Here is a 57,671-nt window from a genome sequence, read left to right on the forward strand (position 1 = left end):
TTGGCGCCGTTTGCTGGTGCTTTCGGGGCAGATTTACTCGCCGCGGGCATTGGTGTGCTTACAGTGGCGGTAACTTTGGGTGTTGTTTTGGCCTTGGCCGCCGGCTTGCTTGGCGTGGCTTTCGGCGCTGGCTTTGCTTGCGCGGGTGCCTTGGGCTTGGTTTTTGGCGCTGCGACCGGTTTGTCTTGGCTCGGTTTACTCACTTTACCCAAGGTTTTGTCGGTGTCGAGCATCGCTTTTAAAACCGCTTTTTCTTTGCGGATGACTAAACGCTGCTCAATGATGTTGCCGCGCAGTTGCGCTAATGCCGCTTGATCATTGTCGAAATTGCGCTGAGCGCTGGCTAAGCTGGTCTTGATCCGGCCCTGCGCGCTGGGTTTGGCGTTCTTGGGGTCTTTGAGGCGCTCTTGGTACTGTTTGAGTTGTTCACGGGTCTTGTCGAGCTGAACTTTTTGCTTTTCGCCCTCTTTTTCAAGTGCGGCGAGTGCGATTTCAAGGGCGTGAATGTGCTTCTCTCTGAGCGCGTATAGCTCAGATTGGAGTTGGTGCAATGTTGCTATCGGGTTGTTGGTCACACCCTTGTTATTATTACTGCTGGTCATGAGTTTAACCCTGTAAGTGGTTAAAATAACATCAATCTTCATTATACAAACTTGTCGCAGAGAATCTATCTCTGTAACACTCCGGCCCACTAAGTATTTCTTGCGCTAGCCTCTGTGTCTGTTGGAACGCTTGTGGCAGACTATGGTCTGATACTCCATGTCGAATCCACGACGTTTCTTTTATCCATAAAATTAAGGTAGTTACATGAATAAGACACTGGTATGTGCGGTGGTAATGAGTGGTCTGCTAACAGCTTGCGGTGGTGATAAGTCGTCAAAAGCTGATTTAGGCACCGAAATTGGCAAAGTAAGCTACGGAATTGGGGTGAATATCGGCACACGCTTTGGTGACGACCTGCCTTTGGATGTCGATGCTTTTAGCGCTGGTGTGCGCGACGCGCTTGCCGGTGGCGAGATGCAGATGACCGAAGAAGAAATTGTCAGCACTCTGCAGGCTTACCAGCAGAAGCAAATGGCGTCACGTCAGCAAGAAGCTGAAGCCGCTGGTGGCAAAAATAAAGAAGAAGCTGAGGCCTTTTTGGCCAAAAATGGCAGTGTTGAGGGTGTTGTGACGACCGAAAGCGGCTTGCAGTATCAAGTACTTACCGAAGGCACCGGCACTAAGCCAACAGCCGACGACACAGTAGAAGTGCACTATCACGGTACATTGCTTGACGGTACGGTGTTTGATAGCTCTTACCAGCGCGGCGAAACCGTGAGCTTCCCTGTTGGCGGCGTTATCCCCGGCTGGACCGAAGCCCTGCAGCTGATGCCTGTTGGTTCTAAGTGGAAGCTGTTTATTCCACCAGCACTTGCCTATGGTGCCGGCGGCGCGGGTCAAATGATTGGACCGAATGCTGCTCTGGTATTTGATGTTGAGCTGATTAGTATTGCTGGCGCTGAATAAGCGACCGGAGATAAAGAAAAAGCCCCGCTAGTCGGGGCTTTTTTTCGTCTTGCATAGCGTGATACAACAGCGCTCACCATGCGGGAAAAAATGCCAGCCCACGGAGCTGAGCTGGCGAGTGGCGCTGAACGTCCCTGTGCGCACCGAAGTCATCCTAGACGAAATTAGTTTACGCGCTTGGCCGCACGAAAATATCGGCAATTTCCGCTGCAGTGTGTAGGAAATTGTCCATAGGTCACGGCTACAGGTACTTGGCCAAGGTGTCGTCGCACCATTGGCAAAGCGCTTCAGCATCTTTTTCAGAGCTGGCGGTGCCCGGCAGCACAGTGTCGGTATGGATACGGCGATCAAACCATAAGTGGGTGTCCTTATAGTCCTCAAGTTCTGTCGCTGACGCCAGCCAGATCATGGTGTCGGCCCCCATTCGGCTGTCGCGAAGGTGCTTGGCAAGGGATTGATTAAACGACGGAAGCGATTTTGCCAGACCGGGGGTTGCTGCCCAGCCGGGGTGCATATTGTGAACCATGATGCCATTTGCTGAATGCTGACTGGCGGTGAGAAGTGCACGCTTGGCGCGGGCATAGGCTTTGCTGCCATTAAACGGCGCTTGCCTATACTGCATGTCGTCGAGTTTGATGCCTTGGGTATAGAGCCCGCCCGAAACCACGTTAACCACACGACCATTGGCATTTAAATTGGGCCGGAGCGCTTTTGTTAGGAGCATCGGTGAGAGAAAATTCACGGCGAGGCTGAATTCAAAACCTTCTTTTGTTTCTTCTCTCTCATTAAACAGTGCGCCGGCATTGTTAATTAGCACATCGATACTTGGGTAGGCTCCCCGGATCTCACGGGCGACCTTCGCGGTATTTTCGAGGAGGGCAAGATCGGCTTCATAGCAATCGAGCTTGTCTTCAGCGCAGCCGCTGAAATCCATAATTTGCATTCTGGCTTGGCGCAAACGCTCGTGATCGCGGCCGATTAAGATGAGCGTCGCGCCGAGGCGGGCCAGTTCGCACGCGGCGCTGAGACCCAAGCCCGCGGTGGGTCCGGTGATCGCGATGACTTTGCCGTCCATTCGGTTGGAGTGAGATTTGCGCGCCTGCTGCGCATAACCTCGGCGCCCAAAATTGATGACGGCGGGTATTAGTAATCGGTCACTAATGGTGTCTTTCAGCAAGCGTTCGGGGGTGGCGGGAATTTCTAGTGCACGTTTTAAACCACGCGCAGCCTGATCGCCAATACGATTAAACGCGGGTTTTAGTAGCCCAAAAAGCGGTGACACCAAACCCGTGAACGCCAATTCAGCGCGGTAGTGAATTTCCGTGGTATCAGCGTCCAACGCCCTAAAACTAATGGTGTCTAAAGCTGAGAAATTATCGCCATAGCCTTGTAATACAAGTGATTTTTGCTCATCAATTGCGATTTGGGTGTAGTGCATAGCAAGGTGTTGAGACGCAATGAGCTTTAGCTCGAGCTGATATTCGCTGCCGGGTCGCACGGGGCCGGGAGTCAGCTTTCGGGCGCTGAGTACGCTGGGGTCCCATTGCTCGATGGTTGAAAAATCACGCAGATAAGCGAAACAATCGGCAATCGGCCGTTTAACGGTAATATATTCTTCCAAAAGATGGTTCATGGTGAGCAGCCCGGCTGGCGTCACTGTTGTTGCGGACGCGGTATTCATTGAGTGTGGGTCTTGTACGCGGAATTGCAAAATGCCGATCAAACTGAGTTCGGCGAAGCGTAGGGCTGTAGCTCGCTCGCAGTAGAAAGGGTATGCATAAACGACGAGTGGCGTGCAGCACCAGTACGGGTTTTAAGGGAAATGCAGCCGCGCTAGGCACGCGGCCATTAAGAATTAGCGAATCTCGGGGACAAAGAGCATTAATACTGCGATTGCGCCTAGTAGTAGGCTGAGATTGAAGTTGAATAGATCTTTATTGCTGCTGTTCGTAGACATAGCCTCATCCTTGCTATTAATCATCGCCTTCTCTCCTGTTGAAGTGCTGTAATTTTATTATCGGAAAGCCAATGGCCTATCGCCATATATCATCTTGGTACTAATTCTCTGTTACGCAAGTATTTTGACGCGTGTCGTAGGTGATCGGTATAAGGACAAACCGTAGCTTGTGGTTTTGGAATATTGAGGACGACATTCCGTCGATCGAGCAATGCATTCTTCTAGGGCGCCAGCAGTGTTCGGTGAACACATTTAGGTCGATATGCGCTAACGGTGCACTTTAGTGGTGCGATGTGCTCGTTTTGTGGCCAGCTGTTTTGTCTATTTCATCACGTTTAGCCGTGACTTAGTCTCGAATACATAGAGCTGGCACTGTTTCTGCAAACGCTATGTCTGAATTCTTTGTAAATCGCTGATACCAATGGTGTTGGCGATAAATTCCTTTTAAGTAGTAGGGAACATTCATGACAAACAAACGCTCAAGTAGCAGATCGATAAGCGCTAGCAAAATAGTGCTGGCGACGCTCTTTTTTGGATTACTCAGCGCCTGTGGTGGCGCGAGCTCGACGTCGACGGTTGCAGCACAAGACGATAGTACAATCAATGACGACACAGGTGGAGACACAGGTGGAGACACAGGTGGTGATACCGGCGGAGACACAGGCGGCGATACAGGTGGTGATACCGGCGGAGACACAGGTGGTGATACCGGCGGAGACACAGGTGGTGATACCGGCGGAGACACAGGTGGTGATACCGGTGGAGACACAGGCGGTGATACAGGCGGTGATACCGGTGGAGGCACAGGCGGTGATACCGGTGGAGACACAGGCGGTGATACCGGTGGAGACACAGGCGGTGATACCGGTGGAGACACAGGCGGTGATACCGGTGGAGACACAGGCGGTGATACCGGTGGAGACACAGGCGGCGATACCGGTGGAGACACGGGCGAAGAACCAAAAGGTGCGCCAGAGCGATTTGATGCAACCGCAGCCGACGCTGATACCGAAGGTCCTTACACCGTTTCAGGTCCAATCGATTTTAAATACACCCCGGTTGCGGCAACACAAAACATCAATGACGCAACGGGTGAAACAACATCACTGTTTACTGACGACATCGATGTGCTTGGCGTAATCCACTACCCACTTGTTACTGTCGATATGCCAGCACCTGTCGCTGGATTTCCTATTGTTCTATTTCAACACGGTCGGCATTCTACTTGCTCGACCACCGGTGACGCCGACGGCAGTGAAAGTTCAGGTACCGATTGCGAAGCAGATGGTTTAGTGCCGATTCGTTCCGATAAGGGTTACGATTATATTGCTGACACCATGGCGTCAAATGGCTATGTTGTTATTTCAATTGATGTGAATGACATCAATGCCCAGGATTCTGGTTCTAACGATCAAGGTATAACGGCGCGTGCAGAATTGATTTTGCACCACTTGGATATTCTCAGAGACATTAATGACAACGCCGCTTCGGTGTATGCGACCGATAGTAGCGGGACTGATCTGAGCGCGCTTCATGGTAATTTGGATCTGTCTAAAATTGGTCTTATGGGGCATTCACGCGGCGGCAACGGCGTGGCGAAAGCCATTACCTATAACCAGGATCCGCAGTTCCGCAGTACGACTGATTTTGATCTTCCCCATGAAATTAAAGCGGTGTTTTCTTTGGCGCCAACGGATTTTGACTCGGAGTTGCCGCTAAATACTGCCTGGGTAACCTTGTCACCCTATTGCGACGGCGATGTCTCTACCCTGCACGGGGTGTATATGTACGATAATGTTCGCTACAACGAAAATGACATGTCGCAGCCGCAATTTATGGTGACCTCTATGGGCGCTAACCACAATTACTACAATGATTTTTGGTTTAGCGACGACGCTACTTTAAATGGCTTTGATCCCTACTGTACTGAAGCGTCTCCGGTAAGTGGTCGTTACTCGCGCGCAGATCAAAAGCGACATGGTGAATTTCTTATAGCCAGTTTCTTGCGATTGTTTGTGGGCGGCGAAAGCCAGTTTGCTGGCTACTGGGGTGGCGTGGAGCGGGCGCCAACAAGCGCGTGTCCAGAAGGCTTGGATACTTGTGATGAGCGACTACACATGTCGTTTCACCAGTCAAAAGAAAACCTGATTGTGGTGGATACGACGCTCACCGACGAATCACTCACTACTAATGAATTCGGCTTAGCTAATTCATTAGATGGTTTTGCATTTACCGGTTGGTGTGAACCAAATGGTGGCAGTTTAGAAGATATTCTGGGGCTGAACGAAGACCTTTGTCCTTCGCCAGCAACCATATCTAAGGCGCCACAAATCTACGGGATATATCTCGGTCAAGGCGTGGCAAGTATCGATTACGCGCTGCCCGCTGAAGGGCTAGATGCGACTGGTGCAGACTTTTTAACGCTGCGGATGGGCGTGAGTGTAACCCCGGAAAATGCACTGGGTCAGGACTTTACCTTGACCTTAACCGATATTAACGACGTGTCAGTGAGCTTGCTTGCCAGTGACTTTACCGACGCGCTGTATTTTCCGCCAGGCCTTACCGTCGCGGCTCGGGATACCGGTGCCAAAACAGTGATTAACATGGTGCCCTTTCGCTTAGACGCACTCGCCCTGTTTGAGTCGGACTTGGATATGACCAAGTTGACCAATATCAATGTTTCTTTTGATCAACGTCCGGCTGGAACGGTTCAAATTACAGACGTACTTTTCCAGAAAGTACCCTATTAATTTGAGAGACGAAAATTAAGCTAGAAAGTCGGTAAAACTAAAACGGGTCAATGCGAAAGCACTGGCCCGTTTTTTTGAGGTTTTAAAAACTAAAGCGCACATCCATCTGATAGGTGGTCTGATCTGGTAGCGGCGCCTTGGTATAGTTACCGGGGATCAAGGGCTGGTCAAGAATCAAAACAGAATCCTGTTCTTCGCTCAAATTTCGCGCCTGAAAATTCACTGACCATTGATCACGTTCTGAACGTAAACCCAAACCTGCGTCGATGCGGGTAATTTCGTCTTGTAATGTATTGGGGTCGATGTCTGAGTCTTGGTAGCGTTCGCCGGTGTAAGAGATATTCATACGAATACTGGCAAGCAGATGGTCGCTGCCAAACAGCGGCACTTCCCAGCGTGGTGACAAAGAACCCGACCAGCGCGGCGCATAAGGTAATGGCTTGCCGCTCAGATCTTGGGTTTGGTCTTGCTCGGGGGTGAACAGCGGCGGCCCTTCGGGGAAGTACACGTAGTTTGCGTCTAAATAAGCAAGGCTGCCGGCTAGGCTCAAACCGTCGATGGGCGGCAACCAGAAAAAGTCCATTTCAGCGCCGCGACTGGCCGATTCAGGGGCATTAAAGGTGGTGAGCGTAACGCCGGAAAATGTGCGAATTTGCAGGTTTTTAACGTCGCTATCAAACACGGCCATATTTAAAGTGAGAGAGCCACCGAGTAAGCGCGATTTTATCCCCGCTTCGTAGGTTAGGGTTTCTTCGCCCTCGTACTGCAGGTGATCGTCGTTGAGTGGCGCAGGATCAAAGCCGCCGGCTTTAAAGCCCTTGGCGGCGTTCATATAAATATTCACGTCCGGTAAAAGCGCATAGTTAAGGGCAAACTTAGGTGAAACATTGGTTTCTTTTCGTTTGAGGTTTGGTGCATCAAAATCACGCTGATTCAATGAACCGCCGGAAATACTGTTACCGTCTGCAACCTGCGAAAACGACGCACCGCTGGATTCATCGGCACCGTAACGCATACCAAAGGTCGCGGTTAAACGTTCAGTAAACGCCCAATTAAATTGCGAAAAAAGCGCAAAGGAGTCGGTCTCGGCGTCGGTTCCAGAGATATACCGCTCGCGCTCAAGGCCGCCAATAATTAAGCCACTGGTATCAACAGGTAAGCCGATAAGTATCGGGTCAAAAGGGAACTGAATGTTTTGAACAATCGCACCTGCACGGCCGAAAGCAATTAAGCCATTTAGGTCGACATCAATTTCTTGAAAAACATTATTTGTAGAGTGCTGAGCGAATACTCCCACGACCATATCCAAGCTTTCGCCCCAGTCAAAGGGTGGTGTTAATTCACCCGCGAGTCGAACTTCCAACGAGCTGGATGAATAGGGGTTGCCATCCGGTGGCTCATTAAATGCTACTAGGTTGACCGGCGAATAATCGACATCGAGTGAATAGGGGATAATCACTTCAGACCACGCTGCGATTGTGGTGAACTCAGGTGCTTGAATACCAAGTAGACTGTCTGGCCGCCAAGTAAGGCTGAGCGACAGGGCCTGCACTTCGCGGTCAGATCGGGTCGGCGAATCAGTGGAGGTATTTTGGTCGAAGGCGTCGTCTTCGACTCGTGGGTCGTATTCTCTAAACACCCGCAAGCTGCGTTCGCTCGCCTTGGTGAGCGATTGGGTGTAACCCTTGGTGAGCGACTCAGCATAAAGGCCAGTAAAATCCGCCGACAATGTATCGCTAATCAACCAGGCTAATTTCAGTCGCAGGGCTTTGTCTTCTTGTGTCTGTTGTTCGTTGCGGGTGCTGTTAAATTCTAAGGTATCGGCATCCGTAAGGCGCATCGCAATTCGCGCTAGGAATTTGTCACCGATTAAGGGGCCAGATAGCGCGCCCTCCACACTTGTGCTCTCAATATTTTCGCCGCGGCCGATTTTGATAAACCCTTCAGGCTCGGCAGTGGGGTCCATCGTATGGAAGTTTAATACTCCTCCTAGGGTGTTTTTACCGAACAGCGTGCCTTGGGGGCCGCGTAGCACTTCTAGGCGATCGATATCAAAGACCGCATCTTGCGCAAAGGTGGAGCGCCCGTAGGGCACATCGTCTATTACCAGTCCAATCGACGGTTCAAACCCCACGCCCAGCGGCGGTGTGCCAAAGCCACGTATGGTAATCGTGGTGTATAAGGCCAGAGAGGCATCAAAGGTGACGTTAGGGATGTAGCGGGTGATTTCGCTGACATCTGCGATCCCTGATTCTTGAATGAAGTCAGCGCTGATAACCGATATTGACAAGGGCACATCTTGCGCACTTTCGGCCTTTTTGTTGGCGGTTACAATGACTTCTTCGATGATCCTAGGGCTTGCCGCTAGGCTTGCTGTACTTATTCCCGAGATGAGCAAACACAATAATGTGCTCGAGGTTTTCTTTAGGCGCAGTAATCCCGGTTGTTTGATCATAGATTCCTCGTTTTTATTATTTTTTATATCGCTACTCAATATAGCATGTCGAAAAGTGAGGATTATTAGCTTATTAGGCCAATATCGCCTACAGGCGAAAATTTGCATTCACTGCTGAATAGCTTAGCTTGTTTTTACGAAAAGCGAGGTGATGATTAGGGTATTATCTTCACTGTCATTTCGGTCGCGTTGCAACTGAACCGAAATGACGGCGTATTAGAGATGTTATGGGGCGGCGGGATAAAACACGCTGTCGCCGCTCCAGATAGCGGGTGGTAGGCAGCTTGGCAGTGGCTCAGCACCGGGGATAATCCATATTGGCGCGGTAAATGCGATGGGCCGATTCTGCGCAGAGGTATCTAAGACACGTAAAAATAAGTAGGTTTTGGTATCACCAACGGTAAGCTCTGTTTGTAAAACACCGCCACTGGCTTCGGCAATGACTGCATTACCCGGCCCCACAAGTTGGAGCAGGGTGTTTGGCATTGTTTGACCTTGGCGTAAAACTTCAGCATAAATGGCCTGTTTACTCGCTAACGGGCGACGCAAACGCGAGCCCATCGGATTGCTGTCGATGCTAAAGCGTGTGCGCACGTCGTTGTAATTTTGGGCGACAGCGTAGGTGCGCCTGGCCAGCATGGCTTCACGTAAATCGTCTAGGCCACGGGAGCGCGCGATCATTACGGTCTTGGGTAGATCTCCGTCACCCCATGCCAATCCATGGTGATCTTCTGAGCTGACCGGCGCAAGATGCCAGCCCTTATCCAGCGCATAGGAAAACCAACTGCCATTGGGACCGTCGCTGTCGTATTCACTGCCTTTGCCAAAAACTTCAATACCAATGGTGCGATAGTCGGCAGCGGGTACGTAACGAAAGTCGTTAAACGTGTAGGCAGGATCACCGCCTAAAAATTCCAAAGCAGCTTCTAATGCATCTTCGCGACCGGGATGATTAAAACTCAACAAACCATCACTACCGCCACCAAAGGCAGCGGGGTAGGTAAACCACTGCCAGAAGTTAAGCATACTAACGGCATAGCCTGGGCCAGTTTTCGCATTGATAAAATTCTGAGAAAAATACACATTGGCGTGGCCGAAACGATCTGATGTCCACTCAAAGCCTCTGATGGCGGTAAAGTCAGCTGTGGTCGCGGCGTTTGCCTGAGTTAATGTTGCCGCCCACTTTGCAAGTGCGTCTTGGGGGCGTGCGTCATCGACCAGAAACACACAGTAAAGAAATTTTTCGGGTGGGCATTCCGCCCGATCTAAACCAACGGACAGCGGTATATGTAAAGTGTCGGAATGGTCTGAACTGCCGGCAAAATCATAGCCCTTATCGCTCACCTCACGATATACGTCGGCGGGGCGGGTCAATGGCACACCGTCAGAGTAGCCTGTGTGCTCGTGTAAGCTGCCAATGTAGTGTTCAAAACTTTGTTCGTCGTAAGCGGGTGTGCAGTTATCAGCAGCTTCCTCGGCACCGAGTTGTTCCAATACATAGCTGGGGTCATACAGTTGCTGAAGATATTCACTGCACAATTCAAATTCGCGTTCTTGGAGGCATTGCCGCAGGGCTGGCCCCATTATATCGCCGAGAATGCAGCTCTCATCCAAGGGGTTGTCGCAGTTAGAAAATTGGCTCGGATCTAGCAAGTCGGCAAGCGGATAGAGCGGACAGTCTTTCTGCAAGGGCGAGCTTATGCAGGACAGCATATCCGGTGCGGCTTGCTGGCGCGAGACGAGTTGCACACTGTAGCGTTGGCTGCTGGCAGCGCGGCCGTCACTGACGGTAAGCACGACATCAACACTGTATGGCTCTGTTACGTCAGGTACAACAAAGCTGGCTTCAGCCAAGTTACTGTTGCTGACCGCCATGTTTGTCACTTGGTCATTGCGTTTTATTTCCCACAAAAAGCTAAGCGAATCCCCGTCGGTATCAATGGCTTCGCTATACAGTTTTACGGTTTCGCCACTATAGGCAACACCGGGGTCTACCGAAAAGCCGGTAATCGATGGCATAGCATTATTACCCGGTGAAACCGTAACTGCTGTATCACCTTCACTGTAGCCACCTTGGTTGTCGGTCGCACGTAAGCGTAGGGTCACATTACTGGTATTGGCGACATTTGGTGCAATAAAACTTGCTTGCAGATTATTAGCGTTTTCAATTGCTAAAGACTCAAAGGGGGCAAGTGCCCGCCACTGCAAGGCGACGATTTCACCGTCGGGGTCATTTGCCTGTGCGCTAAGTTTGACCGACTCTCTTCCAAGGGCTTGTTGCGCTGGGCCGGCATCTACTACGGGGAGTTGATTGGGCAGACTATTCAGTAGCGAAACGACAACACTATTTTCTGCAGTAAAGCCGCCGCTGTCAGTTGCACTTAGGGTAAATTGCACAACTTCTGGCGAGGAAATTTGGGGTAGCTTAACCACCAATTGATCTTGATCAGTCGCGCCAATGATTTGCGCCTGGGGCCCGGCAAGCTGTTGCCACTGAAGGTGTCGAATGCTTCTGCCGCCCTTAGCTTGGGTTTGAGCCTGGAGCGTAATCTCGCTGCCTTCGTCAGCCGTAAAATCGTCACCTGCTGACACCATCGGCGCCATTGTCGGGTCATTGCCTGGGTGTAATAGCAGTGATTTTTTTGCATTAAACTGCGCGGTATCCTCACGATATATCACTGAGAATGTAAGCGTGTGCACACTTTCAACTTGGCGTGGTGTGAAGCTAATAACATCGCCAGTAGCCTGCCAATTGAGTAGTAAATTTTCACCCTCATCAATCGACCACGTCCACGTACCGGGATGTGGTGCAGCAAGATCTGAACTGGCGTAAAGGCGGTGTTCAAATGCCGGGGCAATATGGCCTTCGCCAGTAATGCTGATCACCCGACTAATCGGGGCGGGTTGTTCGGGTGAACTGTTGTCATTACCGCTGGTGGTTTGACTTGACGAGCCACCGCATGCGTAGAGCAGGCATAGACAGGGCAGTAGCGTAGTGAATGATTTTACCCTAAACATGGCAGACCTCGACGAAAACTCGGACGCCAGAGTTTACGCAGACAACATGACGGTTCTATGACGTGTTGAGGGGGCTAGGCTTGGGTGTTTGTAAAAATAAACTGTGTAAGTGATTTTAGCGAAGTGCAGGTCGAGGAAATGACGACCGCTTGTTGAGCGGCCGTAGCTTAGGACTTATCCTTGTTTCTTAATGAGCAGAGTCCGCTGTTGCCTTGTGCTTTGAATCGCTTTCATCAAGCTCAAAGGCAAGGAGCACATTGCCCGGCATATGTTGATTGAACATATAGCCGGAATTAACAAATAGCATTCCCCGGTCTAACAAGGCGGCTGAGCCGCCTTCAAGGGCACCACCTTTACCCGGAATGCCAGAAACGGTATTGGGGTAGTCGCGAGCCGTATTGTATTGCCACAGTATTTCACCGCTTTTTGCCGAGTGGATTCGTATATGCCCGTCCAAGCTGCCAGCGATAACGAGCTCCGGCGTGGCCGTGGGAACTGCGCTGTTGCCGGGCATACAATACTGGCGTCCATTGCAGGTGTTAGGGGCGTCCCAGCGCCACTGATAGTGGCCAGTGTCAACGTCGAGCGCAAAGAGGCCTGGCTTGGCGGCACCGCTGTAGTGAGCTTTAAATTCTTTGTTTGCAACGGCGTCAGCAATGGGGACCATTAGCGTGTTGCCAGACACCGCCATACCAAAATGAATGCCGCCAATAATACCGCCACGGCCAACTTTTTGTTTCCATACCAGCTTTCCATTATCTGGATTCAGCGCCCAAACCATGCCTGACTTTTGGCCGGCCAATACCAGGTTTTTACCATTGCTGCCGGTGGTGTAAATTGTTGCGCCGCCAAAATCAAAGTCGGGTCCGTTTTCTTTGGGACAGTTAGTCGGGTTTGCCAAGACGCAAGATGCATTCCATGCATCGCCTTTGGTGGCTTGGAATACCCACTGAACGGCGCCGTTATCTAGATTCATTGCGATTATCGAATCGCTAGTATTTCCCGCCGGCGAGGAATAATTTTCGCCAGTACCAACATAGAGTTGGCGGCGTTTTGCATCGATTGAGGGAGTATTCCAGATCGGGGCGCCGGAGGGCCCACGCTGCACAACACCTTTAGCGTTGGCTTGTTGCGGAGCGGCCGGGTTGGTAATGGTATAGGTTTTCCATAATTGCTTACCGCTCTCCGCATTGTACGCAACTACTGAGCCCCGAAATGTACAGCAGGCGTAATCTGGGTTTGCTGCAGACGTTACTTCTAGAGACGATACGGATACATAAAGGCGCCCTTGAAATAGGCTTGGTGCGGCGGTAATTGTGGCATTTTGGTGGTTGTCGGGCCTCGTTGTCCACGCTAGCTCGCCGCTACGGGCATGTAGCGCGTAGACATTGCCGAGGAAGTCGCCGAAGTAAAGCAGCGGGGCCGCATTCTTATCGTTCTTATCCCACGGCGCTACCACAATAGCGGTGCGGACTTCTGCGCGAGCTTGGAAGGTCCAGCGCACGCAGCCGGTTTCTCTGTCGAGGGAATACACGATACCATTTTGACTACCGACAAAAATCGCGCCTGCAGCTGCCGCAGGATGAGAGCGCGCGCGAACCGCGTCGGGGAAGGCAAAAGTCCACTTTAAGCGCAGCTTGCTGGCATTATTGCTGTTGATACCTGCGGTGGCATTGGGAATCTCGCGTCGGTTGTCTGGGGTGAAGCCCCAGCCTAACAGTGCCGGCGGCTCGCTAGTGTCGAACAATGCCTCGGCGTTATCGCAGCGCAAGGCGCTGGGATCGAAAGGCGTGGCATCGGGTGCCTTACCCGTTAAATATTCAACTACTGCGATTCTTTCTGCATCGTTCAGTGCGGCGGCTTGATTTTGCATAATGCCGTTTGTTACCGCGCGGTGAATAGCGCCGGGCGACATGAACCTGAGCATCTGTTTGCTGGGCGCTTTCGGAACCCCAGCTTCGTGGCAATTGGCGCAAATAGTGGTGTAGACCGCTTCGCCGCTTAAAGTGTCGCGTGGCTGCTCGACGGCAAAGGCGCTAAGGCTAATAAACAGAAGTGTTGCAATGAATGAGCGTGAAATGTGAGGGTTATGCATGTTTATAGTCCAATGCAATCGAGCTAGAAAAGCTCGCTGTGGTAGAAGCATTAAGCGAAAATTATCGGCGACTTTGCGTGTAAGCACGTCGCCGTGAAATGATTGTATTTACTGCAAAATAGTGCCGATAGATGTTCAGGCGCTATCGGCATAGATAGCGCCTGGTGCAAGCAATGTAGCGAGAATATTATTCCGCGTTCATGTAGTCGTTCAGTACTTCATGGAAATGTTGAACGCGGCGTTCCTGATGGGGAAGATAGAATCCTTGGAAGCCTGAGGAGTTCAAGCCTTCTTGCTGCATTTTAGCAATACTCAAATCTTCATCTGCAGTTGTTCCCAGTGATTTTTCACCATACATTACGTGTTCGTATTCACAGTCCTGCACGGGGAGGTCTGGACCGCCGGCCGGCGAAGGCGTGGTTTTTACGCCTTTTACAGGATGCACCATCCACCAGTGATCAAAGAGACAGCGTTGCGGGTCTCCCGAGGGGTGTGGTCGAGGGCGTAGTAATTGAACGCCGTCTGGGCCAATTGACATTACGGTGTTGGGGAAAATATTGTAAATCACGTAGTCAGTAAATTGATAACTGGCGTAATTTTTATAGTGCTTGTAGCCCTTCTCTTCACCGAGCTCACGTTTAGATTGTTGAAGTGCGTGGCGTATTTTGCTGTGATTTTCCTTACCATGAAATGCGTCTGGATCTAAACTCCATTGGCGCATGATTTCAGCAAGATGCTCGGCGACTTCTTCGCCCTCTTGTAAAATAGAAGGGTTGTGCGAAGGGAACCAGCCGCGGTTGTGACCCTCTGGTAATGTGTCGAACTGACAGGCTTTGTAATTTGCTTCAATATACGGGATCAGCCCCGGGTGCAGAACTTGTACGTGGTATGCTTCGTTGAAATTATCAGTGATAATTTTCCAATTACAGGGACTGTCAGCGGTCATATTAAGAACGCGGATAGTGTCCGGAATATTATAGGATGCCAAATCAGTGGTAATTACATTCCCTAAAAAGTCTTCTAGTGAGTTGGTATCTGGATCCATGTTTATCCAGATAAATCCGAATAAGTCTCGGCATTGAATTTCCTTTAAACGCGCTTTCCCACATGGGCTGCCTTGCGGAAAGTCTTCGTCGTTAGGGGCTAAAATGTTTACGCCCTTAAGGTCAAACTGCCAGCCGTGATAAGGGCAGGAAAATTGATTAACAAAGGACTCGCCCTCTTCTGTAATTCGCGTGCCGCGATGGGGGCAGGAATTGTAAAAGGCGCGAATAACATTGTCGTCACCGCGAACACAGATAATAGACTCTTTGCCTAGGTTCATGGTGATAGTTTCACCGGGTTCGGCAACATGGTAAGACATGCCCGCAACGTTCCAGGTCTTCATCCATACTTTTCGCCATTCTTTTTGTGCATAAGCTTCGCTGGTGTAGCGCTCGGCACAGGTATCGTTATTACGCAAAGCGACTTCGCTAATCTTTAATGGTTTGTCGAGTTCTGGCGTTAGTTTGTATGAACTTGATGGTATCTCGGTCATGAGTGATAACCTCTATTTAGATTACGAACTTATTATTTGCCTGCCGGCGTTATCATTGTGCCAGTGTAGGTGAATGCTTTTTAATAAACAATAATGATTGTTTTTTGTGGTAAGGATAATGTCACTACACTACGGAGTGACCATTGATGTGTCGTTGGTCACCCTCGCGTGGGACTTGCAGATTCAGCGAGCGCTAATTGCTCGATGTTTGTTATTCGCCGTGTAGTGACATAAATTTACGGCGCTTGAAGAACCATTGGCCATCAATTTTAACTAGCTCATCGTCATATTGGCCTCGTGGACGGAGATCGGTACCGTCTTCCATTACAGCTACTTCAGCGGTATAGCTGCGGGCTGTTGCCGTGTTGCCGTCTACGCGGATAAAACCGGGTGTAATAGCCATAAACACAAAAGGAAACAGCGTCATACTTTGCTCCCAGCCGGCAACAATATTCTGCTTGCCTTTTAGTGCTTCCATGCCGGGTACAACGGTTAGATTCCATTCAGATTCATCGGCCCAGGTAGATGCCCATATTTCCGTGCTGCGCTGGTTTACGCCGTCAGCATAAGTCTCCATCAGCTCGCGAATCATTAGACGATCTTCAAAATTTCCAGTAAATGACATGATACTAATCCTTATTTTCGTCGTGGTTGTAATCTACAGTCGCCGTGGGCGGTGACTTATTTAGCTGGCATATCAGCTCAATGAACTTTCAAGATTCACTAATTACTCAATTCTCTTATCAGTTGGCTTAGGGTTTCTTTGGCATCGCCAAACAGCATGCGCGTGTTGTCTTTAAAGAACAAAGGATTGTCTATACCCGCAAAGCCAGATGCCATTGAGCGTTTCATAACAAAAACAGTACGCGCTTTGTCGACATTAATAACCGGCATACCGTAGATTGGACTTCCTTCCATATCTCGCGCTGCAGGGTTAACTACGTCGTTAGCACCGATGACAATGGCAACGTCAACGTTTTCCATGCGCGGGTTAATGTGATCCATTTCAAGTAATAGATCATAAGACACATCGGCTTCGGCAAGTAGTACGTTCATGTGGCCGGGCATACGCCCGGCGACAGGATGGATGCCGTAAATGACTTCCGCGTCGTTTTTCTCTAGCAATTCTTGTAACTCTTTAACCGCGTGTTGGGCTTGTGCAACCGCCATACCATAGCCGGGAATGATTGCCACCGTACTCGCAGCTTCCAAAACGTAATAGGCGTCTTGTGCGCTAATGGCCTTTACTTCACCTTCAATCGTCAGTGTGCTGTTTTTGACGGCACTGAACCCAGAAAGCAGCACATTACTTAAAGAGCGATTCATTGCCTTGCACATGATTTGCGTCAAGATAATTCCCGAGGCGCCGACCAGCGAGCCCGCGACGATCAATAGGTTATTGCTGATAGCAAAACCAGCAGCACAGGCTGCGAGTCCGGAATAGCTATTAAGGAGGGAAATAACTACTGGCATGTCGGCGCCGCCAATAGGAATCACCGCGAGTACACCGAAGGCAAGTGCTAGGGCAATAACAATGTATAAATACGTGGTGTTTTCCGGTGATGCAGAAAACACAAAGCAACTGACCAGCATCATTATAATGGTTAGCGAGTTAACGATTGCCTGACCCTTGAACATAATGGGGCGACCAGCAATCCTTTCACTGAGTTTTCCCCAGGCGATAAGGCTACCGGTAAAGGTCACGCCGCCAATCAATATCGACAAGAAAATTGTAAAACCAATGAAGGCGTTAATACCAATCTCGATTGCAGCGACACCGACTAACAGGCTAGCTAAACCGCCAAGGCCATTGAATAGTGCCACCATTTCTGGCATTGCTGTCATGGCAACACGACGAGCGATAATAAGGCCGATTACTGAGCCGGCAGCCATGTTAATCGCAATATAGCGGTAGTCGATAATATGCTGATCAAGCAAGGTTGCGAGAACCGCGATGAGCATGGCCGCAGCGGAAAGAATATTGCCTTTTCGTGCTGTCGCCGCAGACCCTAGTAGTTTTAAACCGGCAATAAATAGGCCGGCGCTAATAACATAGCTAATGCCAATAATTAGGGTGGTATTCATTTCTTGGTCTCTTCTTTCTTCTTAAACATGGCGAGCATACGGTCAGTTACAGCGTAACCGCCAATGACATTGATTGTTGCTAGTAGAACGGCAGCGCTGCCAATCATCGTTCGTAATTCCGGTGATGAAGTGCGTCCTGCAATGATCAATGCACCTAGTAAAGTAATACCTGAAATTGCATTGGATGCTGACATAAGCGGGGTGTGCAGAGTGGCGGGTACTTTGTTAATTAGTTCAAAGCCGAGGTATACCGACAGCAATAGAATAAATGCCAAAAATACATAAATTTCCATGTCAGTCCTCCAGACCGTAGTGTTTGCGTATCGTCGCGTTGACAATGTTCGATTCATGGGTAATAAGACAGCCAAGGAGATCGTTGTCGAAATCCAAGTACATTTCTTTGCGTTCCTTATTCCAGAATTCATCGATAAGATTAAAGACGTTCGCGGAGTACATTTGGCTTGCATCGCGGGGTACTTCGTTGGCCCAGTTTCCCGTGCCGATAATGGTCACACCATTGTCGGTTACAATATTTTGTCCCGCGACGGAGCCTTCGACATTACCGCCGCTCTCAGCCGCCATATCGACAATAACGCTGCCCGGCTGCATCGCGGCGACGGCGTCGGCGCTGACAATGATCGGAGGCTTGCGGCCAAAAAGCTGAGCGGTAGTGATTACCACGTTTGATTCCGCTATTTCGGCTTTCTGACCGTCTTTCTGCAATTGCATTTGCTCCGGACTGAGCTGAACGGCGTATCCATCATTTGTTTGTCCTGTCTCGCCTAGATCAATTTTTAGGAACTTTGCGCCAAGGGAGCGAACCTGTTCCGCGACCACGGTGCGGGTGTCAAAGGCCGTAACTTTGGCGCCAAGACGTTTTGCCGTTGCGATAGCCTGCAGCCCCGCGACACCGGCGCCGATGATAAACACTCGCGCGGGCTTTAGGGTGCCGGCGGGAGTCATCATCATAGGTAAAATTCGGTCGAGCTTGTCCATGGCCTTAGAAACCATGACATAGCCGGCAAGATTTGCCTGTGAACTGAGTGCATCCATTTTTTGTGAGCGGGTCGTTCTGGGCACCATCTCCATAGAAATGGCGCTGATATTGCGATCCTGCATTACTTGAATAAGATCTTTCTCATTAAACGGGTCGAGCCAACTGATTGAAATTGCGCCCTCCTTATAAGTGTTGATGTCCTCAGAACTCGGTTTGTGAATACGAACTATGATGTCGGCATTGCCAAGTAGTTGCTCACGATTGGGGACAATAGTGGCTCCGGCGTTGCTATAGTCAATGTCGCGAAAGCCCGCGCCCAGACCCGCGCCAGACTCTACAGCGACTTGGGCGCCAAGGTGGCACAGTTTTTTAATTGAATCAGGAATCAGCGCCACGCGGCGCTCACTCGGAGCAACCTCTTTGGCTACGGCAATCAGCATGTATAGTCTCCAGCAAAAAACGCATGCAGTGTTTTTTGTTTTAGTCACTGCGCTCAACGATGAACTATACACAAACCTTTAAATAAAACAATCATGTTTGTATTTTTAATGAAATGAAGATAGAATTTGCCTTCACTTGTCGTTGCCATTGTTGTTGATATAAGACGCTTTGCAATAAGCCTATTTCGTCCGGCGGTGGTGATTTTTTAGTTCAAGCTGAATACCATCAATACGATAAAAACATACCGAGAATAAGTGGTGATATTTGATGATGTACAAAAATAAGCAGTTCTATCTGTGCGAGCGTCCAGAAGGCGTTGTGAGCAGTAAAGCAGTACCACAGCGCGAGCACATTATAGAGGCAATACAAGACGGCGAGCTGATAATTGAAAATCAGTACATCTCAATTGATCCTGCGATTAGAGGTTGGATGCGGGATGAGCCGAGCTACATGCCACCTATTGAACTGGGAAGTGTGATTCGAAGCTCTACGGTGGGTAAGGTGGTTGCGAGCTGTCATCCTGACTACCAAGTTGGTGATCGGGTATATGGTCTCAGTGGCTGGGAAACCTATAGTGTTTCCAACGGTTTTTTTCTAAACAAAATACCCGACGATAGCCCTTACCCAGAAAATTATTATCTAAGTATTATGGGCGCTGTTGGTTTAACCGCGTACTTCGCAATAACCGACCGATCTGGTTTAAAGTCGGGCGAAACCCTGTTAATGAGCGCCGCCGCTGGTGCCGTCGGCTCAATTGGCGGCCAAATAGCCAAGCAAATGGGCTGCAGAGTTGTCGGTATTGCGGGCAGCGATGAAAAATGTGGGTGGCTTAAAACAATCGGCTTTGACGACACAATCAACTACAAAACCACTGAGGACATGACTGCGGCGATTGCTAGGGCTTGTCCTGAAGGGGTCGATGTTTATTTTGATAATGTCGGCGGCGAAATTCTTGACGCGGCATTGCTGAATCTTAATTCTCATGCGCGCGTATTGTTTTGCGGCTCTATTGCCTCCTATAACGCGACCGAGCCAGTACCGGGTCCCTACAACTGGTGGCAGATACTGGCACGCAGTGCAGAAGTGCGGGGATTCTTGATCAGCGATTATTTGGCACAATTTCCCGAGGCGGCACTGACTATCGGTCAGTGGTTGGATGAAGGGAAATTGGAGTTTAGGGAAGAGATTGTTGACGGTTTTGATAATTGTTTGTCGGCGTTTAATCGCTTATTTGACGGCAGTAACAACGGCAAGATGTTGGTTAAGGTTTGATCGGGTTCTCGTCATGCTTTTGGCGCTGTTCGCAGCGCCTTTTTTATTTCTACACTTCTACTTGAATAATTCCAGTCTCAGATACTTTTATCGGATACGTAGCTAAGGGAATATTCGTCATCTGGCCCATGGGCTTACCTGTTTCCAAATTAAATCGCACGCCATGTAATGGGCATGAAATAAAGCAGTTCCTTATTCTTCCGCCTTCGAGTTCCGCGCGTTGATGTGTACATAAATTGTCGATGGCGTAAAAGTCGCCGCCAGAGTTGCAAATCAGAATATTCTTGCCGTTTATACTAATTGCTTTGTTGCTATTGTTTTCTAATTCGCTTGCCGCGAAGGTGTTATGGTAGCTAGTCATAATAATCACATTCTTGTTTATAAGGAAAATTAGTCTTTAAAGATACCTTGTAAGCTTAACGTTTATGTCGCTTAGATGCTTGCAAAAAAGGCCGGAGCGGAGACCGGCCAAGCATGGGGTTATGCGTTGAGGTATTTGTCGATAGTTTGATGAAGATGGCGAATACGGCTTTCCTGGTAAGACGCTAAACTTACCCGGCCTTTCTTTGATGCCATCATGCCTTTTTGTACCGCGGGCATATTGCCGTCGTCTTGATCGAATACCGGACCGAGGGCGCCAAGCTCTTCGGCTACGGTAAATGACTGATCCGGTGCCAATTTATTCACTGAGACCGACGGTGGTTTCTCGGTGCCCTTGGGGTAGCGGAGCAGAATCATGACGTCAAAGAGACAGCTGTCGTGATTGTCACCATTTGGAATAAATCGGTAAACAATATTGCCGTGATAACCAATCCAAACTTGGAAATTAGGGAAAGCGCTATATAAAATTGCATCTTCTAATTCCGCCATGGTTGCGTCAGACAAATCTTCGCCAGAGGCTTCTTCATAGAGTTTTCGGTTTGTTTCGGCCACATATTTTCTAGCCGTTACGCCATCTGGTAATAACTGTCCTTCCGATGAACTCAATGCCATGCGTCCAGAAAGCTCGAGAATATCGCGCATGACGTCTTCCTCTGAAACACCGCTAAGGTGCGGGCTTGGGGTGCCCATCGGCGTCACTGAGCGACTTATGTTCTCGCCAAAGGTGTCGTACTGGGAATTGGCATCACCGGTAAAGGTTAGAATCTCTCGATGTGTCGCCACGGTATGGAATGACTCCATAAAGGCTTCTGTGCCAACCTTCCAGTTGCACTGTATTTCACGCTGCACGTGCACAGCCTTGTAATAGTCATGCAGCGGGAAGCGGCTGAAGTGATCCGGCATTGGCGCTAGGTATTCTTCGAGTGAAATTGCATTTTCATCGAAGTTGATGAAAACAAAGCCGCCCCAGGTGTCTACCTTTACTTGCGGGAGCTTCATGTCTTTGTCGTCAAAGTGTTTAAAATCCCACTGGCAGGGTATGCCCTGAAATTCGCCGTCTAGGCTCCAGGTGGCGCCGTGGAAAGGGCATTTAAACTCTTTTACGTGACCGTCTTCATCACGCAGTATCCGGCCGCGATGCAGGCAGGAATTAATAAATCCTTTTATCGTGTTTTCGCTGGTGCGGGTAACAATCACAGACTGGTTGACGACTTCGTAAACGTGGTGATCACCGACTTCTGGAATATCGTCAGCTCGGCAGGCCATTTGCCAAACTTTGGGCCACAGTTTTTCGGCTTCTTTGTCGTGAAACTCCCTTGCTATCCAGCGCGCCATATCAATATCTTCGTCGCCCATGTATTCGCAGGTGTTTTCACGCAAATAGGCCGGTACGTCGACTTCCTCAAAATCCAGTAGATCTTGAAAGGAAGTGCCTTCACAGCGAACAGTACCGCCTTGTTGTTTTGGATTACTTGTCATAGGTTTTAGCTCCTAATTTTTATAATGCCTGCACTTATCGTGTAAGAATATTGACGCCGCTAATACCTGGCGCGCCGTAAACGTGGGTGTAGCCAACCTTAGGTGAACCGGGTACTTGCCTAGCGCCACCGTCGCCGCGCAGTTGTACGCAAATCTCATGTACTTGGCGCAGCCCAGACGCACCTACGGGCTCGCCATTGGCTAGGCAGCCGCCGTCGGTATTCACTGGCATCGCACCATTGATCATGGTTGCGCCGTCGCGTAATAATCTTTCTTGTTCACCGTGCTCGCAGAAACCATTTTCGGCCATGTGAATTATTTCGGTGCCGCTGTCAGTGTCTTGCAATTGCATAACATCGACATCCTTGGGGCCGAGGCCTGCTAGCTCAAAGGCGGCTTTTGATGCGGTGACTGTGGGTGCGTCTGCAAGTGTCATTGCCTGCGAAGGGCTGAATACCTCAAAGCTACCGTAGTGACGGGTGCGTACTGCGGCGGCTTTTAAGTAAATGGGCTTTTTGGTGTAGCGTTCTGCGATATTGGCGTTACATAAGATCAGCGCTGCGCCACCTTCGGCGGGGCTGCAGAACATATATTTGCGCAGTGGATCACTGACCATCATTGAGTTGGCTATTTGCTCGCCGCTCAAGGCGTCGCGGCGCCATGCTGTTGGCGTTAGTGCGCCATTGTGAAATGCCTTTTCAGATACACGAACCAATGAATCGTTAGAGATGCCGTGGTCATGCATATAGCGTTGAATTTTCATGGCAAAGAACTGCGTAGTTAGCATCATGCCAGCTTCGCCGTACCAATCATCGAGTCCCCAGTCGCTGGGTTGGGGGTTGAATGCGCCGCGGGCGTGTTTGTCGAAACCGACCACTACGCCAAGATCGTATTCGCCAGATTTGATTGCGGTATAGGCAGCGTGCAATGAACTGCCACCAGTGGCGCAGCCATTCCAGATGTTGGTGAACTGCAATCCAGTGAGGCCAAGTTCGTTAACGAGGGCGTCGGCATTGCCGCCGTCTTGGCTGCCGCCGTAGGCGAATTGCATATCCTTCCAATTAAGCCCCGCATCCGCCAGTGCAGTGCGAATTGCGCTGGCGCCTTGCTGCTGGCCGGTCAAGCTTGGTGAGCGGCCAAAGGGATGTAGACCTATTCCTATAATGGCGACGTCCATCTGTTTACTCCTCGGCGGCTTTAAAGCTGAACATCATGATTTGCTGTCCGCTGTCATTGGTTCGAAAGGCTTGGATGTCAAGGTCTAGAAGCATGCCTATATGGGGCGTTTGACCTTCATTCAATTGCAATCTACTTTCAACTCTGACGCCGCCGGGCATTTCGACATAGCCGACGCCATAGGGCTTGAAAGTTTCAGGCGTTTCGTCGCTTAGGTACGGTGATTTGGGCATAAAGCTTTGAATTGTCCATGTCCATAGCGTGCCGCGGCTCCCCAGTGTGATGATTTCAGTGTCGCGCTGGCCACATGCACGGCAATCGTCTTGAGCAGGAAATGCCGCTTCGCTGCAGTGTTTGCAGCGGCTGCCGAGTAATTCTGGTTTGTCGGCCGGCCAAGTGAATAGGCCTTCTTTAATTGCGAGCTGTTGTGTCATGGCTACTCTCACTGATGAATGGCAATGCCCAGTGAGTCGAGCACGGATTCATGCATGGACTCGGACAGCGTAGGATGAGCAAAAATGCTATTTGCCAGTTCGTGGTCAGTGGCTTCGAGCTGTTGTGCAATGCAGAAGCCCTGAATTTGTTCGGTCACCTCTGCGCCAATCATATGAGCGCCGAGCAATTCACCGGTCTCACTATCAAAAATGGTTTTGACAAAGCCAACACTTTCGTCAATTGCCAGAGCCTTACCGTTAGCATTTAAGTTAAAACGGCCAATGCGCACTTTGTGGCCCGCTGACTTTGCTTTCTCTTCGCTTAGGCCAACGCTTGCGGTTTGTGGGCGGCAGTAAGTGCAGCCCGGTACACGATCTTTACGGAGCGGCTTCACGCCGGCGACGCCGGCAATTTTTTCTACGCAAATTACCGCTTCGTGGCTGGCCTTGTGGGCAAGCCAGGGCGGGCCGGCAACATCGCCAATGGCGTATAGACCGACGATATTCGTTTTGCTAAATGCATCAGTTTTTATAAACCCGCGGTCGGTATCAGCCTTGACGTCTTCTAAGCCAAGCGCTTGAATATTACCGCTAATGCCCACGGCAAGAATGACCCGGTCGACAGTGATTTGTGTGCGGCCGTTAGCCGTTAAAAGTTCTGCGGTAACAGTGTCGGCGTGGCGCTCAATTGCTTCTACTGTGGTCGATGTATGAATGTTAATGCCGCGCTCAGTAAAACTTTTTGCTAGCTGCGTGGACACATCGCTATCTTCCATCGGTACTATTTTGCTTGCAGCTTCCACTAGGGTGACGTGACTGCCGAGATCGTTATAGAGACTGGCAAACTCGACGCCAATCGCACCGGCGCCGATAACCAGTAAACGTTCGGGCAGCGCTGTTGGTGTCATTGCCTCGCGGGCGCCCCACACAAGCTTGCCGTCTACGTGAATATTGGCGAGGTCGCGCGCATGGGCACCGGTTGCCAAAATAATATGGTCGGCGCGATACTGCTGATCGCCGTCATCGCTGCTTACACGTAAAGTAAATGGCGCGATAATTTTGGCGTGACCACGAATAACGGTTACGGCATTTTTATTCATCAGGTAATCGATACCCTGGCTTAACCGCTTGGCCGTGCTGCGGCTGTGACCAACGAGTTTGGCGAGGTCTAAGCTTGGCGCTTCTAGCGCGAAGCCAAACTGTGCCGCATGCTTTAGTGTGTGGGCAATATCTGCGCCGCGCAGTAGTGCCTTAGTGGGAATACAGCCCCAGTTAAGGCAGACCCCGCCGAGCTCCGCCTTCTCAATTAAGGCGGTTTTAAAGCCGAGTTGGGCTGCACGTATTGCGGCCACGTAGCCACCGGGACCGCCGCCAACAACGATGAGATCGAAATCGCTCATGATGCTCTCCTTTTAACCCAGCATCGTTGCTGGTTGCTCAAGGAAGCCTTTTAGGCACTGCATAAACTCGGCCGCGAGGGCGCCGTCGATAACGCGATGATCGCTGGCTAGGGAGAGTGACATTAGTGTTGCGATACCGAGTTCCCCGTTGCGTACAATAGGGCGTTGTTCACCCGCGCCCACTGCTAGAATTGCCGCCTGCGGCGGGTTGATAATGGCGTCAAAGCTCTTGATGCCGTACATGCCTAGATTGGAAACACAGAATGTTCCGCCTTGAAATTCGCTGGACGAGAGCCGGCCGAGTTTGGCGCGGGTCGCAAGGTCGCGTACCTCATTGGATATTGACAACAAGCCTTTGGATTCTGCCGCGCGTACGATCGGGGTTATCAATCCCTCGTCAATGGCGACCGCTACCGAAATGTCAGCGTGAGCAAATTGATGAATCGTGTCGCCGGTAAATTGAATATTCATTGCAGGGATTTTAGTCAGGGCGCAGGCACAAGCCTTGACGATAAAGTCGTTTACCGAAACTTTAGCTTGTGTATTGGCGGCATTGATTTGCGCGCGACTTGCAAGTAATTCATCAATACACACATCGACGTTAACTCTAAAGTGGGGGGCGGTTTGCTTAGACTCTTGAAGCCGCTTGGCAATAACTTTGCGCATACCTGACATTGGAACGTCGGTATATTCAGGTGTGTCGTCGGCGGCTTGCACGGCCGGTGCCGGCGCGCTACGCCGCGCTGCGATGGCTTCAACATCCGCTTTACACACCCGACCGCGGTCGCCACTGGCGCGGCAGTCGAGTAAGTTGATCTCAAGGCTGGCGGCCAGTCGACGTGCAACGGAGGTTGCCTTAACATCGCTGTCATCCCGGTCAATGCGGCTGGCGTCGAAGGTGGCTGGCTGTACCGCTAATTGACCACCGGCGGCGAGTATTGCGGCTTCAACATCGGTCTTGTTGACCCGGTTATGGCTTCCCGTCGGCGTAATATTGTTTAGGTTTATTTTATACTGGCTGGCAATTCGTCTCGCGATCACCGTGGCGGCGACGTCGCTGTCGTCAGCGCCTTCAGCAAGCCCGCCCAGAGACACTGCTGGTGATTCTGGCTTCTCGAACACGGCGGCGACATCGGCTAGCGGCTCATCCTGTACAACGGCCGCGTCAATTTGCGGCGCTGCTCCCGAGTGGCTTTGAATAAAGGCGTTGACCTCATCTTCACTCACGTCAGCGGGGGCGATGATCCCCAAGAGCTGCCCAACATTATAGGTTTCTCCGGGGCTCGCTATTATTGCCCTTAAAATACCGGTACTCGCGGCAGTAATCGTGTTGATGATTTTACTGGTTTCAATATCAACGAGTTCGGCTTCTTCAGTGACCTCATCGCCAACGGCGAAATACCAATTACTGACAATACCTTCTGACATTTCCATGCCCCATTTGGGCATGGTAACGGCTGTAATGACTGACATGATTAGGCTCCCAAGACGTCTTTGACGGCGCGAATAATGCGCTCAACACTCGGTACATAGGCATCTTCCAGCACCGGTGAAAATGGCACAGGGGTGTGTGGGGCGGTAACTTTACGGATAGGGGCGCGCAGGCTAGAGAATCCCTTTTCGGCCACAATACTAGAAATATCAGCGGCCAGGCTGCAGCGCTCGTTGGCTTCGTCAACAATGACTAAGCGGCCGGTTACGGCGACACTTTCCAGGATGGACTCTTCGTCGAGTGGCGACACCGTGCGCGGGTCAATGACGTCACAGCTAATACCTTCTTTGGCAAGTTCGTCCGCAGCCTGAATGGCGCGGGTTACCATATTAGAGATGGCGACAATGGTGACATCGGTTCCTTCACGGGGGAATGCCGCTTCACCAAAGGGAATGGCGTACGCTTCGTCGGGCACCTCACAGGCAAGGTCGTACATAATCTTGTGTTCTAAAAACAGTACAGGGTCATCATCGCGGATAGCCTGAATTAACAGGCCTTTGGCGTCGTAGGCGTTGCTGGGCATAACCACCTTCAAGCCAGGGATATGTGTTACTACCGGGTGTAGCATACTTGAGTGCTGGGCACCCGCTCGCCAACCTGCACCGACGGTGCCGCGAATGACCATCGGTGTGCGTGATTTACCACCAAACATATAGCGAAATTTTGCCGCCTGGTTAAAAATTTGGTCAAAACATACGCCAATAAAATCAAAGAACATCAGTTCCGCGACAGGCCGCAGACCATTATTGGCGGCACCTGCCGCGGCCCCTATAATTGCGGATTCACTAATAGGGGTATCGATTACCCGCTCCCGCCCAAACTCTGGCATCAGGCCTTTAGTGACACCGAAAACACCACCATAGGCGTCGTCCTGGCCTTCGCAGCCGGCACCGCCAGAGACTTCTTCGCCGAGAATAATAACGCGTGGATCGCGGCGCATTTCCTGACGTAGGGCATCATTGATTGCTTCGCGATAGGTCTTGATCGAGCTTGGGCCTTTTATCTTATTAGTCATGCTTAATTCCTAATTGAAAATCTTAGTAAGAGCAGTAAACGTCAGCCATGAGATCAGTCTCGGGGTCTGGGTTGGGCGCCGCGAGACCTTCTTTTACTGCGGTTTCAATCAGCGCAATAACTTCAACATCGATTGCGTCCATTTCTTCAGCTGTTAGCCAGCCTTCTTTCAGTACGCGGTCACGGAAGATTTTTATGCAGTCACGATTTTTCTTGGCGAGCTTAATTTCGTCTTTACCACGATACAGCTGCGGGTCTCCGATGAAGTGGCCGTCAAAGCGCACGGTTTCGGCTTCAATCGCATACGGGCCGTCGCCATTACGGGCGTGGGCAATAGCGCGTTGGCAGACCTCGTAGGTCGCAAAGAAATCAGTGCCGTCTACGAATTCTGATGGCATTCCAAATGCGCGGTTTCGGTCGGCTAAACTGTCGCAGCCAAGCGCGTAATTAGCGCCAGTACCTTCGCCGTAGCCATTGTTTTCAAACATAAAAATATGGGGGAGTTTCAGGACAACGGCGAAGTTCAGTGATTCTAAAACAGTGCCCTGATTGGCACTGCCATCGCCGCCGAATGACATGGCGATATCTTTGGTGCCCAAGGTTTTGGATGCCAGTGCAGCGCCATTGCAGAGGGGTTGGCCGCCGCCAACTATTGCGTTGGCGCCAATCATGCCCTTGTCAAAATCGGCGATGTGCATGGAGCCGCCTTTGCCTTTACATAGGCCTGTTGATTTGCCCATGATCTCTTTCATCATGCCAATTACGTCGCAGCCCTTGGCGATCGAGTGACCGTGACCGCGGTGGGTGCTGCCGATAATGTCGGTGTCGCTTAAGCTGATACAGGACGCGACCGCTACCGACTCTTGACCGTTAGAGGCGTGAACAAAGCCAGGTACGTTTCCGGCCTCGAACTCTTTGATGCAGCGTTCTTCAAAAATTCTGATGGTTTTCATCGTGCGATAAGCACGCAATAAAAATGCGGAATCATATGGCATAAAGCTGCCCCTTATTACTGGTTATTTATAGGCTGAATGAAGCTTACACCAAATATTAAAAAAAACAAGCAAGTTTGTTTGGTCGGTTGATTTGTCGTAGTATGTATACAAACACGTGTCGGTTATTGTAAATTGGCACGGTAATTACGGTCTTATACGGCTTTGTGTAAGCAGTGAAAGGAATACAATAATGGCAAAAACGTCATCCAAGGAGGCCGCTGTAAAAGCGCCGAAGAAAGAAGCGGGCTGGCAGGCGGAAAAAAGCGCAATGACGCGCACAGCAATTTTAGATGCAGCGATGACCTGCTTTATAGAAATTGGTTATGCGAATACGACTACGGCGCTTATCGCTAATCGGGCTGGCGTCTCTAGGGGGGCGATGATGCATCACTTCCCCTCGAGAATGTCGGTAATGAAAGCGGTTATCGCTTACCTCCATGAAATGCGCCTTAGGGAGTATATGGAGTTAATGGCAGATATCGATACGCCGGACGCGCAGTTGACTAACAAAGACATTCGTAACTCGGTTGAGATGGCGTGGAATTATGTCAATATGCCATCGTTTATTGCCTACCAGGAGTTGCTCGGTGCATCGCGAACCGATCCGGAATTAAAGGCGGTAATGGACCCGGTCGAGAAGGATTTTGAAAAGCAGTTTTTGCAAATGGCGAAATCTGTTTTTCCGCATTGGCAAAAGCTACCTGCATTAGAGCCTGCACACGACCTAGTGCAATTTCTTATGAAGGGCATGGCCATGAGTCAGATGTCTACACGCCGAAATGCAAGGGTTAAAAAAGTTATTGATTATCTTGCGCTGATTCTTATGGAAATTTACGATGAGTCTATTGAGTCTAAACTCGCAGAAGACTCGGCGAAATAACCTAAGTTGCAGAATAAAAAAATGGCCGCTTTAGCGGCCATTTTTTTATTCTCAATCGGTATTGGTTCTGTATGCGCCTAGCGTAAGCCAACATCACCTTGACTGAAAATTGTTCGTAATTGCCGTTTGCTAATACGCCAGCCCGAATCTGTGAGTATAACCTCGTCGAGGTACTCCCCCCATATTGTAAGCAATTGACCTTCGTGGTCGCCTTTACCAACATGAATGGCCTGTAGGTAACAGCTGGCGGTAGCGGTATCGCCATTTAGCTTTATGCGGATGTTACTTAGCATATGTTGGGTCTCAGCGCACTGTTCCAATACGCCAGTGACTAGACCTTTTACGGCGTCGCAACCGTGGCAGTCGCCGATGCCTAGGTACTCAACATGGGTGTCGGGAGTAAATATATTGTCGAGTAAATCATAATCCTTTCTGTCTAAGGCGATAGCGTATTCTAAAATAAGGTCTTCGATTTCACGTAACATTAGCAGCTTATTCACGTCGGTCATTAGCATGTCCTTTACTGTTATTAATAATAAATCCCCAGCCATGTTAGTGTTTTAGCTAGGGATGGTAATTGGATAAAATTACTGGGCAACTAGGCAGCCATCCACCACGAGTTCGGTGCCAGAGACATAGCTGGACTCGTCCGAAGCTAGAAAAAGAACACAGCTTGCCACTTCTTCAGGCGTGCCCATTCGCGACATTGGTAATGAATCAACGAGAATATCGAAGTGCTCGGGGTTGTCGCGTTTTGCATCTTCTTGGATATTGGTCATTATCATACCGGGGTGTACCGAGTTGCAGCGAATATTGTGGCGTGCGTTTTCGAGGGCAACGGTTTTGCTTAATATTCGAACACCCGCTTTACTTACGCCGTAGGCGCCGGTTCTTGGCATACCAACTAAGCCGGCTACCGACGACATATTCACAATAGAGCCACCACCTGTTTTGCGCATAGCTTTAATTGCCTCTCTGCAGCCAATGAAAACGCTGCTCATATTGATGTCCATTTGGCGATTGTACTCGTCCATGGTCATTTCATCGATGTTCCGGAGAATAGCAATACCAGCGTTGTTTACTAAAATATCGAGCTGGCCATACTTAGACTCCACTGTTGCAATTGTATCGATCCAGCCTTGCTCGGATGTCACATTTTGACTTAAGGCGATGGCGTCGGCACCTAAAGCCTTAACGTCGGCCAGGGTCGTTTCTAAGCCTTTAGCGTCAATGTCGGTGATAACGAGCTTCGCGCCTTCTTTTGCAAAGGCGAGTGCGATAGAGCGACCTAGGCCAGGATTAGATGCTGCGCCGGTGATCAAGGCGACTTTATTGTGTAAGCGAGCCATGTGTATTCCTTGTTAAATTTATAGGTTGGTTTCGATCGTGCTTATCGAGGTCGAAGCGTAAGCGTCCCAGAAATATCAACTCGATTTATTCGCATAATCGTGTATTCTTAATTAAAAACAAGTTTGACTGTTTTATATTGGGCCAAAAAGATTGCATTGGCAACTCTCTGGCGGTGATATTTCTCAGCGTAGCTTCAAGTTCTTTTCTATCTACTATAAAAACGAGGCGTATTGTGGAAAAAAATCAGAAAGTAGTCCTGTCTAGCCGTCCGGAAGGTGAACTAAAAGCCGTTAATTTTCAATTACTTGACTGTGATATTCCATCTTTGAGCGATGGTCAGTTTCTCATTAAAAATCACTATTTGTCGCTCGATGCCGGTTTTCGGCAGTGGATGAACGAGGGCGCCTCAGACAACTATCTTGCGGCAATGCCGCTCAATGAAGCCGTGCAAAGTATTGTGCTTGGCGAGGTCGTTGAATCTCGGCATGCCGATTATGCCGTTGGCGCATTTGTGGTTGGCCGAACCGCATGGGAGCGCTATAGCGTCGCCGATGGCAGTGATTTAATGACGTGCATTGAGCTGGGGAGTGGCGTGAGTGCGGAACACCATCTAAGTGTCCTAGGTCCGTCAGGTATGACCGCTTACTTTGGTCTCACCGATATTGGTAGAGCAAAACGCGGTGATACGGTGCTGGTTAGCGCTGCGGCTGGGGGTGTTGGTAGCTTAGTAGGTCAAATGGCAAAAATACTAGGGTGCCGGACGATAGGCATTAGCAGTTCAGGCGAAAAATGTCAGTGGCTTAAGAGCGAGCTACGTTATGACGATGTTATTAATTACAAATCTGAACCCGGTCTAGCGCAAAGCATTCAGGAGCTAGCGCCTAACGGCGTTGATGTCTACTTCGATAATGTTGGTGGCGAAATGTTAGACACTGTGCTGCCGCATTTGGCACTGAAAGCGCGCGTTATATTGTGCGGTGCTATTTCACAATATGACGCTTCCGGTAAGCATGCGGGGGTTCATAATTTGTGGGAGCTAATTACCAAGCGTGCTCGGGCTGAGGGCTTTATGTTTTCTGATTACGTCGATGATTACGAAGAAGCTAGTGCAGTAATCGGCCAATGGATTGCAGAGGGAAAATTAAACGCCCCGGTGAGTATCACCGACGGTATAGCGACCACGGCCGCAGCATTTTGCGACATGTTGGCAGGGAAAAACTTGGGCAAGAGCATAGTAAGGCTCTTTTGAGCTTTTGCAGGTGACTTTATTGACTTTGAAATTATAAAAACAATTTTGTTGGTTTTTTTTATGATGGGTGATAGTTTATGGATTCTCACGAGATGGCTAATGCCATAGCTGCACGCTGAATGATGGCGGCAGTGGTGAAAACTAATATTAATAATTACTACACCATCAGAGGACTATTTATGTATAAGCGATTTCTGTTGACGCCAATTGCTATGGCTATTGGAAGTACTTTGCTTCTCCCTGGACTAGCGTATGCCCAGGAAAATGCGGCTCGCGGTGGTCTTGAAGAGGTGCTTGTTACTGCACGTAAGCGGGAAGAGACACTGCAAGACGCTCCTGTTGCGGTGAGTGCAATCTCTCAAGAGAGAATAGAAAAATTTGATGTAACAAGTCTTGAACGTATTGCCGCCCTGTCACCCCAGTTTTTTGTTGGTCGCTCATCAAATGGGTCTGGTGCGCAAATGACGTTGCGGGGCATCGGCTCGAGCTCTACTAGTATTGGTATTGAGCAATCGGTCGCTGTTGTTCTCGATGGTGTTTACTACGGTCAAGGTCGGGTCCTTAATGAAGGTATGTTTGACTTAGCGCAAATTGAATTGCTGAAGGGCCCGCAGGCACTGTTTTTTGGCAAAAACGCGACGGCCGGCGTAGTCTCTATTACATCGGCGAAACCAACAGATGAATTTGAAGCTATCGTACGCGGCGGTTATGAAATTGAAGCAGAGCAATATCGCCTAGAGGGGATTGTTTCGGGCCCATTGAGCGAGACCGTAAACGCGCGCTTATCTGTTCGTCATAGTGAAATGAATGGTGGCTATTTCGAGAACAAATCGACAGATCAGCTTTATACTGTTACTGATGTTGCGACAGGTGACGCTACGACCTACACGGCGCCGGCGGATAATCGCGATGCCCCCGGTGAAGTCGAGACACTGGCGCGATTGATGGTGTCGGTAGATCCGAGTGACGAACTTTCCATGCTGTTTACCGCGTCGACAACAAAATCCGAGGTGGACAATTCATCATGGAATTACACTGCATTTGATTGCCCAGGTGGTGTGGGTGGTGTTAACCCTGATTTAAACTGCGGTGATAATTTTGTTATTACGCAAAACCGTATGCCGTCTATTATTGCGAGTAGCCTCCCATATGCGCGTAGCAATGGCGACCTTTTCAATGAGTATGAGTCTTACTCATTAACCGCAAATATAGAGTATAGCTTTGAGCGTTTTACCCTAACGTCGTTAACGAATTTTCAGGACAATCAAAATACCTTTGGCTTGTCTGGCGATTTTCAATCGTTTCCAACGCCAACTTTTGCCACTGAAAGAAATACCTGGGAGGCATTCTCTGAAGAGCTTCGTCTAACATCAGAATTTGATGGTGCACTTAATTTTATGCTGGGTATTTTGTATCAGACTACAGAGCGTAAATTCGATCAATACGTGACTGCCGGCGGATTAATGGACAGTCGCGTACAAGATCCACAGCTTGTTCATGTTGGTAGTCAGAAAAAGAGCTTTACAGATGGCGAGACCATCTCACCCTTCTTTCAAGTTAACTATGAGTTTAGCGACCGCGTTGAGCTAAGCCTGGGTGCGCGGTACAGTGACGAGACCAAAGATTCGGAATTTGTTCACCCCTATGTAAACGAAGGTTTGGGCGGAATCTGGCGTGTGAATGAGGTTGCTCGTGGCAACCAAAGCTTTGAAGAATGGTCTCCAGAGGCCACACTGAGCTGGCGAGTATTAGATGATACGCTGGCGTATTTTTCGTATAAAACAGCTTACAAATCCGGTGGTTTTTCTAATAGCGGCATTTACTCTGCAGACTTTATGGGTGGGTCGGAATCCGATTTCTTGTTTGAGCCGGAAACGGCTGCTGGTTTTGAGATCGGTCTTAAGTCAACGCTTCTCGACAATCAGTTGCGATTGAACGTTGCGGTATATGATTTTGAGTATGATGATCTGCAAGTCGATTTCTTTAATTCACCGACATTCGCATTTATCACGCTGAACGCCGGTACGGCGAAAACACAAGGGCTGGAGCTAGACGCTGAGTTTGCGCCACGCGCTGCACCGGGTTTGTCAATTCGCGGTTCGCTGGCATTCAACAATGCGGAGTACGATAATTTTGTTGCGCCGTGTTGGGCGGGACAAACTACTGCGCAGGGTTGTAATACAACTGTACCCGGCACAAATGGTACACCCGGCCAGGATATTAGCGGCGAATCAACTGCAATGGCGCCAGAGGTGTCTGCGTCTTTTGGCGTTGGCTACAACAAGTATCTGCAGAATGGTTGGGAGTATGGTCTTGCGGTAGACGGTATTTACTCAGATGAGTACAACGCCTCTGGTTTTGCAAATCCGCATGCGATGCGCGACGCCTATACCACACTGAATGCCAGTATCTCTCTGGCGGGTGAAGGGCGAGAGTGGGAGGTACAATTGTTGGGTAAGAATCTTACCGATGAGCATATTGTGTCCGGTGTCGTCGATGGCCCTAGTACACCGGCAGCGGGCGGTGAGTACGCCGACCAAATGGGCTTTACCTCTTTGCCTAGAACCCTTGCAGTTCAGTTAACCTACCGATTTGATTAAATAGTAAACCAAAAATGGTCTGCCTACTTTCTTGTGGCGGGCCATTTATCGCTTTGTGAAAAAAATTATTAGTTGTAAAACTGTAAAAGGATCGGGGAGAAAGTAATGGGTAAATTACAGGGTAAAATTGCATCAATTATCGGCGCCGCCGGTAAAGATAATATGGGTCAGGTAATTGCTCGCCGTTTTGCGGAAGAGGGTGCTACGGTCGTGGTTTCCGGCCGTAATGAAGATAACCTCAAAGTCCTGGCCAAAGAAATAAATGGTGATTGGGTCTATTGCGACTTGTGCGATAAGTCTTCGATCAACGCCATGTTCGATAGCATTGTTGAGCGCCATGGTCGCGTTGATATTGCGCTTAATTGTACTGGCTGGGGTTTGCTAGTGCCCTTTACTGAGAACACCGAAGAAGACCTTGATCGTATTGTTGATCTGCAATTTAAGGGCCCATTTTTGTGGATGCAAAAATTACTACAATTAATGGATGCTACTGGCGGCTCGATCATACAAATTTCTTCGGCGACTGCGACGATCATGCTTGATGATCATGCTGCCTATATGGGCACCAAGGCGGGAATTGACCATGTGGTTCGTTGTGTGGCAAATCAATATGGTGAAAAAGGCATACGCGCGAATAGTATATCGCCAGGCCTGACCGATACCCCGATGACGTCGAGCGCTATGCAGAGCGGCGCGTTAGTTGAAACGTTCAGAAAATGTTATCCGCTTGGTCGTGTTGGGACCAGCGAGGATATTGCTGCAGCGGCAGTATTTTTGGCATCTGACGAGTGCTTCATGACAGGACAAAACCTTCAGGTTAATGGTGGTCTTACCTTACGCAGAAATCCCCTCGGCACAGAAACCTACGATGCGATGATTGCCGCCGGCGAGATATGACTCCTACTTTTTCGCGACGATGAGCGCTGCTGATACAAAAGGCTCCATGTATGAAATTAAATAACAAAGTGATACTGATCACCGGCGCAGCCGGTGAAATCGGCATGGCGACCGTGAAAAGCTTCCTGAATGAAGGCGCCAAGGTCATGATGGCAGACTGGAATATTTCGGTGCTATCGGAATATTCCAAAGACCTCCCTGGCGAACACGATTTTATACAGGCCGATGTGAGTAGCGAAGACGATAATTTGGAAATGGTTAGGGCAACGTTAGCGCGTTTTGGTCGTATTGACGTCTTTGTCGCCAATGCTGGTGTTGAAGGAAAAATTGGCCCTATTGATGAATGCTCCCTCCAGGACTTTCAGCGTGTTATGTCAATCAATGTTAATGGTGTATGGCTGGGTCTTAAGGCTGTCTTGCCCGCAATGAAGGCGCATGGCGGGAGCATTATAATTACTTCTTCTGGCGCTGGAGTGCAGGGTAGCCCGAACATGATGTCGTACAACACCAGCAAACACGCAGCGATCGGTTTAATGCGCTGTGCAGCAAAAGAATTCGCGCCGTTTAATATTCGTGTTAATACAGTTAACCCTGGTCCGCTGGACACCCGAATGATGCGATCGATTGAGGAAGGCTACGCGCCTGGAAATGCTGCATTTTTTAAATCTCAGTTGGAACAAGTGACACCAATGGGGCGCTATGGCAGGGCAGATGAAATTACTGGGATGATGGTATTTCTAGCGAGCGATGACGCTAGCTACTGTACTGGTGGTACCTATATGGTCGACGGCGGTAACTCCTGCTAAAGAGGAAAATCTATGTTCGATTTTAAGAACAAAATAGTATTTATTACCGGTGCGGGCGCAGGCCTCGGTCTCGGTTGCGCTATCGGCTTTGCGAAAGCCGGTGCGAAAATTGCCGTTGCCGATATTTCTGAAAAGGCCGTTGCCGCTGCGATCGCCGAATTGAACGCGCTCGGTGCAGAGACTTTGGCCCTGCAGGGCGATGTTAGCAAGGCCTGCGATGTGCAGGTGATGATCGACAGTATTGTCGCCAAATGGGGTCGAATCGACGTAGCGGTAAATAATGCCGGTATATCCGCGCCCATACTGCCAGTGGCCGAGACTCTTGAAGATGACTATGACCGGGTGATGGGCGTAAATTTAAAAGGCGTGTGGTTGTGTATGCGGGCAGAGCTACAAGTTATGCTTAAGCAAAATAGCGGCTGTATTGTCAATATGGCTTCAGCCTTGTCACAGCGTGTATTTCCGGGCGCGTCGTTTTACGTTAGTAGCAAGTTTGCTGTTGCCGGCTTAACGCGAACAGCGGCGGTAGAGTATGCGAATTCGCCTATTCGTATTAACGCGGTATGCCCTGGCAATGTTGCTACGCCACTGGTTATGAGTACCGTAGACGACCTAGATTCACTCGCCTCACTTCACGCAATGAAGCGCCTTGGTACGCCAGAAGAGGTGGCTAATGCGGTTATGTTTCTGGCCTCTGATCTTTCCTCGTTCAATACAGGAACGCTACTGCCAGTAGATGGCGGTTGGACTGCCCAGTAGAGTGACTTGATCGTTGTATTTCTAGCAACGACAAATTAGCGAAAAGCTGTTTATTTTGTATATGACTTGGGTATACTCATTTCAGCTAAATAAAAAACAAGTTTGTCCGTTTGTTGTTGTGGCGGAGTTTGTCGAATCCTCTGCTTAGCGTAGAGTCGATATGACCAGTGTGCTCGGTTAATACAATACGAGTATGCGTTCGGCGATAAGATTCTCGTCACGTGAGAGCTGCCGTATTGGCGCTACTGCCACGTATTTCTCAATACAGAAGTATGAGTAATACTCTGGGGAGTGAGTTGTTAAGGGACTGAGCGCGGGCCGGAGTCTGAAGGCTTTGCTCTATGCTTATGAGGTTTTATCCGGAACGAAAATTTGATCCGTCCCATAGCTAGCGGAGACTCGCGTGCCATTAATATGGAATTATCGCTTCGCCAATGGGCGATAATTACGAGTAGTGTGTAAGATTTGATCCGAGTGTATGGCCGTGTTGTTCGCATACTAAGGCGAGCGGTTCATAGAAATATAAGAATGAGTGACATTTTGGAATGTTGTTCCAGCTAGGTGTATTGCATTGTGAAAACAGTTGATTGCGGTAAGCAGGTTTCAGTAGATCTTCCTTTGAATGGCCTAAGAATATTAGATGTGGCCAACGGCAGGGAGGGTATGTGCGGTCGACTCTTTGCTGATCTGGGTGCAGAGGTGTGCTTAGTGGAACCGATTAGCGGTGTGGGTGCTCGCCGTAACGCGCCATTGGTGGATGGTTATAGCGTCGATTTTGCTGTTCATCACGCGAATAAAATGAGTGTAGAGCTCGATTTGACTGACCCTCAGGGTCAATCGGATCTGATTGCCATGGCCGCTTCGGTTGATATGCTAATAGCCTCGTTTGAATCGGCAGATACTGTGTGGCCGGCGTTGCGCTCGACATTGCTCGCGCGCTATCCAAAATTGGTGGTGTTATCAGTTTCAGATTTCGGCCTGTATGGCCCGTACAGCCGATTTGTTGCCACCGATATGGTTCAGATTGCGATGGGGGGAATGCTTGCGCGGTCTGGCTTAGCCGGACGTGAGCCGCTAATGCCGCCGGGCGAGTTGGCGGCAGAGACGGCGGCAATTAATGCAGCTTGGTGCGGCATGTTGGGCTTATGGCAGCTTAAGCAAACCGGTTTGGGCGATCATTTGGATTTCTCAATACTTGAGTCAACTGCGCAGATATTAGATCCCGCGTTTGGCGTTACGGGGAGCGCTGCTGCGGGGCGTACACTTTTTGAGATGATACCCCGCGGTCGCCCCAAAAAGACGCAGCTATATCCCATATTTCCCTGTGCTGATGGTCATGTACGAATTTGTATATTAAATCCACGACAGTGGAATGGCATGAGTGCATGGCTGGGTGACAATCACGCATTTAGCGATCCTTCATACGGCAACTTAGGTAAGCGTATATCCGTAATTAAAGATGTAAACGCACTAATAGCGGGCCTATTCGCGGATAAATCAATGGCGGATATTGTTAGCGAAGCGCAGGCGAGAGGTATTCCCGCTGCGTCGGTCGATTCAATAGAGGAGGTATTGAATAATGAGCATTTCAATGCCCGTGGGGTGTTCACGGAGATCACTTTAGGAAATTGTCGGGGACGAGCGCCGGTCGGGTATCTTGAAGTTGATAGTCGGCATGCTGGAATTCGTATACCAGCGCCTGTGTTGGGCGAGCATCAAGATGTCGTCGCGCAGTGGAGTGGGTCACGAGCTGAAAAATTCATTGGCGATCAGGCCCAGGTCCACGAACATGCTGATAAACTGCGCCCGTTCAGTGGCATTAGAGTTTTAGACTTGGGTGTTATCGTTGCTGGCGCGGAAGTGGGTCGTATATTTGCGGACCAAGGCGCAGAAGTAATAAAAGTAGAGAATAAAGATTTCCCCGATGGTCTTCGGCAGTCTATGACCGGCGAGCCAATTACGCAGTCATTTGCCCAAGGGCAGCGCGGTAAGCAATCTCTAGGGATGAATCTACGAAGCGAGGCGGGCATTTCCCTGTTTAAGTCGCTCGTGGCCACGGCCGATGTTGTGATGTCGAATTTTAAACCGGGCACAATGGAGTCCCTTGGCTTGGGTTACGAGGTCTTGAGCGAAATAAATCCAGGAATTGTAATGCTCGACAGCAGTGCATTGGGTAATTCGGGGCCGATGAGTCGCACAATGGGTTATGGGCCGTTGGTTCGCTGTACCTCAGGTTTAACCGCACTGTGGTCGTATAGTGACGAAGCCGGCAGTTACAGTGACGGTGCGACAATTTTTCCTGACCACTTTGCAGCCCGCGTAGCCGCGTTTGGTGTTGCTGCCAAGTTACTTCAGCGTGAACGAAGCGGGCGCGGTGGAACCGTTAGTGTCTCGCAAGCGGAGAGTATTCTGGCAGCGATGTCGGGCCTTTTTCTGCGTGAATCTATTGAGCCAGGCACGGCTAAGCCGATGGGGAATCGCAAAGAGTTTTACGCCCCGTCCGGTGTTTATCCCTGCAAGGGTGACGATGAATGGTGTGTTATCGATGTTCGCAGTGACGCGCAGTGGCTTAGCATGTGTGACGCCCTTGGCTTGTCAGCACTAAAAAATAGAGGTGAACTGCAGAGTAACGATGAACGCCTTAGACATCGGGATGAGATCGATAAGGCGATACGCAATTGGACCGCGGCGCATAGCCCACTAGAAGTGCTAAGTATTTTGCAATCCCACGGTGTTGCAGCGGGTAATGTACAGCGTCTAAATGAATACAAAGAAAACCCCCATTTCCTCGCACGGGATTTCTTTCGTGAACTTATACAGCCCGGATTAACTGAGCCGCTCACTACCGAGAATGGCCCGGTAAAAGCCGCGAATCTGCCCGACCCGGACATTCGGCCGGCACCATTCTTAGCGCAGCATACACGCCAAGTTATGAAGCGCGTACTTGACCTTAGCGACGAAGAAATAGACAGCTATGTGGCGTCTGGTGACCTGATGGAGCTTGATACTCCACTGCCTAGTTAAGGCTACTTAAATAGACAACCGCCGTCGTTTATTGCGGCTAGGAACTAGGAAATATGACTGACCAAGTAGTAAAAATTGAAAAGCTTGACGGCGGTGTTTTACTTGTAACACTTGACCGCGAGCATGCAGGGAATAGTGTTAACGGTGATGTGACATCTCAGCTTTATGACGCCGTGCGAATCTCAGAATCTGATCCCAGTATTCGAGTTGTTATTCTCACTGGCGCAGGTAGTAAGTTCTTCTGTGCCGGGGCGGATCTAAAAGCTGTTGCCAGCGGCGACAGTAAGACGCTAGTACATCCCGAGGCAGGCTTTGCGGGATTTGTCTTGGCAAAAACAACGAAGCCGTGGATCGCCGCAATCAATGGCATTGCCGTTGGCGGCGGCCTTGAGCTGGCACTGACGTGCGATATGATTTTTGCTGCTGAAAATGCAAAATTCGGTCTGCCAGAAGTCAAGGTTGGAATTATTGCTGGTGCGGGCGGAATGTACCGGTTACCCAAGGCAATTCCTAAAGCGATTGCAATTGAAATGGTGGCAACCGGAAATGCAATAAGTGCATCGCGTGCATTTGATATTGGCCTGGTAAATCGGCTAGTGAAACCGGGCGAGCTCATGGCTGATACGTTGATATGCGCCCAGCAAATTGCTGGAAATGCACCGATAGCGGTTCAGCAATCACTTGCCATTGCTCGGGTGGCTGGCTCGCAAACAGAAGAATCGTTGCACGCACTTAGCGAAGCTGCGATTGAAGTCATAATGCAGTCGGACGACGCCAAAGAGGGGCCGCGGGCTTTTGCAGAGAAGCGTAAGCCGCAATGGCAGGGGAAATAACGATGAATGATAATCGGATTGTCGTTGTTGGCGTGGGCCAGTGTGTACAGCGTGAGTTTACTGCAGAGAAATTAGCCTCGGTTATCGATTTGGCGGTAAACGCAAGCAGCGCTGCTATTACTGACGCCAATGTAGGTGTGGCGGCAGAGAATTGGATAGATAGTCTCGCCTGGATAAGAACCTTTGCAGACTCAGTACCCCAATTTAAAACGGAGTTCGGATCGGCGATTAATCCGCCACGAGCACTTGCCAAGAAACTAGGGCTAAAGCCCCGTGTTGCGATTCACAGCCAAGTGGGCGGCAACTCACCGCAGGGCATTATCAATGAACTTTCGCATCGGCTTGCTGACGGCGAAATTAAAGCGTCGTTGGTGGTCGGTGGTGAGGCGATAGGAAATGAGATATTTGCTATAAAGAATGGACTAAAGCCTGACTGGAGTGATTCTACAGATGGGAATTGCGAAAGCAAAGGCTTGGGTTTAGAGGGTATTTTCCATCAAACCGAGCTGGCGCACGGTTTGATGGGCTCGGCGCCGTTCTCCTATTCTTTGGTTGAATCCGCGCTGGCAAATCATCTGTCGCAAACGCCGAGTCAGCATGCGCAACACATGGCAAATCTGATGGCGCCACTGGTAGGCGTCGCAAGAACTAACCCCTTTGCGATGTTTAGCGACTTACCTTCGTCCGCCGATCTGGCTAAGCGAGATAGTTTGCTAACAAGCAGTTACCACAAATGGCTGTGTGCGAGGGAGAAGGTAAACCAATCTGCTGCGGTAGTTTTAACCACTGAGAAATACGCTAAGGAACTAGGCATTCCAGCTGAGCAGTGTGTTTATCTTCACCGCGCGATTGATGTCGCGGATCTGCCGCTTATTCAACGAGAAACATTCCATCACTCCGCTGCCCTGCAGCTTGCATCTGATTTGTTGTTTGACGGTTGGGACTCAGCAAAGCGAATTGCGCACCTCGATATATACAGCTGTTTCCCCTGCGCGCTCGAACTCGCGGCCAATGCGTTGAAAGCTCATGTGGAGAGCGGGGCGCCGTTAAGCCTCACCGGCGGGCTTCCCTACTTTGGCGGTCCTGGGAATAATTATAGCTTGCACGGCATTGCAGAGTTGGTATCAGCTTTGCGTAAAGATCGGTCGAGCTATGGGTTGATCTCGGCAAACGGTGGAGTGCTTAGTAAACAATCGATGGCCATATATTCTGGCGAACCGCCGGAAGAAGGTTGGTTGGAATCTGCTTATCGCGGCAGCCACAAAATAGCGCCAGCCGGTATCGAAATTGTTGAAAATTTTGAAGGAAGCGTCGTTCTAGAGACGTATGCTTATAGTTATAAAAAAGGTAAAACGTTATTCGCTGCTGTTATCGGGCGCGATAGTAATGATGCGAGGCGGCGTTGCCTTGCCGTTATTGATGACTCGGACCCTGATAGCCTCCGGTACTTTGATGGCAGGGACATTATCGGCGAGTTTGCTATGGTCAAATCCATCGACGGCAAAAATAAACTGACGCCAATGCAGTAATATTGTTTGCAAGCAATATTGCTGCTGCTTTCCCAATCAATTGCAGCGCAAACTAATTGGTAATGATGACTCGTATTATGGGTGAATGGCGTTCTCTCGTGGAATTATCCTAGCGGGGCAGTTTCTGCTATTCCTGTCACTTTAAGACGGCTGCTGTTTTTTTTGCCCGCACTACTATTTTAGTTAGCCATTTCCTTAATAATGTGTATATAATTCTTAAAAACAATCTCGTCTGTTTTTTTGAAAAGTAAAGATAACGCAATAATGATAAAAGATTAGACTAAACCGGAGTCGTTCAATGAAAAAGTATAAAGGTTCATCTGCATCGAAGATGCAGGGTGTCGTGCTAGCGAGCGCATTTGTAATACCTACTTATGGCTACAGCGCGCCGGTACTTGAAGAAGTGATCGTTACCGCTCAAAAACGTGCCGAAAGTCTGCAAGACGTGCCGATATCAGTTGCTGCGGTAGGCGGGGAAAAAATTGAAGATAACTTTATTACCTCACTAGATCAAATTTCTGAATACTTACCCAATGTAACAATCGCAGATTCAACATCGGCGGAACAAATTTTCATTCGCGGTATCGGTTCGGGAGCCAACGAAGGTTTTGAACAATCCGTTGGTACCTATGTCGACGGAATTTATTATGGCCGTGGCCGCAGTGCCAAAACGGGCTTTCTGGATATGGCCCGAGTTGAAGTGCTAAAAGGCCCGCAAGGTGTTTTGTTCGGCAAGAACACAATTGCCGGTGCAATCAATATCAGTACCCGAAATCCAAGTGACGAGTTTGAAGCGGCAGTTAATGTTGGTTATGAAATTGAACATAAAGAGAAAACAATTGGTGGAGTAATTTCGGGGCCGTTAACTGATACGTTGAAAGCGCGCTTGGCCGTGCGCAGCTCAGAGCATGATGGATGGATGGAAAATACCTATCTAAACGAAAGCACAGGCGAAAGCGAGGAAATCGCAGCGCGCTTAACGACCGTATGGGACGCGAGCGAAAATTTGGAGTTAGTTACCAAGATTCAGTACACGGATTTAGAATTAGGTGACAGAGCAGCTCAGCTAACTAAGTGTAGCGCAGCAATGCAAGCCGCCGTTGCGGGGATTGATAATTGTCAATTTGATGACGAAACTACTATGGCGCTTACCAGCCCTAGTGGAGAAAATCACGGTTACGAAAACTATGACTCTCTGAGTGTTGGGGTTACTGCTAACTGGGATCTTGGCGAATACACTCTGACATCGGTAACAGGGTATACCGAGCTAAGTTCAGAACAAGCACTTGAGTTGGACTTTACTCACCAAGACAATTTGTCTGCGGATCCGCGCAATGAGGAATTTGAATCCTATAGTCAAGAACTGCGTATTACTTCCCCTCTTGGCGAAACCTTTGAGTACATAAGTGGTTTGTACTATGAACAATCGGATCTATATCGGACAAATGCATTTAACTTATCAAATTCGCTTACTCGCATAGGCGATAACTGGCAGGAAGGTGTGTCCGCCGCGATATTTGGTAGTGTCGATTGGAATATCAATGAGAGCGTTACCTTAACATTGGGTGGACGTTATACAGAAGATAAGAAAGATCTTCACAAAGTGATGTTCTTTGCAAACTCGAAAACAAGAACACCCTCCGGTGCAACAACGGTTCCTGGCTTAGGCACAGCGCATGATGTAAACCATAGTCGAACCGATAAAGAGTTTTCACCGACCATTACTGTTGAGTGGAATCCCTCAGACGACCATATGTATTACTTTAATTACTCTGAGGGCTTTAAGGCCGGTGGCTATGACTTGGCAAGCGCCAGCGGCGACGAAGACGAAATTGAGTTCGATCCTGAGACGGCTAAGTCATTTGAGGTGGGAACCAAAGCAACTTTGTTAGATGGTGCAATGGAGCTGAATGTCGCGATATTCCACAGTACTTTCTCTGACCTACAAGTATCTACCTTTGATGGTAATTACGCGTTGCTTGTAGGCAACGCGGCAGAAGCGGTTGCAGACGGTGTTGAGCTCGATTTCCGTTTGGCGGTTACTGATTCGCTTACACTAACGGGTGCGTTTGCCTACCTAAAAGCGGAGTATGACAGCTACGAAGCTGCGCAGTGTACCGCCGATCAAACGGCGGCTACTCCCGCAGGAACAACTTGTACGCAAGACTTAAGTGGCGAAATGCTGACATTTGCCCCAGAGCAGTCTGCTAATCTTGGCTTGGTTTACACCAGAGACTTGAGTGATAGCTTGAAAATGCGATTCTCGACGGATGTTAACTATACATCTGAGTACTGGGTGGCTGGCGATGCCGACCCAAATGTTCTGGAAGACGGCTATACTAAAGTGAATAGTTTAATCGCACTTGCGCCGATGGACGAGCAGTGGGAAGTGAGTATTGTTGCTAAAAACCTAACCGACGAGAAAACCTCTCATTGGGGGAATGACGTGCCGGCTAGTGCGGGTAGCTATTACAAATACTTAGATCGCACGCGTAATATAACATTTGCTGCTAAGTACAACTTCTAAGTCTAGATGCCGCCGTCCCCGCAAGTCATTGTAGGACCGGCGGCATCATTATATGCTTTGCGTATAAACTCCGTTCCCAGTGATAATCTGCAATATTACCCCCTCTGAAACGACACAATTTGTAGTCGATATCTTTAGCTTATAATCTGAATAGAGCACAAGTGAGAATAGCCATGAGAAAAGTACTTGTTTATGGAGCAACAGGCGATCAAGGGCACCCTTTAATGAGACGCCTTATCGACGCTGGGCTTGAAGTGAGGATAGCAACGAGAAATCCACAATCTTTCTCTGGTGGTGAATTTTCAGAAGTCGAAGCGGTATACGCAGACTTTAATGATCAGACATCATTGATCGCCGCAAGCAAAGGGGTCGATGGCATCGCAATGAATCTGCCCTTTGTTTTTGACGTAGATTATGCGCGCCATATGGCAAACGCGATTTTGACCGCCGCCGTCCAAGAAAATGTCAAAAAAGTTGTATTTAATACTAGCTGCGTTGTAATGGATCACGATTTAGACTTAAGTGCACACGATGGCCGTCGTGCCATTGAGGCTGAGATAGAAAAAAGTGGCCTATCGTATGCGGTTATTCGATCAACTGTTTTTATGGATAATATGAGTCGGGCCTGGGTTAAGCCCTCTATCGTCACGAAAGATGTGTTTGCTTACCCCGCATCTGAAACATTAAAGGTGTCTTGGGTTTGTTTGGACGATGTTGCAAAATGCATGGTCGCCGCGCTAAGCGATCCTGCGATAAAGGCAGAAAAAATTCTGGTTGGCGGACCTGAGGCGCTAACTGGGTTTGAAGTGGCTGCTATGCTCAGCAAGGAGTTGGGCCGAGAAATCACGTTTAAAAGTTTGGAACCAATTAATTTTGCTAAAAGTATGAGTAAGTTGGTAACAGGTTCTGAGGTCATTCAGCCCGGGAGTGTGTATTTGGGCATGTCGAAGTTTTATGCGTGGTACAACGCTTGTGAAACATCACCGTTGATTGCTGACGCGAGCATTGTGCAGGAAAAACTTGGGGTTAAATTAACGCCATTCTCTGAGTGGCTTAAGCGCATCGATTGGTCCGTTGTGTAGCGTTAGAATACGCCAGTAACATAAACTTCGATATTAAAAAGCCGCGATATAAAGTTGCGGCTTTTTTGTTAGATATATCTTCAAGTCTTATTCAGTTTTAGTCTTGCCGTCACCAATGCGGCGAATAGAAATAGCCCGATAAAGGTGTAGAAAGCAATATCGTAGCTGCTGAGGTGATCGTACACAGAGGCGCTAAAATAAATAAGGCCGAGCGTAAATGGCAGCATTCCGGGGAGTGTATAGCCAAACACTTTGCCAAAGGAGGTGTTACCAAATGCCTTGGCAACCAGTACACCTTGGAATGACGGTATAGATGCCATGCCTAGGCCATAAACGACCGACGCAAAGGTAAACTGCCAATAGCTTGCACTGATCAGAAACTGCCAGATCCCGCCAGCCTGAATCGCTAGGGCAAATAGAATTGCAATTCGGGCGTCGAAGCGGTCGATGAGCCAGCCCCAGAATACCTTACCAAATAGCGCTGATATGCCGATTGTAGAGAAGAGTGTGGCGGCCTGCAGATCGGAAAAGCCAATGTCGCTAAGATAGGGTACTACGTGCGTTACCATGGCAGTTAGCACACCGGAAGGTATGCCCATGACGATAATGATTTTCCAAAAGTTGGCTGATAGAAGAATGTCCCGGCTACTATAATTAATCCCTAAGGGTTCGGTATCCGCTGCCGTCGTGTTGGCACTTTGTTGATTAAAATCTTTTATGAGACCTTTATCTTCTGGCCGAGTAAATACGAGGTAAGCGACTAAGGGGACGACAATCAAAAATATGGCTAGCCCAAAAATACCGTAGCTCGTTCGCCAACCAAAACTCGCGATCAATCCGGCGCTTAGAATTGGCATTAGCATCGCTGCGAATGACAAGCCAATTGCAGATGCGCCCAGAGCGAGCCCGCGATACCTATAAAACCAGTTCGTTAGTAATTTATTGGTGGCGAGTGCGCCGACACCTTGAATCGAGATGCCAATGAATAAACTGACAATGATATAGAGCTGAAGGTGTGATTGGATCTGCGAGAGTAAGATTAAACCCACGCTCATTACGGATGTGGCGGTCATAATAATGCGCCGTATTGGGTATTTATCTAGTAGTCCGCCAATAAAGGGAGCCGAGAAAGACATGGAAAAAAGGAAAATCATAAGCGGCAGCGATGCTTGGGTTCTAGAGCTTCCTAGTTCTTCAGCAAGCGGCTTTAGAAATACACCGTATGAATAGAAAAAGCTCATGCTTGCGAAATTCAGCAATATGGTAATGCCGATGATGACCGCACCGTAGTTTATACTGAGCTTGTTTTGTGTCGCTGTACTGATTTTACTCTGCATACTCTGTGCCTTTATGTGTTGGATTTGATATTAGCTAACTGAAATGGCATTTATCAGCTAGGGCATTTTTTGGGTGCTAAACTATTTATACTTTTGTCACCGGCAGCCGATCTAATCAGTGTGACGACATCGATGTATGCTTCAGTATTAATGACATAACAGCCTCGTTATCGTTATAAGACTGGCGTCATTTTAGATTCGGTGAGCGAGCTTCGGTTAATGGTGTTGGATATTAGAGCACCTGACGAAGAAACAATCAAACCTGTTTGTTATTTGTTTTGGCTATGTTAGCATAATCACCAATACCGCATTAATAAATCTAATCAAAACGTAGTGATCGCAGCATAGATTTGCGAGCCGTGGGAAATATATGAGCCAATCACATAGTAAGTACCCTAATTTGTTCTCGCCGCTGGACCTCGGTTTTACCCAGTTAAAAAACCGCGCAATTATGGGGTCTATGCACACCCATCTAGAGAATATGGCCGATGGCCCTGAGCGCATGGCGGCTTTTTACGCCGAGCGAGCAGCCGCGGGTGTCGGTATGATTATTACCGGCGGGCATTCGCCAGACGAGCTCGGCACGATGTGGCTAGGTGAGTCAAAACTCACTAATAGTGAGGAGGTTGAGCGACATCGTATAGTAACGAACGCGGTACATGCGGCCGCGCCAGATTGCAAAATGTGTCTTCAAATCCTTCATTCAGGCGCATTTGGTTGGCACGATCAAGTCGTTGCTCCCTCTGCTATTCAGTCCCGCGTTAATCCCCGTGTGCCTCGTGAAATAAGCGAGCAAGAGATATTAGACGCCATCGCGAGTTTTGCTCGTTGCGCAAAGCTCGCCAAGGAAGCTGGATATGACGGCGTTGAGATCATTGGTTCAGCCGGTTACCTTATTAGTGCGTTTTTGTTGCAGCGTACAAATAAGCGAGAAGATCAATGGGGCGGTAGCTACAGCAATAGAATGCGCTTCGCTGTTGAAACCGTCAGACAAGTGCGTGAAGCGGTAGGCGACGACTTTATCGTTATATACCGTATTGCCGGTATGGAATTACTTGAGAATGGCTCATCTTGGGACGAAGTAGTGCAGCTCGCGCAGGGCGTTGAACAAGCGGGCGCCAATATACTGAGCACGCATTTCTCGTGGCATGAGGCAAAAATTCCTACTATTGCGAATATGGTGCCGCGCGCTGCTTATACTCAGGTAACCGGTCGGATTAAAGCGAAGCTGAATATACCGACTATTACTAGCAATCGAATCAATATGCCGGACGTTGCCGAGAATGTCCTGGTGCAGGGGCATGCTGACTTGGTGTCCATGGCTCGACCAATGCTGGCGGATCCAGATTTTATCCTAAAGGCTAAAGATGGTCGTGAAGATGAAATAAATACCTGTATTGCCTGTAATCAAGCGTGCTTAGATCATGGCTTCGAAGACAAAGTGGTCTCTTGTTTGGTAAACCCACGTGCGTGTCATGAAACACTGCTTAATTATCTACCCACCCCTGCGCCGAAACGAATCGCGGTAGTGGGCGCTGGGCCGGCAGGAATGTCGTTTTCAACGATTGCGGCGAGTCGTGGACATCACGTTGTTTTGTTTGATGACAATGAGGCGATTGGCGGGCAAATGAATCTTGCACGGCAAATTCCTGGCAAACATGAGTTCAATGAAACCTTGCGCTACTACCGCCGGCAAGTGGAGTTGAATGGTGTAGAGACGCGCCTTGGCAAGCGTGTAAGTGCAGCGGAATTATTACATGAGGGGTTTGACGAGGTCGTTCTTGCAACCGGCATTGTGCCGAGGCATATCGATGTTGATGGTATTGATCATCCCAAAGTCATGGGCTATATCGACGTGATTAAAGGTAATAAGGTTCCCGGTAAAAACGTTGCCATTATTGGCGGTGGCGGTATTGGCTTTGATGTTGCGGAACTCATTACCCACGTCGGCGAACATCCGTCGTTGAATATTAAGAAGTTTGCAGAAACATGGGGGATTGATTTCGAGAATCATCCTCGTGGCGGTGTAACGGGTGTGGTGCCGGTTGCGGAGCCTTCGGCCCGTAGTGTGACTATTTTACAGCGCAAAAGTACACCGGTTGGCAGCACGCTAGGAAAAACAACTGGCTGGACTCACAGAATTGAGTTGCGCCGTAAAAATGTTGAAATGATCAACTCGGTAAGTTACCACAAAGTAGACGACCTCGGTTTGCATGTTAGTGTTTCTGGTGTGGCCCGTGTTCTGCCTGTTGACAACGTTATTATTTGTGCTGGGCAGGAGCCTCTTCGTGAACTCTACGATGAGCTGTGCGAAGCCGGGTGCAAGGTGCAGCTAGTTGGCGGCGCCTACGAAGCCTCCGAGTTAGATGCAAAGCGTGTTATTAAGCAGGCGTCGGAACTAGCTGCAGCAATCTAGCATACTGTTTCGATAATTTCAGGCCTCGGCATCTTGATACTCGTCTATAGCAAATCTATACACAAGACTCTCCCTTGGGTGGTTTAGCCGCCCTTTTTTTCCAAAAGTTTGGTGTCCCCTAATGATCAACAGTCAGTGGATTTTACAGAGTAGGCCGGAAGGTGAAGTTGAGCAGGAAAATTTTCGTCTTTGCGATAAGCCTATTCGGCCTATCACAGAAGGAGAGTTTTTGGTCGAGGTGAGGTATCTCTCTGTAGATCCGTCGCAGCGCGGTTGGTTGAATGATGTTCGCAGTTATGTGCCGGCAGTTGCGATAGGTGAAGTGATGCGCGCGACCGGCGTTGGTTATGTGCTCGAATCAAAACATCCCGATTTTACCGAGGGCGATGTGGTTGAAGGCGGGCTAGGTTGGCAGACCTATGCGATTTGTAATGGCAATGAAGTGTTTCCCATTCGTAAAGTAGAGTCCTCTTACCCCCTATCGTATTCCCTGCATGTATTAGGTCTCACGGGCTTGACTGCCTATTTTGGCATATTACGTGTAGCGCGGATCAAAAAAGGCGATGTGGTTGTGATTTCTGGCGCTGGCGGCGCTACAGGATCAGTCGCTGGGCAGCTTGCAAAAAATTGTGGTGCGACGGTGATAGGTATCACGGGCGGTAGGGAAAAGTGTCACTGGTTGACAGAAGAGCTGGGATTTGCCGCGGCAATAGATTACAAAAATGAATCTGTGGCCGAGCGCTTAGTGAGTCTATGCAAGAACGGCATAGACGTGTTTTTTGATAACGTCGGCGGCCAAATTCTCGATGATGTGTTGCTTAATCTAAAGGTGGGTGGCCGAATTGCATTGTGTGGTGGGATCTCAAGCGGCTATGGCACAGCAGACTTACCGCCGGGCCCGAAAAATTATATGCAACTGGTTATCCGAAGGGCTGTAATGCAGGGCTTTCTGGTGTTGGATTATATCGATGAATTTCCAACCGCGCTCGCTGAAATTTCCGCGTGGATCGATAGTGGTGAGCTCAAAGTGAAGGAATCATACGCGGAGGGCATTGAGTCTTGCCCACGGGCTCTAAAGGGGCTGTTCCGCGGTGAAAATATTGGAAAGCAGTTAGTTAGAATTAAAACTTCATAACGATGGTAGATCTCCCTATGGCAGTTGAGCAACGCAAGTCACTTGTTAGAGAGTTTAGGAGTCTAGCGGATCGCGCCTTAGAACGGGCGGCTAAGCGCGGCGACGAGACCGCGATTTATCTGGAGCACGATAGCGCCATAAGCTATGGGGCAATCTTCACCGAGGCGATGGCACTGGCATCCGGATTGAATCGCTTAGGATTGGTGAAGGGGGATGTCCTTAGTTTTCAGCTGCCTAATTGGCGTGAAACTGTCGCGATAGACATAGCTTGTTGCTGGCTGGGTTTGGTGCTCAACCCTATTGTGCCTATCTATCGCGATAACGAAGTGCGGCATATTCTGGCTGATTGCCGGGCAAAAGCGATATTCATTCCAGATAGCTACCGAAATTTTAATTACGCTGAAATGATCGCGGAATTAAAGAGTGAACTGCCGCTGTTGGAGCAGGTTATTATTGTTCGCGGTGACGCTACGCGAGCGGCAGAGTGCAGCTATGCTTCGCTGGTGAATGAGACTGGCGCTTACCCTGCGCAAGCTGCTATTGCACCAGACGACACCAAGATTATTATGTATACCTCAGGGACCACCGGCAAGGCAAAAGCCGTCTATCACAGTCATAGCTCCCTGGCCCACGCCATATTTAATGGGGTCGATGGCTGGGGGTTGGCAGAGGGCGACATCATGTTGATGCCGTCACCGGTAACGCATATAACCGGCTATGCAAACGGTATTGAGTTACCTTTCTTTAGCGAGGCAAAGGCGGCGTTTATGGAGCGTTGGAATGTTGACGCCGCCGTGGCCTATATCGAGCGCATAAAAGCGACATTCTGCGTGAGCGCCACACCATTCTTGCAAGAATTAGTGGAGAAGGCTAAATCTAGCGGTTGTCGCCTGTATAGCCTGCGCGCGTTCGCCTGTGGTGGCGCCGCAGTTCCCCCTAGTTTGATCACCACAACACGTGATGTGCTCGAAAACTGCCGAGCATTTAGGGTTTACGGGTGCACAGAGGCGCCACTGATCTCTGTGGGCTTTATTGGCGAAGATGAACTCCTGCTTGCGGCAAATACCGATGGCCGTGTTTTCAATTGGGATGTGAAAATAATTGACGACAACAACGACGAGCTTGGGCTGGGTTGTGATGGCGAAGTTATTGTAAAAGGTCCCGCGATGATGGCCGGCTACGGCGAAGAGAGTCAGACTGCGCAATCAGTAGATTCACATGGCTATTTTCACACCGGTGATATTGGTCACCTAACGCCGGAAGGCGCGATTGTTATTACTGATCGTAAAAAAGACATTATTATTCGTGGCGGTGAGAATTTATCCGCGAGAGAAATTGAGGATGTGCTGTATAAGCACCCTCTGGTTTTAGAGGCCGCAGTTGTGGCAATGCCCCATGCGAGATTGGGTGAGGGGGTTTGCGCGCTATTGGTCACCCGCGATGGGACCAAGCCATCGCTTGCTGAGTTAATTCCCTTTTTTCAACAAGTAAAGCTTGCTAAACAAAAGTGGCCGGAGCGGGTCGAATACCGAACGGAAATGCCAAAAACCCCATCGGGAAAGATTAAAAAAGACATACTACGAAAAGAAGTAGTTCAGAATCTTTCATCGACTACGGCGTAGTGCGCTCGCTGTTTTTGGGGTGGGTGCTGTGTCAAGAATTACCGCCCTGATGTAAGGGTTTTGTTTCTGTTAAAAGTGAATCTTACGACTGAAACGCCCTAGACGTCCTGTTCAGCAATATAAAAGCCTGTTTATTATATTGTAGATCAGCTCGATGGACTGCCTTTACGTAAAGTCATTGAGCTGGAGCTGATTCCGCGGCGCGGCAGCTGTCCCTTGACGCACTGAAATTTATTCCCTGAGACTTGTCGCCCTCCTGGGCGAAATGGTTTTCAAATAGATGTTGGCCATTAGCCTGCTATGGCCTCACTTCCAGAAAATTCCCAGTAATACTATTACTTGCTTAGTCTGCACTTATTATCGCTAAAAATCGCAAGCAATCATAAAAACTTATCATCGCAGATTGCATTGCTGAAGCGTAATGCCTACAATAAAAAACAACACAGATTGTTTTATAAGATCTGGCCTGACTTTTACAGGCAGCAAATGTAAGAGCGTCGAGCAACAAACTATGAATGATAAGAATTTTAGAAAAGAGGTCCGCGCGTTCATACAGGATGAATTGACTCCTGAGCTTCGCCGCGCGGGTGAACTCATGACCAGTGTTTTTGCAGATTTTGATGCGACGATGGCTTGGCATAAAAAATTGTATAAGCGAGGCTGGGTCGCGCCTGATTGGCCAGAGGCCTATGGCGGTACTGGTTGGACATTGAATCAGCGCTATATTTTTCAGGAAGAATGCAAATTATCAAACGCACCGGCGTTATTGCCGATGGGACTACAGATGCTTGGTCCAATGTTGATCCATTACGGCAGCGATGAACAAAAAGCGCATTACTTGCCCCGCTTGCTGTCTGGCGACGATGTGTGGTGCCAGGGTTACTCCGAACCCGGCGCAGGCTCGGATTTAGCCTCTTTAAGCACGTCGGCGGTCCGTGACGGCGAAGACTATATTATTAACGGTTCAAAAATTTGGACGAGTTACGCTCAGCACGCCAACAAGATTTTCTGTTTAGTACGTACATCAAAGGAAGGTGCTCCCCAAGCTGGTATCAGTTTTATTTTAGTCGACATGGATTCGCCAGGTATCAGTGTGGACCCGATTGTTGGCTTAGACGGTCTTGTTGAGCAATGTCAGGTTTTTTTTGATGGTGTTCGCGTTCCTGCGGCAAATTTGGTTGGTGACGAAAATCAAGGTTGGGAGGTCGCCAAATACCTCTTGGAATTTGAGCGTGGTGGTCATAACTTCACAATTGATCATAAAAAACAGATGGCCAAAATTCGCAAGCAGGCGTCGGAAGAATACGACGCAGAAGGGCGATTGTGGCGCGATAACCCTGTACTCCAAATCCGTCTCGCCGAAGTGGCGGTTGACGCCCTAGCGCTTGAGTACACTGAGTTGAGAATTAAAGGTGCATTGAACGCTGGGGGAAATCCTGGCGCCTTGTCTTCTCTCTGTAAGGTCGTAGGCACTGAAACCGGTCAGCGTTTTAATGAAATTAGTATGGATATTTTGGGCGCCCAGGCGCTGCCATTTCAATTGGATGCCCTCGAGCCCGGTTTTAGTGGCGAGTTAATTGCCGCCGACTACGCACTGACGTGCATGCCTGAGTACATTAATAATCGCGCAGCAACCATATACGGCGGTTCGGCTGAAATTCAACGCGATATTATCGCCAAGCGCGTACTGGGACTCTGAGGAAACGATTGCTATGTACATTGAATTTTCAGAAGAACAGCGGATGTTTCAAGAAAGCGCTGAAAAATACTTAACTGAAAGCTATGAATTTGATGCGCGCCAAAAAATTGTAAAGTCAGACCAGTATTTCGGCGCTGAACAGTGGCAAACCTTTGCGAACTTGGGCTGGCTGGCTATGAGCTTTGCCGAAGACGTGGGCGGCTTCGGAGGCGGTGCATTAGAGACCATGCTTCTTAGTGAGCAGCTGGGTGCAAACCTCGTGGTAGAGCCGTACTTGGAAACGGTAGTGCTCGGAGGCCAACTCATTGCCGCTGGCGGCAGCCTCGATATTAAGTCGCGTTACCTCGATGCCATCATCAGTGGTCAATGCCAAGTGGCTTTGGCGTGGTCCGAGGCCAAACATCACCAGGCGATGACTGACGTGGCGATGGCTGCAAGTGTGTCAGGGAACAGTATTTCGTTTAGTGGCCGTAAGACCGTCGTGTTGAATGGCGCTGCCGCTGATCTTGTGTTGGTTCTGGTGCGAACGAGCGGCGAGCCGGGCCAGGCAGAAGGGTTGAGCTTAGTCCTAGTAGACACAGACAATGAGGGTTGCCACCGTCGCAGCTATAAAACCTATGACGGCCGCAATGCCGCTGAGTACAGTTTTTCCGACGTACGGGTTCCGCTTGCGAATGTGTTGGGAGTACGAGGAAAGGCAATGGCTTTACTTGCCCCAATAGTAAGCCTCGGTATTTTATCGCTGTGCTCCGAGGCGGTTGGCGCAATGACTGCGCTATTAAACGCAACTGTAGATTACACAAAACAACGCAAGCAATTTGGTCAACCAATATCCCAATTTCAAGTGCTTAGGCACCGCATGGCAGACATGTTTATCAATGTGGAGCTTAGTCGATCACTCATGCTTGCCACCGCGTGGAAGCTTGATCATGACGACGCGGACGCCGAGCTATGTCTGGCGGCGCTAAAAGCGAAGGTTGCCAGTGCCGGGAAGTTTATTGCGCACAACGCGATTCAGTTACACGGCGGTATCGGTACAACCGACGAGCTAAAAATAGGCCATTACTTCAAGCGTATAGCAGCAATAAATAGCCAGTTTGGAAGCCGCGATTTCCATCTGGCGCGATTTGCCCATCTATCTCAACAATAAATATCAGAAGGAGTTCGTTATGGATCTTAAGTTAAAGGGTAAGGCAATTTTGATTACGGGTGCCTCTAAAGGTATTGGTTTGGCGCTTGCTAAATATCTTGCCGCCGAAGGCGCAAATATCAGTGTATGCGCGAGGAATGCAGAGGAAGTTGCGGCCGCTGTTGAGGCCGTAAAAGCCTTTGGTGTTAAGGCCTATGGCGCGGCCGTTGATGTTAAAGATGCGGCGTCGTTAACAGCATGGGTAGACAACTCAGCAAAAGTGCTGGGTGGTGTCGACGGTTTTGTTTCAAACGTGAGTGCCGGTGGTAGTGCAGCTGATGAGGCTGGTTGGGCGGCAAACTTTGAAACGGATGTGCTTTCAGCGTGGAGTACGGTTCAAGCTGTGCAACCGCATTTAGAAAAATCAACGTCGCCCTCTATTGTAAATATTTCGTCAACAGCGGCCTTAGAAGCCTTCGCTGGGGCGGTTCCATTCAGTACCTTTAAAGCGGCGATGCTCAATTATTTTGGCAATTTGTCAAATGTGCTGGCGCCACAGGGTATTCGTGTTAACAGCGTATGCCCAGGGCCGGTTTTCATCAAAGACGGTGCATGGGATCAGATTAAAACCAATATGCCTGAAGTGTATGAATCTACCGTTGCGGCAATCCCTATGGGGCGCATGGCAACAGCAGAAGAGGTATGTGTTCACGTGGCGCTGTTACTAAGCCCAATATCCAGTTTCACCACGGGCACGAACATTGTGGTTGATGGGGGATTCACCAAGCGCATCCAATATTAATGTGCCGATCTAAGGTTGTATTATGAAAAATATTCTAGATTTAACTGGTAAAATTGCACTAGTGAGCGGTGCATCAAGTGGCCTTGGCGAGCACTTTGCAGAAGTGCTTGCTGCCTATGGCGCGGTCGTGATTTGCACCGCACGTCGAGTTGATCGTCTTGTTAGCCTTGCGGCAAAAATACAAGCCACCGGCGGTGTGGCCCATGCCATAGAAATGGATGTGACAGACCGAGACTCGGTTAAATGCGCTTTTGATAAGACATTGGCACTTGCCGGTGTACCAGATGTTGTTGTTTGCAATGCTGGTGCAACGGGTGGTCAGGCCTTTCTGGAGATGGAAGAGACAGTTTGGGACCACGTGCTCAACGTGAATGTAAAGGGCGTGTTTAATTTAGGTCAAGAAGCCGCTCAACGTATGGTTGCGGCAGATAAGGCGGGAAGTATTATCAATATCTCGTCAATTTGCGGAACGAGGACCTTCCCCGGCTTGGCACATTACTCGTCTTCGAAGGCGGCTGTTGATCAGTTGACTCGCACCATGGCGCAAGAGCTTGCGCCGCACAATGTTCGCGTCAATGCGATTGCGCCCGGCTACTTTTTAACTGAGCTCACCGCAGATTACTATGCGACGGAAGCAGGTCAAAAAGATGTGGCCGGTTTGCCGCTGGGTCGCCTAGGCAAGCTTGAGGAGTTAGATGGTCAGCTCTTGTTATTAGCGAGTGACGCTGCAAGCTTCATGAGTGGTGGTGTATACACTGTTGATTCAGGCCACTCTGTACGTCTGGGTTAATGTAAAATGATGTTTTGGCGGCCGCAAGGTCGCCTTTTTTTTGCCAAAAATTCCTTAAATACGCTGGCTTTAATAGTGGTTCACTTTGTGCAAAATAGTGCAGCAAAATGCTCTCAGTAAAAGGTGGTTTTCTGCAGCGCTAGGATCTATGCTCGGTTTACTGAGTCGTGTTTAAGGATACAGGTGATGTGTGCCAGTGAATTATTAGAACGCATTTGTAGAGTGGCGCTTTACTATAGAGATATGGGATTTACTTCACTTAGGAGAGCACATGCCAACAAAAAATGAGCTAATCAATTTCTTTAGGTCAGAATTTCCACAAGCAGATATCGTTATTGAAAGTGTCTCGGCGAAATCGGTAACAATTAGAAAGAAAATAAACCACACACACTTGCGCCCCGGCGGCACAGTATCAGGACCGACTTTAATGGAAATGGCCGATGCTGTTATTTATGTCGCTATATTGGCAGAAATTGGTTTGGTTGCACTTGCCGTGACGACGAGCTTGAACATCAATTTTTTGCGCAAGCCGGCATCTGATAAAGACATATTGGCGGTATGTAAGTTGATTAAACTTGGTAAGTTACTGGCCGTTGGCGAGGTATCATTGTTTTCCGAGGGCGAGGATGAACCGGTAGCACACGCTGTTGGTACCTACGCCATTCCACCGAGATAGATGATGCAGTCAGTGCGACAGCCGATGTATTTACGCTGTCGC

Annotated in this window: 44 protein-coding genes (1 of these 44 running past the window's edge); 22 read left to right on the forward strand and 22 right to left on the reverse strand. The window is 49.3% G+C overall.

Going from position 1 to position 57,671, the window contains the following annotated elements; genetic code table 11:
* On the reverse strand, positions 1-602 hold the 5' portion of the coding sequence (locus tag ABD836_RS08975) for a hypothetical protein (protein WP_344934807.1). Its footprint begins 163 nt before the window's first position; only the first 602 of its 765 coding nucleotides appear in the window; it begins with the start codon at positions 600-602; its stop codon lies beyond the left edge, outside the window.
* A gap of 205 nt (positions 603-807) precedes the next feature.
* Between ABD836_RS08975 and bamJ the strand changes: the two genes are divergently transcribed.
* Entirely contained in the window at positions 808-1,509 is a 702-nt protein-coding gene (bamJ, locus tag ABD836_RS08980) for a BamJ family beta-barrel-assembly machinery protein (protein ID WP_344934810.1), read from the forward strand.
* Positions 1,510-1,750: 241 nt separating this feature from the next.
* On the opposite strand, the gene ABD836_RS08985 is transcribed toward bamJ, so the two are convergent.
* Together ABD836_RS08985 and ABD836_RS08990 are read right to left on the reverse strand one after the other, a co-directional pair.
* Positions 1,751-3,190 carry an SDR family NAD(P)-dependent oxidoreductase gene (locus ABD836_RS08985; protein WP_344934813.1) on the reverse strand — a complete coding sequence of 480 codons (1,440 nt, stop codon included), beginning with the start codon at positions 3,188-3,190 and terminating at the stop codon, positions 1,751-1,753.
* A gap of 174 nt (positions 3,191-3,364) precedes the next feature.
* On the reverse strand, positions 3,365-3,490 hold the full coding sequence (locus tag ABD836_RS08990; protein WP_344934815.1) for a hypothetical protein: 126 nt from the start codon (positions 3,488-3,490) through the stop codon (positions 3,365-3,367).
* A gap of 440 nt (positions 3,491-3,930) precedes the next feature.
* Between ABD836_RS08990 and ABD836_RS08995 the strand changes: the two genes are divergently transcribed.
* Complete coding sequence (locus ABD836_RS08995; RefSeq protein WP_344934818.1) at positions 3,931-6,216, forward strand: alpha/beta hydrolase; 2,286 nt, start codon at positions 3,931-3,933, stop codon at positions 6,214-6,216.
* Between the two features lie 82 nt (positions 6,217-6,298).
* On the opposite strand, the gene ABD836_RS09000 is transcribed toward ABD836_RS08995, so the two are convergent.
* From ABD836_RS09000 to ABD836_RS09035, 8 genes are all read right to left on the reverse strand, one after another.
* Positions 6,299-8,671 (reverse strand): TonB-dependent receptor, encoded by a 2,373-nt coding sequence (locus tag ABD836_RS09000; protein ID WP_344934821.1) that lies wholly within the window; start codon positions 8,669-8,671, stop codon positions 6,299-6,301.
* A 225-nt stretch (positions 8,672-8,896) separates the two neighbouring features.
* Positions 8,897-11,689, reverse strand: a complete 2,793-nt coding sequence (locus tag ABD836_RS09005) for a PKD domain-containing protein (RefSeq protein WP_344934823.1) — start codon at positions 11,687-11,689, stop codon at positions 8,897-8,899.
* Positions 11,690-11,876: 187 nt separating this feature from the next.
* Positions 11,877-13,784, reverse strand: coding sequence for an outer membrane protein assembly factor BamB family protein (locus ABD836_RS09010; protein ID WP_344934825.1), 1,908 nt, complete (start codon positions 13,782-13,784; stop codon positions 11,877-11,879).
* Positions 13,785-13,971: 187 nt separating this feature from the next.
* Positions 13,972-15,321, reverse strand: coding sequence for an aromatic ring-hydroxylating oxygenase subunit alpha (locus ABD836_RS09015; RefSeq protein ID WP_344934828.1), 1,350 nt, complete (start codon positions 15,319-15,321; stop codon positions 13,972-13,974).
* A 211-nt stretch (positions 15,322-15,532) separates the two neighbouring features.
* Complete coding sequence (locus ABD836_RS09020; protein ID WP_344934830.1) at positions 15,533-15,946, reverse strand: nuclear transport factor 2 family protein; 414 nt, start codon at positions 15,944-15,946, stop codon at positions 15,533-15,535.
* A gap of 98 nt (positions 15,947-16,044) precedes the next feature.
* Positions 16,045-17,406 (reverse strand): NAD(P)(+) transhydrogenase (Re/Si-specific) subunit beta, encoded by a 1,362-nt coding sequence (locus ABD836_RS09025; RefSeq protein ID WP_344934832.1) that lies wholly within the window; start codon positions 17,404-17,406, stop codon positions 16,045-16,047.
* Positions 17,403-17,699, reverse strand: a complete 297-nt coding sequence (locus tag ABD836_RS09030; protein ID WP_344934834.1) for an NAD(P) transhydrogenase subunit alpha part 2 — start codon at positions 17,697-17,699, stop codon at positions 17,403-17,405. Before ABD836_RS09030 ends, ABD836_RS09025 begins: the two co-directional genes overlap by 4 nt.
* Before the next feature lies 1 nt (position 17,700).
* Entirely contained in the window at positions 17,701-18,843 is a 1,143-nt protein-coding gene (locus ABD836_RS09035) for an NAD(P) transhydrogenase subunit alpha (protein WP_344934836.1), read from the reverse strand.
* Positions 18,844-19,111: 268 nt separating this feature from the next.
* Between ABD836_RS09035 and ABD836_RS09040 the strand changes: the two genes are divergently transcribed.
* A complete protein-coding gene (locus ABD836_RS09040; protein WP_344934839.1) occupies positions 19,112-20,116 on the forward strand; it encodes an NADP-dependent oxidoreductase in 1,005 nt (334 codons plus the stop codon).
* A 49-nt stretch (positions 20,117-20,165) separates the two neighbouring features.
* Here ABD836_RS09040 and ABD836_RS09045 read toward each other — a convergent pair whose 3' ends face one another.
* The 8 genes from ABD836_RS09045 to ABD836_RS09080 all read right to left on the reverse strand — a co-directional run bounded on the left by ABD836_RS09045 (position 20,166) and on the right by ABD836_RS09080 (position 28,487).
* On the reverse strand, positions 20,166-20,477 hold the full coding sequence (locus tag ABD836_RS09045; protein WP_344934841.1) for a Rieske (2Fe-2S) protein: 312 nt from the start codon (positions 20,475-20,477) through the stop codon (positions 20,166-20,168).
* Positions 20,478-20,596: 119 nt separating this feature from the next.
* Positions 20,597-21,976 (reverse strand): aromatic ring-hydroxylating oxygenase subunit alpha, encoded by a 1,380-nt coding sequence (locus tag ABD836_RS09050; RefSeq protein WP_344934844.1) that lies wholly within the window; start codon positions 21,974-21,976, stop codon positions 20,597-20,599.
* A 34-nt stretch (positions 21,977-22,010) separates the two neighbouring features.
* Positions 22,011-23,153 carry a thiolase family protein gene (locus tag ABD836_RS09055; protein ID WP_344934847.1) on the reverse strand — a complete coding sequence of 381 codons (1,143 nt, stop codon included), beginning with the start codon at positions 23,151-23,153 and terminating at the stop codon, positions 22,011-22,013.
* A gap of 4 nt (positions 23,154-23,157) precedes the next feature.
* The gene (locus ABD836_RS09060; protein WP_344934849.1) at positions 23,158-23,586 is read right to left on the reverse strand and encodes a Zn-ribbon domain-containing OB-fold protein; all 429 of its coding nucleotides are present in this window, start codon (positions 23,584-23,586) and stop codon (positions 23,158-23,160) included.
* Between the two features lie 8 nt (positions 23,587-23,594).
* On the reverse strand, positions 23,595-24,986 hold the full coding sequence (lpdA, locus tag ABD836_RS09065; RefSeq protein WP_344934851.1) for a dihydrolipoyl dehydrogenase: 1,392 nt from the start codon (positions 24,984-24,986) through the stop codon (positions 23,595-23,597).
* Between the two features lie 12 nt (positions 24,987-24,998).
* Complete coding sequence (locus tag ABD836_RS09070; protein ID WP_344934854.1) at positions 24,999-26,459, reverse strand: 2-oxo acid dehydrogenase subunit E2; 1,461 nt, start codon at positions 26,457-26,459, stop codon at positions 24,999-25,001.
* A 2-nt stretch (positions 26,460-26,461) separates the two neighbouring features.
* Positions 26,462-27,493, reverse strand: coding sequence for an alpha-ketoacid dehydrogenase subunit beta (locus tag ABD836_RS09075; RefSeq protein ID WP_344934856.1), 1,032 nt, complete (start codon positions 27,491-27,493; stop codon positions 26,462-26,464).
* 22 nt (positions 27,494-27,515) lie between these two features.
* Complete coding sequence (locus tag ABD836_RS09080) at positions 27,516-28,487, reverse strand: thiamine pyrophosphate-dependent dehydrogenase E1 component subunit alpha (protein ID WP_344934858.1); 972 nt, start codon at positions 28,485-28,487, stop codon at positions 27,516-27,518.
* Positions 28,488-28,677: 190 nt separating this feature from the next.
* On the opposite strand from ABD836_RS09080, the gene ABD836_RS09085 reads away from it, so the two are divergent.
* Positions 28,678-29,367 carry a TetR/AcrR family transcriptional regulator gene (locus ABD836_RS09085; protein ID WP_344934860.1) on the forward strand — a complete coding sequence of 230 codons (690 nt, stop codon included), beginning with the start codon at positions 28,678-28,680 and terminating at the stop codon, positions 29,365-29,367.
* A 77-nt stretch (positions 29,368-29,444) separates the two neighbouring features.
* On the opposite strand, the gene ABD836_RS09090 is transcribed toward ABD836_RS09085, so the two are convergent.
* Positions 29,445-29,876 (reverse strand): nuclear transport factor 2 family protein, encoded by a 432-nt coding sequence (locus tag ABD836_RS09090; protein ID WP_344934863.1) that lies wholly within the window; start codon positions 29,874-29,876, stop codon positions 29,445-29,447.
* Positions 29,877-29,954: 78 nt separating this feature from the next.
* A complete protein-coding gene (locus ABD836_RS09095; RefSeq protein WP_344934865.1) occupies positions 29,955-30,716 on the reverse strand; it encodes an SDR family NAD(P)-dependent oxidoreductase in 762 nt (253 codons plus the stop codon).
* Between the two features lie 233 nt (positions 30,717-30,949).
* On the opposite strand from ABD836_RS09095, the gene ABD836_RS09100 reads away from it, so the two are divergent.
* The 10 genes from ABD836_RS09100 (at position 30,950) to ABD836_RS09145 (ending at position 46,023) form a co-directional block, all read left to right on the forward strand.
* The gene (locus tag ABD836_RS09100) at positions 30,950-31,966 is read left to right on the forward strand and encodes an NADP-dependent oxidoreductase (protein ID WP_344934867.1); all 1,017 of its coding nucleotides are present in this window, start codon (positions 30,950-30,952) and stop codon (positions 31,964-31,966) included.
* Positions 31,967-32,145: 179 nt separating this feature from the next.
* Entirely contained in the window at positions 32,146-34,566 is a 2,421-nt protein-coding gene (locus tag ABD836_RS09105; RefSeq protein ID WP_344934869.1) for a TonB-dependent receptor, read from the forward strand.
* A 105-nt stretch (positions 34,567-34,671) separates the two neighbouring features.
* The gene (locus ABD836_RS09110) at positions 34,672-35,463 is read left to right on the forward strand and encodes an SDR family NAD(P)-dependent oxidoreductase (RefSeq protein ID WP_344934871.1); all 792 of its coding nucleotides are present in this window, start codon (positions 34,672-34,674) and stop codon (positions 35,461-35,463) included.
* A gap of 50 nt (positions 35,464-35,513) precedes the next feature.
* The gene (locus tag ABD836_RS09115) at positions 35,514-36,269 is read left to right on the forward strand and encodes an SDR family NAD(P)-dependent oxidoreductase (protein ID WP_344934873.1); all 756 of its coding nucleotides are present in this window, start codon (positions 35,514-35,516) and stop codon (positions 36,267-36,269) included.
* 12 nt (positions 36,270-36,281) lie between these two features.
* Positions 36,282-37,028, forward strand: a complete 747-nt coding sequence (locus tag ABD836_RS09120) for an SDR family NAD(P)-dependent oxidoreductase (RefSeq protein ID WP_344934875.1) — start codon at positions 36,282-36,284, stop codon at positions 37,026-37,028.
* Positions 37,029-37,601: 573 nt separating this feature from the next.
* Positions 37,602-40,052 carry a CaiB/BaiF CoA-transferase family protein gene (locus tag ABD836_RS09125; protein WP_344934877.1) on the forward strand — a complete coding sequence of 817 codons (2,451 nt, stop codon included), beginning with the start codon at positions 37,602-37,604 and terminating at the stop codon, positions 40,050-40,052.
* A 53-nt stretch (positions 40,053-40,105) separates the two neighbouring features.
* Positions 40,106-40,885, forward strand: coding sequence for an enoyl-CoA hydratase-related protein (locus ABD836_RS09130; RefSeq protein ID WP_344934880.1), 780 nt, complete (start codon positions 40,106-40,108; stop codon positions 40,883-40,885).
* Positions 40,886-40,887: 2 nt separating this feature from the next.
* Positions 40,888-42,414: a hypothetical protein gene (locus ABD836_RS09135; RefSeq protein WP_344934882.1), complete on the forward strand. Its 1,527-nt coding sequence runs from the start codon at positions 40,888-40,890 to the stop codon at positions 42,412-42,414.
* Between the two features lie 298 nt (positions 42,415-42,712).
* Positions 42,713-44,941, forward strand: coding sequence for a TonB-dependent receptor (locus ABD836_RS09140; RefSeq protein ID WP_344934885.1), 2,229 nt, complete (start codon positions 42,713-42,715; stop codon positions 44,939-44,941).
* Between the two features lie 173 nt (positions 44,942-45,114).
* Positions 45,115-46,023 carry an SDR family oxidoreductase gene (locus tag ABD836_RS09145; protein WP_344934887.1) on the forward strand — a complete coding sequence of 303 codons (909 nt, stop codon included), beginning with the start codon at positions 45,115-45,117 and terminating at the stop codon, positions 46,021-46,023.
* Positions 46,024-46,103: 80 nt separating this feature from the next.
* Here ABD836_RS09145 and ABD836_RS09150 read toward each other — a convergent pair whose 3' ends face one another.
* The gene (locus ABD836_RS09150) at positions 46,104-47,360 is read right to left on the reverse strand and encodes an MFS transporter (RefSeq protein ID WP_344934889.1); all 1,257 of its coding nucleotides are present in this window, start codon (positions 47,358-47,360) and stop codon (positions 46,104-46,106) included.
* Positions 47,361-47,730: 370 nt separating this feature from the next.
* Between ABD836_RS09150 and ABD836_RS09155 the strand changes: the two genes are divergently transcribed.
* The 8 genes from ABD836_RS09155 to ABD836_RS09190 all read left to right on the forward strand — a co-directional run bounded on the left by ABD836_RS09155 (position 47,731) and on the right by ABD836_RS09190 (position 57,629).
* Positions 47,731-49,776: an oxidoreductase gene (locus tag ABD836_RS09155; RefSeq protein WP_344934891.1), complete on the forward strand. Its 2,046-nt coding sequence runs from the start codon at positions 47,731-47,733 to the stop codon at positions 49,774-49,776.
* 121 nt (positions 49,777-49,897) lie between these two features.
* The gene (locus ABD836_RS09160; protein ID WP_344934893.1) at positions 49,898-50,911 is read left to right on the forward strand and encodes an NADP-dependent oxidoreductase; all 1,014 of its coding nucleotides are present in this window, start codon (positions 49,898-49,900) and stop codon (positions 50,909-50,911) included.
* A 17-nt stretch (positions 50,912-50,928) separates the two neighbouring features.
* On the forward strand, positions 50,929-52,533 hold the full coding sequence (locus tag ABD836_RS09165; RefSeq protein WP_344934895.1) for an AMP-binding protein: 1,605 nt from the start codon (positions 50,929-50,931) through the stop codon (positions 52,531-52,533).
* 511 nt (positions 52,534-53,044) lie between these two features.
* Positions 53,045-54,232, forward strand: a complete 1,188-nt coding sequence (locus ABD836_RS09170) for an acyl-CoA dehydrogenase family protein (RefSeq protein ID WP_344934897.1) — start codon at positions 53,045-53,047, stop codon at positions 54,230-54,232.
* A 13-nt stretch (positions 54,233-54,245) separates the two neighbouring features.
* On the forward strand, positions 54,246-55,382 hold the full coding sequence (locus ABD836_RS09175; protein ID WP_344934899.1) for an acyl-CoA dehydrogenase family protein: 1,137 nt from the start codon (positions 54,246-54,248) through the stop codon (positions 55,380-55,382).
* A 19-nt stretch (positions 55,383-55,401) separates the two neighbouring features.
* Positions 55,402-56,163: an SDR family NAD(P)-dependent oxidoreductase gene (locus ABD836_RS09180; protein WP_344934903.1), complete on the forward strand. Its 762-nt coding sequence runs from the start codon at positions 55,402-55,404 to the stop codon at positions 56,161-56,163.
* Positions 56,164-56,185: 22 nt separating this feature from the next.
* Entirely contained in the window at positions 56,186-56,953 is a 768-nt protein-coding gene (locus ABD836_RS09185) for an SDR family NAD(P)-dependent oxidoreductase (protein WP_344934905.1), read from the forward strand.
* A gap of 271 nt (positions 56,954-57,224) precedes the next feature.
* Complete coding sequence (locus tag ABD836_RS09190; RefSeq protein WP_344934907.1) at positions 57,225-57,629, forward strand: PaaI family thioesterase; 405 nt, start codon at positions 57,225-57,227, stop codon at positions 57,627-57,629.
* Positions 57,630-57,671: the final 42 nt, after the last annotated feature.

The sequence above is a fragment of the Zhongshania borealis genome (assembly GCF_039539625.1).
GTDB classification, from domain to species: domain Bacteria; phylum Pseudomonadota; class Gammaproteobacteria; order Pseudomonadales; family Spongiibacteraceae; genus Spongiibacter; species Spongiibacter borealis.

What these genes read in the sequence shown, in the direction of transcription:
- bamJ (WP_344934810.1), top strand. Translation starts at nt 808, where the DNA reads ATGAATAAGACACTGGTATGTGCGGTGGTAATGAGTGGTCTGCTAACA.
- ABD836_RS08985 (WP_344934813.1), bottom strand. Translation starts at nt 3,190, where the DNA reads ATGAATACCGCGTCCGCAACAACAGTGACGCCAGCCGGGCTGCTCACC.
- ABD836_RS08990 (WP_344934815.1), bottom strand. Translation starts at nt 3,490, where the DNA reads ATGATTAATAGCAAGGATGAGGCTATGTCTACGAACAGCAGCAATAAA.
- ABD836_RS08995 (WP_344934818.1), top strand. Translation starts at nt 3,931, where the DNA reads ATGACAAACAAACGCTCAAGTAGCAGATCGATAAGCGCTAGCAAAATA.
- ABD836_RS09000 (WP_344934821.1), bottom strand. Translation starts at nt 8,671, where the DNA reads ATGATCAAACAACCGGGATTACTGCGCCTAAAGAAAACCTCGAGCACA.
- ABD836_RS09005 (WP_344934823.1), bottom strand. Translation starts at nt 11,689, where the DNA reads ATGTTTAGGGTAAAATCATTCACTACGCTACTGCCCTGTCTATGCCTG.
- ABD836_RS09010 (WP_344934825.1), bottom strand. Translation starts at nt 13,784, where the DNA reads ATGCATAACCCTCACATTTCACGCTCATTCATTGCAACACTTCTGTTT.
- ABD836_RS09015 (WP_344934828.1), bottom strand. Translation starts at nt 15,321, where the DNA reads ATGACCGAGATACCATCAAGTTCATACAAACTAACGCCAGAACTCGAC.
- ABD836_RS09020 (WP_344934830.1), bottom strand. Translation starts at nt 15,946, where the DNA reads ATGTCATTTACTGGAAATTTTGAAGATCGTCTAATGATTCGCGAGCTG.
- ABD836_RS09025 (WP_344934832.1), bottom strand. Translation starts at nt 17,406, where the DNA reads ATGAATACCACCCTAATTATTGGCATTAGCTATGTTATTAGCGCCGGC.
- ABD836_RS09030 (WP_344934834.1), bottom strand. Translation starts at nt 17,699, where the DNA reads ATGGAAATTTATGTATTTTTGGCATTTATTCTATTGCTGTCGGTATAC.
- ABD836_RS09035 (WP_344934836.1), bottom strand. Translation starts at nt 18,843, where the DNA reads ATGCTGATTGCCGTAGCCAAAGAGGTTGCTCCGAGTGAGCGCCGCGTG.
- ABD836_RS09040 (WP_344934839.1), top strand. Translation starts at nt 19,112, where the DNA reads ATGATGTACAAAAATAAGCAGTTCTATCTGTGCGAGCGTCCAGAAGGC.
- ABD836_RS09045 (WP_344934841.1), bottom strand. Translation starts at nt 20,477, where the DNA reads ATGACTAGCTACCATAACACCTTCGCGGCAAGCGAATTAGAAAACAAT.
- ABD836_RS09050 (WP_344934844.1), bottom strand. Translation starts at nt 21,976, where the DNA reads ATGACAAGTAATCCAAAACAACAAGGCGGTACTGTTCGCTGTGAAGGC.
- ABD836_RS09055 (WP_344934847.1), bottom strand. Translation starts at nt 23,153, where the DNA reads ATGGACGTCGCCATTATAGGAATAGGTCTACATCCCTTTGGCCGCTCA.
- ABD836_RS09060 (WP_344934849.1), bottom strand. Translation starts at nt 23,586, where the DNA reads ATGACACAACAGCTCGCAATTAAAGAAGGCCTATTCACTTGGCCGGCC.
- lpdA (WP_344934851.1), bottom strand. Translation starts at nt 24,986, where the DNA reads ATGAGCGATTTCGATCTCATCGTTGTTGGCGGCGGTCCCGGTGGCTAC.
- ABD836_RS09070 (WP_344934854.1), bottom strand. Translation starts at nt 26,459, where the DNA reads ATGTCAGTCATTACAGCCGTTACCATGCCCAAATGGGGCATGGAAATG.
- ABD836_RS09075 (WP_344934856.1), bottom strand. Translation starts at nt 27,493, where the DNA reads ATGACTAATAAGATAAAAGGCCCAAGCTCGATCAAGACCTATCGCGAA.
- ABD836_RS09080 (WP_344934858.1), bottom strand. Translation starts at nt 28,487, where the DNA reads ATGCCATATGATTCCGCATTTTTATTGCGTGCTTATCGCACGATGAAA.
- ABD836_RS09085 (WP_344934860.1), top strand. Translation starts at nt 28,678, where the DNA reads ATGGCAAAAACGTCATCCAAGGAGGCCGCTGTAAAAGCGCCGAAGAAA.
- ABD836_RS09090 (WP_344934863.1), bottom strand. Translation starts at nt 29,876, where the DNA reads ATGACCGACGTGAATAAGCTGCTAATGTTACGTGAAATCGAAGACCTT.
- ABD836_RS09095 (WP_344934865.1), bottom strand. Translation starts at nt 30,716, where the DNA reads ATGGCTCGCTTACACAATAAAGTCGCCTTGATCACCGGCGCAGCATCT.
- ABD836_RS09105 (WP_344934869.1), top strand. Translation starts at nt 32,146, where the DNA reads ATGTATAAGCGATTTCTGTTGACGCCAATTGCTATGGCTATTGGAAGT.
- ABD836_RS09110 (WP_344934871.1), top strand. Translation starts at nt 34,672, where the DNA reads ATGGGTAAATTACAGGGTAAAATTGCATCAATTATCGGCGCCGCCGGT.
- ABD836_RS09115 (WP_344934873.1), top strand. Translation starts at nt 35,514, where the DNA reads ATGAAATTAAATAACAAAGTGATACTGATCACCGGCGCAGCCGGTGAA.
- ABD836_RS09120 (WP_344934875.1), top strand. Translation starts at nt 36,282, where the DNA reads ATGTTCGATTTTAAGAACAAAATAGTATTTATTACCGGTGCGGGCGCA.
- ABD836_RS09130 (WP_344934880.1), top strand. Translation starts at nt 40,106, where the DNA reads ATGACTGACCAAGTAGTAAAAATTGAAAAGCTTGACGGCGGTGTTTTA.
- ABD836_RS09135 (WP_344934882.1), top strand. Translation starts at nt 40,888, where the DNA reads ATGAATGATAATCGGATTGTCGTTGTTGGCGTGGGCCAGTGTGTACAG.
- ABD836_RS09140 (WP_344934885.1), top strand. Translation starts at nt 42,713, where the DNA reads ATGAAAAAGTATAAAGGTTCATCTGCATCGAAGATGCAGGGTGTCGTG.
- ABD836_RS09145 (WP_344934887.1), top strand. Translation starts at nt 45,115, where the DNA reads ATGAGAAAAGTACTTGTTTATGGAGCAACAGGCGATCAAGGGCACCCT.
- ABD836_RS09150 (WP_344934889.1), bottom strand. Translation starts at nt 47,360, where the DNA reads ATGCAGAGTAAAATCAGTACAGCGACACAAAACAAGCTCAGTATAAAC.
- ABD836_RS09155 (WP_344934891.1), top strand. Translation starts at nt 47,731, where the DNA reads ATGAGCCAATCACATAGTAAGTACCCTAATTTGTTCTCGCCGCTGGAC.
- ABD836_RS09160 (WP_344934893.1), top strand. Translation starts at nt 49,898, where the DNA reads ATGATCAACAGTCAGTGGATTTTACAGAGTAGGCCGGAAGGTGAAGTT.
- ABD836_RS09165 (WP_344934895.1), top strand. Translation starts at nt 50,929, where the DNA reads ATGGCAGTTGAGCAACGCAAGTCACTTGTTAGAGAGTTTAGGAGTCTA.
- ABD836_RS09170 (WP_344934897.1), top strand. Translation starts at nt 53,045, where the DNA reads ATGAATGATAAGAATTTTAGAAAAGAGGTCCGCGCGTTCATACAGGAT.
- ABD836_RS09175 (WP_344934899.1), top strand. Translation starts at nt 54,246, where the DNA reads ATGTACATTGAATTTTCAGAAGAACAGCGGATGTTTCAAGAAAGCGCT.
- ABD836_RS09180 (WP_344934903.1), top strand. Translation starts at nt 55,402, where the DNA reads ATGGATCTTAAGTTAAAGGGTAAGGCAATTTTGATTACGGGTGCCTCT.
- ABD836_RS09185 (WP_344934905.1), top strand. Translation starts at nt 56,186, where the DNA reads ATGAAAAATATTCTAGATTTAACTGGTAAAATTGCACTAGTGAGCGGT.
- ABD836_RS09190 (WP_344934907.1), top strand. Translation starts at nt 57,225, where the DNA reads ATGCCAACAAAAAATGAGCTAATCAATTTCTTTAGGTCAGAATTTCCA.